The sequence below is a fragment of the Sphaerisporangium sp. NPDC049003 genome (genome assembly GCF_043197795.1).
Taxonomy (GTDB): Bacteria; Actinomycetota; Actinomycetes; order Streptosporangiales; family Streptosporangiaceae; genus Sphaerisporangium.
The window spans coordinates 277634-335304 of record NZ_JBICTU010000001.1; the positions used below are offsets into that span (position 1 = coordinate 277634).

A 57671-nucleotide genomic window follows, 5' to 3' on the forward strand; every position below is an offset into this window, starting at 1 on the left:
CCCCGACGCCCGGCGACGTGCCGCTGGTCGCGCTCATGGGGATGCTCGGCGCGGCGCTCGCGACCGCCGCCAGCCTGTCGACCCGCTCGGAGCTCTCCACGCGGTACTCGCTGGCCGTCGCGCAGAACCTGCTGAAGGCGCCCGCGGGGGTGGCGACCGCCATCGTCGGCCTGCTCATCCTGAACTCGGGGTTCGTGCCGGGCTTCGCCGGCCTGAGCTCGCAGACCTCGATCCTCGTGTGGGCGATGGTGTTCGGATACGCGCAGCAGGTGGTCACGCGATTCGTGGACCAGCGCGCGAACACGTTGCTGCACGCGGCCTCGCCGAACGCGCCGACGAACCCTCCCTCGCGCTGAGTGATCAGGGCTTTTCTGGGCAGCGCAGTGGAGTCAAAGTGGCCGGGCCAGCATCCCGAAAGAGCTACTGTGGGCGGATAACTTTGCCGCCGTCCGCTTGACCAGGCGCGTCATTTCCCAGATTTCGAGGAGCCTCATCATATGGTTCGTTACCGCGTGCGCGGTGGCAACGCCCTGCGTGGAACCGCCTTCATCCAGGGAGCCAAGAACGCCGTTCTCCCGATGATCGGTGCGGCTCTGCTCGCCGCCGAGGGCCGTACGGTCCTCCGCAACGTCCCGATCATCGAAGACGTCCGGCGGGCGCTCGAACTGGCCGAGGCCGTGGGCGCCAAGGTGGAGTTGCACGAGGCCGAGCGCACTCTGGTCATCGACGCGTCGCGACTCACCAGCGCCGTGCTGCCGGCCGAGATCGCCCGTCGCTTCCGCGGATCGGTGCTCTTCGTGCCCGCCCTGCTGCACCGCCTGGGCGAGGCGATCATCGAGGGCGTCGGCGGGTGCAACCTCGGCAGCCGCAACCTCGACTTCCACTACCTGGGCTACAAGCGGCTCGGCGCGGTCGTCGACGAGGGCGAGAGCGTCATCCACGTCAAGGCCGCCGGGCTCACCGGCGCGCCGCTGTACCTCGACACGCCCTCCCACACGGGCACCGAGAACCTCATCATGGCGGCGGCCCTCGCCAAGGGCACCACCATCATCGAGAACGCCGCGCTCGAACCCGAAGTGCTCGACGTCATCGACATGCTGACCAAGATGGGCGCCCGCATCAGCGGCGGCGGCACCGGCTTCATCACCGTCGAGGGCGTCGACGAGCTCACCGCCGTGGAGCACCGCGTCATGCCCGACCGCCTCGACGCGGGCGTGTTCGCGATGGCCGCCGCCATCACGGGCGGCGAGGTGAACCTCGTCGGGGCGTCGCTGGAACACCTCGGCGTGGTCCGGTGGAAGCTGGAGCAGATGGGCGTCGAGTTCGCCACCGACGGCGCGGTGCTCCACGTGCGGCGCGACCGGCCGCTGCGGCCGATCAACGTCATCACCGACACCTACCCCGGCTTCGCCACCGACCTCCAGTCTCCGATCATGACGGTGGCGTGCCTGGCCGACGGCGCCAGCTACATCCACGAGCGCATCTTCGACGGGCGGTTCGCGCTGGCGGGCGAGCTCAACAAGATGGGCGCGCACATCGAGATCGAGGGCAGCCGCGCCGTCGTCCACGGCCACACCTCGCTGGCCGGCACCGACGTGACGGCCCACGATCTGCGCTCCGGCATCGCGCTCGTGCTCGCGGGCCTGGCCGCCGAGGGCGAGACCGTCGTCTCGCCCGGATACCTCATCGACCGTGGCCACCACGACCTCGCGGCGCGTATGAAGGCCCTGGGTGGAGATGTGGTAAGAGAGATTTCCTCTACGTCGTGACTGAGCCCGTAAACCGCCTCTGACCTGTTCATATAACCATCTCCGCCATGCCTGATCGGCATAGGCCGGCGGCATTCCGGCAAATCCGGGCGTGACATTAGTGCCTCGGCGAGCGATCGTTCCAAAGAGGACTAGACCGGATGGGAGAGAAACCCGAGCCGGGAACGCCGTCAGCCGCCTTCCGGCGCCCTGATCGGCGGTCCCCGCGAGGTGGACTCGACCAGTGGATTTCGAAGAGGAAACCACGCCGGGCGCGCCGCCGGGCCGTACATCACGGCTCGGGGACCGCACGGTGTGGCGGCCTCGATCAGAGGTATGGCGGGATGGGACGAACATTGGTCGAGAGGGCCGAAGAAACTCCGCGAGGGTCACGCGTTGGCGCGTCGGCCCCGGACCTCACCATCGGGGTGGTGGGACCCCACGACCTTGTCGAACGAGTGATGCTCATGGGCCACGCGGCCGCGCCGGTTCCGTGCCGGCTGGTCGCCGCGGCCTACCGCGACGAACAGGAGGCGGCCGACAAGGTGGTGAGGCTCGGCCCGGGGGTGGACGCCTGCCTGTTCGCCAGCCCCGTGCCGTACGAGCTGGCCAGGCGCTCGGGTGTGCTCACGATCCCCGCGACGTACGTGCAGCTTGGGGGACCCGCCCTCACGGCGGCGCTGGCAAGGGCCGCGCTCGACGAGCGCATCGACCCGCGGCGGGTGAGCATCGACGTGCTCAGCCGTTCGGACGTCGAGGAGGCCTACGCCGACCTCGGCCTGCCGACCGCGGGGGTGCAGACGCGCGAGGAACCGGGCGCGACGGGCACCATCGCGGCGTATCACGAGCGCCTCGTCAGGCAGGGTGGCACGACAGGGGCCCTGACGTGCCTGCCCGGGGTGGCCGACCGGCTGACGGCAGCGGGCGTGCCCACGGTGCGCATACGGCCGACCTCCGCGGCGGTGCGCACGGCGCTGCACACGGCGGCGTTGCTCGGCGCGCACCACCGGCTGGAGGAGTCGCAACTCACGGTGGTGCTCATCGAGGTGCCGACGTTACGCGAGCCCGTACGGCGGGCTGCACCGAGATACTGGCGTGACGAGCTGAGACTGTCCCTGCACCGGCTGCTGGTCCAGGAAGCCAATCGGATGAACGCCGCCGTATGGGCGATCGACGACCACAGTTACCTGGTGACGGCGACGCGCGGTTCGATGGCCGCCGCCACCGACGGGTTCCGGGTGCTCCCCTTCGCCGCGCGCATCCGCGACGACCTTGGGCTGGCGGTGGAGGTGGGCGTCGGCATGGGCCGCACCACCCATGACGCGGAGACGCACGCGAGGGCGGCTCTGGCCCGCACGCAGGCCGGCAAGCAGCCCCAGGGCTTCGCGGTGGACCGCGAGGGCCGCACGCTGGTGCCCGCGCCCCGGATGCCTCCCCAGGCGCCTGGGCAGGGCAGGCCGAAGGGCGTCGAGGTGCTCGCACGGCTGGCCGCCAAGCTGGAGGGCGGCGACACGATTGTGGACGCGGAGAGCGCCGGGCGCATGCTCGGAGTGACTCCCCGCACGGCTCGGCGTCTGTTGCGCACGTTGGTCGACGAGGGACTCGCGTGGCCGCTTCCGCCGAACCGCACACCACAGCCTGGCCGTCCGCGCCAGCTGTACCGCCTCATCGTGGAGAAGCTGGGCCCCCGATAGCAGTGTCACCGCGGGTCATTCGCGTGGGGCGGATGACCCGCGGCGGGCATCCCGGAAGGGACGCGGCTGTGATCTCACAGGGCTGTGGACGGCTTCACGGGCATGGGCGGCTTCATGTGAACATATTGGTTCGAACATGTGGACGGCAGGCCACGTCAGCGGGTCCTCCAGCGATACGACGCCATTTATCCACAGCCTGTGGATAACGCCAAGCTGGCAGACCATTCCCCGATTTGCCTTATTTAGATGCTGAAACGTGATGTCCGGCTACCGCGAGCGACCTAGTTATCCACACGGTGTGGACAAACCTGTGGTAGAGCGGGCAACCCTCGCATCTAAGCGTCCGAAACCCGCGAGAAATATGTCCCCCTGGGCCGATATTGTCATGAGTCATGGGGACAAACACTCGTGACGTGCGGGTCTGGGCGGCGCTGGCGGCCGTGTATGTCGTGTGGGGGTCGACCTACCTCGGCATCATGATCGCCATCGAGACCATCCCCCCGATGCTCAGCGGGGGCCTGCGCTTCGCTTCGGCGGCCCTCATCCTCGGCACCGTGATCGCGGTACGCGGAGGGCTCGGGAGCTTCCGCATGACCCGGCGGGAGTTCCTCGGGGCCGGCCTGGTCGGGCTACTGCTGCTCACGGGGGGCAACGGCATGGTGGCGATCGCCGAGCGGCACATCTCCTCCGGCCTCGCCTCGCTGCTGGTCGCCTCGGTGCCGCTGTGGCTGGTGATCTTCCGCATGATGGCCCGCGACCGTCCCCGTCCGCTCACGCTGGCCGGAGTGCTCATCGGGTTCTGCGGCGTCGCCGGGCTCTCGCTGACCGGCGCCGCCTCGTCCAGCGCCGTTGGCATCGTGATCATCCTGGCGGGGTCGCTCTCGTGGTCGATCGGATCGTTCCTGCCCGGCATGATCTCCATGCCCAGGGATCCCTTCGTGGCCAGCACGGTCGAGATGGCCGTCGGCGGCGCCGGGCTCCTGCTGGCCGGCACCGTCTTCGGCGAGCGCCTGCACCCCGCCGCGATCAGCGGGAGCTCGTGGCTGGCTCTGGCCTATCTGGTCCTGGTCGGCTCGCTGGTGGGCTTCACCTCGTACGTGTGGCTGCTCGGCAACGCGCCGATCTCCCTGGTGTCCACCTACGCGTACGTCAACCCCGTGGTGGCCGTGATCCTCGGCGTCGTCGTGCTCAGCGAGCGGGTGACCACCCAGATGTTCACCGCCGGCATCGTCATCGTCCTCGGCGTCGCGATGGTCGTCTCGACCGAGCGCAGGGGGCACCGTCCCGGGACGGACGAGCCGGCCCGGGACACGGACCCCGGCCCCACGCGAGGGCTTCCCCCGGCCGGCGCCCCACAGCCCGAGGTCACCCCTTCCTGAAGGCCTCCGCCGCGGTCAGGAAGGCGTCGTTGGCGTCGGGGGAGCCGATGGAGACGCGCGCGCCCTCGGCCGCGAAGGGCCGTACGGCCACGCCCTCTACGGCGCAGCGCTCGGCGAACTCGACCGTGCGCTCGCCGAGCCGCAGCCAGACGAAGTTGGCCTCGGTGGGAGGGACCTCCCATCCCTGGCCGAGCAGGGCCTCGCGGACGCGCGTGCGCTCCTTGACGACCGTCTCGACGCGCTCCAGCAGCTCGTCCTCGGCCGCGAGGGAGGCGACCGCGGCGGCCTGCGCGATGCTGTTGACCGCGAAGGGCACCATGGTCTTGCGGACGGCCGCGGCCACGGGCGCCTGGGCGACGAGGTAGCCGACCCGCAGCCCCGCCAGGCCGTACGCCTTGGAGAAGGTGCGCAGGACGGCGACGTTCGGCCGGTCGGCGTACAGGCTGAGCCCGTCGGGCACGTCGATGTCGCGCACGTACTCGCGGTAGGCCTCGTCGAGCACGACCAGCACGTCGCCGGGCACCCCGTCGAGGAACGCCGTGAGCTCGGCGGTGCGGTTGACGGTGCCGGTCGGGTTGTTCGGGTTGCACACGAAGATCATGCGCGTGTCGGGGGTGATCGCCGCCGCCATCGCGGACAGGTCGTGGGTCTCCTCGGCGAGCGGCACCCGCACGGAGGTCACCCCCGCCAGGTCGGCGAGCAGGGGATATGCCTCGAAGGACCGCCAGGCGTAGATCACCTCGGCGCCCGGGTCGCTCACGGACTCGAAGAGCTGCTGGGCGACGGTCACCGAGCCGGCCCCGAGCGCGATGTGCTCCTGGGGCACCGAGAGGCGCGCGGCGAGGGCCTCGGTGAGCGCCACGCACGCCGGGTCGGGATAGCGGTGGACATCCCTCGCGGCGGTGGCGATCGCCTCAACCACGGAGGGCAGCGGGTCATAGGGGGACTCGTTGGACGACAGCTTGAACGAACGGCCGTCGGCGGAGACCACGGCCTTCCCCGGCCGGTAGGCGGGCATCTCATCGAGAATCGGGCGGAAACGCGGCATGGCCTTACCTTATGACGCCGCCGCAGCGGGCAGACCCCTGCCCATGCCCCCTGAAGACCGGACGCCTAACCGGCCAGGCGCAGCATCGGCGGGTGGAGCAGCTCGGCGGGCCCCCGGCGGTAGAGCATGGCCGGCCGGCCGCCGTCACGCGTGGTCGTGCGCCCCGTGGGGACGAGGAAGCCGTCGGCCTTGGTCACCTTGCGGTGGAAGTTGCGCGGATCCAGGGAGCGGCCCCACACGATCTCGTACACCCGGCGCAGGTCGGCCACGGTGAACTCCGAAGGGCAGAACGCGGCGCCGAGCGAGGTGTACTCCAGCTTGGCCCCGGCGCGCTCGATGCCGTCGAGCACGATGCGGCGGTGGTCGAAGGCCATCACGTCGAGCGAGGACACCGGCTGCCAGCTCATGTGGGCCTCGGTCGGGGCGGGCAGGTCGGGCGCGAGCCCCAGGTAGGCCACGCTCACGACGCGCTGCCGGGGGTCGCGGTCGGGGTAGCCGTAGGTCTGGAGCTGCTCAAGGTGGACCGGCGCCCCGGGCAGCCCGGCGCGCTCGGCGAGCACGCGGGACGCGGCGGCCGGGAGGTCCTCCTCCAGTTGGATGAACCCGCCGGAGAGCGCCCAGCGCCCTTCGTACGGCGGACGGTCGCGCTTCCAGACCAGCGCGCTGAGTTGCTGACAGCGCACGGTGAGCACGACGAGGTCCACGCTGACAGGAATGCGCGGCACCATGGGACGCACGTTACACCGGTACATGGGGGCCAAAGGCCCTCATGCCCCGCGGTTGAGGTAGACCGGGGCGTTGCTCTTCCGCCCGTCGGCCGACGTCACCTCCACGCGGACCCACGCGTCCGAGGGCACCGTGCTCCAGTCGACCGGCACCCAGACCTTCTGGACGGCGGGGGGCAGCCCGGGGATGGGGGTCCTGTCGATCCATCCGATCTCCGCCGAGTCGGCCTCGCGCGGCTCGTCTCCGCCGTACCAGCTCACCGTGACCTTGCCGAGGGCGAGGTTGTAGCCGCGGACCTCGATACCGTCCTGGATGCCCCGCTTGCCGAGGATGGCCTGGATCGGGATGGGCCGGTCCCAGTCCTTCGCGACCTGCTCGGCGAGCGTCGGCGTCCCGCAGGTGAAGAAGCTGCTCCACTTGTAGGAGATGATCTTGGAGATGTACGGCCCGGCGAACGCGACGGCCGCGTCCAGGCGCTTCTTGTCCGTGACGCCGCGCTTCCCGCCGGCCTCGCAGGCGCCGTCGCCCTTCGGCTCGAACGCCTCCACATTGGCCCAGAGCTGGACCTGACGCCCCTCGGCCCGCAACTCGCCCAGCGCGTTGGACATCGCGCGGTAGTAGTCGCGCGTGGCGCCGTAGTACGCCTCGCCGTAGGTGGTGTCGCCGACCACGGGCTTGAGCCGGTCGTCCACGGTCTGGCCCTTCAGGTTCGGCCAGTACAGGCCGACCTTGCCTGTGCCCCGGCTGTCCTGCGGGGCGATGATGCCGACGCCCGTCTGCGCGAGGACCTTGAAGCCCCGCGCGACCTGCTCGGGCGTCGAGGTGAACTCCTTGCCCCTGCGGGCGTCGAGGTACGGGCTGACCATGATGGGCTTGCCCGGAAGCTCCTGCTGCACGATGTCGTGCTGCTCGGCGTACACCTGGAGGGTCGTGACCACGGTCGGGTCGGGCCAGTCCCTGATCTGTAACTCGAAGGGCTGGTAGACCCCGCCGAGCGAGGTCCTGTCGTTGAAGCGGTCGCCGTAGTCCTGCAGGACGCGCCGGGTCAGCGTGGTGAGCGTCCCGATGTGCCGGGGGTCGGCCTTGGTGGGCTCCAGCCGGTCGCGCGGGGCCAGCGGCAGCGCGGGGAAGACCTTCATCGCGAAGCGGTCGGCCAGGTCGAGGATCTCGGTCAGGCTGTCCTTGAGGGCGCCGTTGACGAGGATGAGGTGGTATCCCCTGCCCTTGGAGCTGAAGTCGCACGTCGAGTCGTCAGAGCCGTCGTCGGGGGCGATCACGCGGTAGTAGACGTCGTCGCCGATCGTGATCGAGTGCTCCATCTGGGGGCAGCGGAACAGGCCCTCCCCGAACGCCTCGTCGGTCCGGTACACGTAGGTCCAGGTGATGCGGTTGCCGGGGTTGGCGGCCTTGAGCGCGGACTCGGCGGCCTGCACGCAGGTCATGCCGTTCTCCTCGCACCTCTGGTAGCGAGGGTCGGGATCCTTGCCGGCCGCGTCTCGCACCTGCCCGTCCTCGTCCACGGAGCGCGGCTGGAGCCCGAACCCGAGACGGACGACGGTGTCCCCGCCGACCTGGTGGATCGCCTGGAGTTGGCTGCGCCACGTGCAGTGGTCGGAGGTCGGTACCAGCCAGTATCCGGTGACGGCGTACGGCGTGGGCGTCGTCGTGTCGAACGTTCCGCAGGGGTCGCTGAACACGCTGGCCTCAGGCGTCGGGGTGCCCGGCTTCGGCTGCTGGGCCGGCGTGGTCGTCGCGGTCCTGGAACCTCCTTGGGAGTCCGGTAGAACGATGACTATCGCCGCGACAGCGGCCAGAAGAGCCGCTCCCAGGAGCAGAGTGAGCCCGCGCACCTTCAGGAGATTACCGTCCTTGAGTTGTGGCCCCGATAAAGAACGATCAGGGTTGGGGGGTGGCTCAGAGCCGCTGTGGCAGGGCTTCCCGGCGCCCGGGGGTGCCGCGCGCTACTTCTTCACGCCCGCCCAGGCTTCGAGCTGGGTCACGAACCTCCGGGCGGAGTTCGGCCAGTGGTGGTTGGCCCGGGCTGCCGCGTACCCGCGCGCCCCGGCGGCCAGGCGCTCGGCCGTGTCGTTGCGCAGCCGCAGCACCGCCCGCGCCACCGCCTGGGGGTCGCGCCAGGGCACGACCACGCCGCTCTGGTAGCGCTCCACCAGCTCGACGGCCCTCGGCGACGGCGTGGTGATCACCGGGATACCGTGCGCCATGTACTCGACGATCTTGGTGGGCATGGAATGCCGGTAGTTCGGCTCGTCGTGTAACAGCGAAAGGCCCGCCAGCGCCCCGTCGAGCCGCTTGAGCGCCTCGTCGTTCGGCATGAAGTCACGCCATTCCAGCACTCCATCGGCCACGGCCTGATTGAGCATGGGCCTGCTCTGGGGGTCGGCGTAACCGATCAGCTCGACCGCCACGCGGTGCGGCTGGAGCAGCCGGCCCACCTCGACGGCCTCGCGCACGCCCCGTGCCTCCGACAGCCAGCCCAGGTAGACCACGCGGTCGTCGGAAGGCTCGCTGACGTCGTCGGGCACCCAGGTCTCGTTCGGCACGACCAGGTGCGCCTGCCGGAACCGGCCCGCGTAGGCGGTCTCCGCCAGCAGCAGGTGCAGGTGGCGCTCGGCCGTACCCTCAAGCAGCCGCGCGAGGAAGCGCGTCGGCGGCCGGAGGAACGAGGGCAGCCACGGCTTCAGCGAAAGCGTGGCCGGGGTGTCCTCGTGGACGTCCCACACCACAGGGGGCCGCCGCCGCACGCCCGCGACCGCGAGCAGCAGCTCGGGATCGTGGATGAGCGCCAGGTCGACCTGGCCGCGGAGGCTCTTGAACAGCCGCCGCGCCGCCCGCACCGCGGACAGCCGCTTACGCTCCGCCGCCCTCGGCAGATCGACCCCCGTGACCCACGACCGTGGTACGACGCCGCGAGCCGTGTACGGCGCGGCGTACGTGACCTCATGACCGGCGTCCACGAGCGCGCGGATCTGCCGGTGCAGGATCCGGGCGTCCTCGGGGTGGTGGACCACCGTCATGACAAGCACGTGCACGCGCCGACCCTCCGCCCGTCAGAGCCGCTCGACGCGTTCGCCCTCGGAGAGGACGCCCCGGGTGTCGAGAAGTAGATGCGCTCGTTTCTCCACCATGTCCAGGTCGAACTCGGAGTGCTGCTGGAGCAGGACGGTCACGTCCGCCCGCTCCACCGCCTCCGCCAGATCGTCCTCTCGTGGCACTTCGACCCCGTCGACCCTCCACTGCTTCACGTGCGGGTCGGCGAAGACGATCTCGGCGCCGAGATCGCGGAACGCCCTCGCGATCGGCACCGCCGGGGTCTCGCGCTCGTCGGCGATGTCCGGCTTGTAGGTTACGCCCATCAGCAGGACGCGGGAGCCGTTGACCGGCTTCTTGGCGCGGTTCAGCAGGCGCTGCACGCGGGCCACGACGTACGCCGGCATCCGCTCGTTGATCTCCTGTGCCAGCTCCACGAAGCGGAACGGGTAGCCGAGCTTGCGCACGGCGTGGGAGAGGTACGAGGGGTCGACCGGGATGCAGTGACCGCCGACGCCCGGGCCGGGCAGGAACTTCTGGAAGCCGAACGGCTTGGTGGAGGCGGCCTCGATGGCCTCCCACAGGTTCACGCCGAGCTCGTCGCAGAAGATGGCCATCTCGTTGACGAGCGCGATGTTGACGTGCCGATAGGTGTTCTCCAGCAGCTTGGCCATCTCGGCCTCGCGCGTGCCGCTGACGGTCACCACCTGCTCGATGAACCGGGCGTAGAACGCCTCCGCGCGGTCGCGGCACGCCTCGGTATACCCGCCGACCACCTTGGGCGTGTTGCGCAGCCCGTACTTCGCGTTGCCGGGGTCGATGCGCTCCGGCGAGAAGGCGAGGTGGAAGTCGACGCCGGCGGTCAGCCCAGACGCCTCTTCGAGGATCGGGCGGACGACCTCGTCGGTCGTGCCGGGGTAGGTGGTCGACTCAAGGACGACGAGCGCTCCACGCTGGAGGTAGCGCCCCACCGACTCGACGGCGCCGCGCACGGCCGAAAGGTCCGGACGGTGGTCCTCGTCGAGCGGAGTGGGCACGCAGATGACGATGGTGTCGCTGGCGGCGAGCACCGACTGGTCGAGCGTGGCCGTGAACCCGTTGGCCAGCATGGAGTCCAGATCGGCGTCACTCAGGTCATCGATGTAGGAGCGGCCGGACGTCAGGGCGTCGACCTTGCGCTCGTCGACGTCCAGTCCGACCACGCGAAGACCTGCCCCTGTGGCTTCTTTCGCGAGGGGCATGCCCACGTAGCCCAGGCCGATGACCGCGAGGTCGTACCCGCTCACGTGGCGACCCGAGGAAGCCCGAAACAACACTGCATGGTGGGAAAGGCTATCTCAAGTCCGCACAGATCACGTCTAATGCGATTGAACGCATAGCCAACCCGAGGTTTCCGATCGCTCATGATACGCAAATCATCGGGCAACGGACTGGTAGATCGTCCGGTAGGTCTCCGCGATCCGGCTCCACGTTCGCTTCGTGGCGACCTCGTTCCGGCCGGCCTCACCCATCTCGGCGCGCCGCTCCGGATCGTCCCGCAGACCTGCGAGAGCCTTGGCCAGAGCCGCAGGATCGCCGGGCGGCACGAGCAGGCCGGCGCCCTCGGAACCGACCAGCTCCGACAGCGCGGGAAGGTCGCTCAGCACGACCGGCTTCCCAAGCGCCATCGCCTCCACCGGCTTGAGCGGGGTCACCAGGCGGCACACGCGAAGGTCCTCACGCGGGCAGACGAAGATGTCGATGGCCGACTGGGCCTGGAGCGCCTCCTCGGGGCCGACCCGGCCCGGAAGGATCGCGATGTCGCCGAGGCCGAGCTTCTCCACCTGGGCGAGCAGCACGGGACGCTCGGCGCCGTCGCCGACGATCAGGACGCGCACGGGGGTCCTGGTGTCGCGCAGCAGCGCGGCGGCCGAGAGCAGCGTCGCGAAGCCCTCGTAGCCCACGATGCTCGACACCGAACCGACGACGATCTCGTCCGGCGCGATGCCGTACGCGGCGCGGAACGCCGCGCCGTCGTAGTCGGCGGTCAGCAGCGTGTCGTCCACGGCGTTCGGCGCGAGGAAGATCTTCTCGCGGGGCACTCCGCGCTCGGCGATCTCCGCCGCCATCGTCTCGGCGAGCGTCACCACCGCGTCGGCGGAACGCATGATGTGCGCCTCGCGGTCGCGCTGGAGCAGGTGCCGCTCGCTGCCGATCCTGGCCGCGTCGCGCGAGGCCCAGGTCTCCTCCAGGAAGCCCCGCACCTCGTAGACCAGCGGCGTGCCGGTGCGCTCGCGCGCGGCCAGCGCGACCGAGCCGTTGCGGTGGTCGGTGGCCGCGTGCAGCACCTGGGGCCGCAACGTCCTGACCAGCTCGGTCACCTCGCCGGCTCCGCGGATCATGCGGCCGCGGCTCTCGAACGGCACCTCGCCGCTCGGCAGCAGGCGGTGGTACGGGACGCCGTCGATCTCCTCGTACGGCTCGGCGTCGGCGTGCCCCTGGAGCATGGGCCAGCCCCAGCTCGTCACGACGTGCGGATCGAGCCCGGCGGCGCGCTGCGCGGTCACGATGCGGTGCGTGCGGACGGTGTACCCGGCCTGGGTGTACGGCAGCGCGTTGGTCACGCAGTGCAGCACGCGGCCCTCGACCCGCTCGCCGACGATCACCTTGGACTTCGGCGGGATCGGAGCGGTGCCGATCGCGGCCTTCTCACCCTCGTAGTAGGCGATCCGCCTGCGGATGAACGGCCAGCGCGCGTGCGGCCGCAGCACCTCGATGGCCTTGGTCATCCGGCCCTGCTCGAACTCGGCCTTGGCCGCCTCAAGGGGACCGTCGGCCATGCGCCGCGCTATCTTGCGCGCGGTGACGCGCACGACGCGGGCGACCGGCCACGCGACCTTGCCCACCGCTGGACGCAGGCGTGGCGGCATCGCCTCCGCCGCGGCCTGCGCCACACGCATCGGGTCGGATTTGACCCTGGTGACGAAGACTCTGGAGACAATGACCGGATGCTGGACGAAGCCCTTGAGGAAACCGCGCACGCCGGCGCGAGCCGACTTGGGGGAGACCTTCTCGGGCCGGCTGGCCTCGGAAACCACGCGGTGACCGTACCATAGGCACCGCTTGGCCCTACTGGGCACTAGTTGACCCACTCCCGGCTGAAAGGCGAGGTCAATGAGGGAAAATCCCCTCGTTCTGCACGTGCTGGGCGCTCGTCCCAACTTCGTGAAAGCGGCGCCCGTCGTGCGCGGCCTGGCGGAGCTGGGGGTCCGGCAGGGCATCGTCCACACCGGGCAGCACTACGACGCGCTCATGTCCGACGTCTTCTTCGCCGACCTCGGCCTCCCCGAGCCGATCGCCAACCTCGGCGTGGGCTCCGGCAGCCACGCGCGCCAGACGGCCGCGCTGCTGACCGGCCTGGAGGAGGTCGTGCTGGAGCACAGGCCCGACCTCGTCGTGGTCTACGGAGACGTCAACTCCACGCTCGCCGCGATCCTGGTCTGCGCCAAGCTCCAGATCCCGACCGCGCACGTCGAGGCGGGCCTGCGGTCCTTCGACCGGGAGATGCCCGAGGAGGTCAACCGCGTCGTCACCGACGCGCTCGCCGACATCCTGCTGGTGACGAGCCCCGACGGGCTCTCCCACCTGGCCAACGAGGGGATCTCCCCGGCCAAGGTCCACCTGGTGGGCAACCCGATGATCGACAGCCTCTTCTCGGCGCTGCCGAAGCTCGACCCCGAGCCGCTGAAGGAGCGTCTCGCGCTGCCCGCGCGCTACGCCGTCGCCACCCTGCACCGTCCCGGGAACGTCGACGACCCCGAGTCCGCCCGCGAACTGGTCGAGGCCGTGCTCGCGGTGGGCGAGCAGGTGCCGATCGTGGTGCCGCTGCACCCGCGCGGGCGGGCGCGCCTGGCCGAGGCGGGCCTGGTGACCGGCGACAACCTCACGATCATCGACCCGCTGGGGTACGTCGAGTTCCTCTCGCTGGTACGGGGCGCGGCGCTGGTCGTGACCGACTCCGGCGGCGTGCAGGAGGAGACGACGATGCTCGGCGTCCCCTGCCTGACCGTGCGGCCGAACACCGAGCGGCCCATCACGATCACCCACGGCACCAACCGTCTCGTGACCCCGGCGACGCTGCCCGCGGCGGCGTCCAAGGCGCTCGCCGACGGCGCGGCCACCCCCAGCGGGGAGCTGCCGCCGCTGTGGGACGGCGCCGCGGGTCCGAGGATCGCCCGCGTCATCGAGGCCTGGCTGCGCGGCGACAACCTCTCCCCCGCCGCCCAGGCCACCCCACCCACGACGGCCTGACCTGGGCGTTCACTGCACGGACCACGCTCGATCGCCAGGCCGGCGATCTGGGCATCTGGGCGAAAACACCCATCCTTTCGCGGCAGAAGCCGTACGATCGGACATTCCCGGGCGATGAGCTCACAGGCTCGCGCGGGAGCTCGCGGATACGAGGGAGCAAGTCGGACCATGGCCGAGAGTGACCAGACAAATCCGGATGAGCCGCGCTTTCAGCGGCTCGGGGCGGCGAACTGGCTACCCGAGGAGCGCAAGGTCGTCGAGCGCTACGAGGACCGCATCCGCGACCTGGAGCGACGCCTCGCCACCGCCGAGGCGCGGGCCGAGTACGCCCAGTGGCAGCTGTCGGCCACCAAGGCGCAGCGCCCGTACCGCGTGAGCACCGCGCTCGCCGGGGCCAAGCGCCCGTCCAGGCTCGTACGGCTCCCGCGCGACCTGTCGCAGGCGCTCAAGCCGAAGAAGGCTCCCAAGGCGCCGGCGACGGTCACCGCGAGCAGCGTCGCCATCGACGCGGTGATGGCGCACGCGCCCGAGGTCAAGATCCCGAACCTGGCGTGGCCGGAGGGCCCGGTCAGCCGCCCGGACCTGAAGGTCGCCGTCATCCTGGACGACTTCTCCCGGATGGCCTTCAAGTACGAGTGGGACCAGATCGAGTTCGGGCTCAAGGACTGGCCCGAGATCTTCGCCGAGAAGCGTCCCGACGTGCTGTTCTGCGAGTCCGCGTGGCACGGCAACCAGACGCGCTGGCGCTACCAGATGACCGGCACCAACGCCCCCAAGCAGGAGCTGCGCGACCTGGTGAGCTGGTGCCGCGAGCAGGGCATCCCCACGGTCTTCTGGAACAAGGAGGACCCGCCGAACTTCGAGTTCTTCATCGACACGGCCAAGCTGTTCGACTACGTGTACACGTGCGACGGCGACATGGTCCCCAAGTATCGCGAAATATTGGGACACGATCGGGTGGATGTGCTGCAGTTCGCGGCGCAGCCGCGCGTGCACAACCCGATCCAGACCAAGCAGGGCCGGCCGTACGACGTGGTCTTCGCGGGCATGTACTTCCGCGACAAGCATCCCGAGCGGCGCGAGCAGATGGAGGCCGTGATCGCTCCCACGCGGGAGCTCGGCCTGCACATCTTCGCCCGCAACGACAAGGCCGGCGACAAGTACGCATGGCCCGAGGAGTACCGCCCGCACATCGTCGGCGAGCTGCCGTACGAGCAGATGCTCGCCGCGTACAAGATGTACAAGGTCTTCCTCAACGTGAACTCGGTGATCGACTCGCCGACCATGTGCGCCCGGCGCGTCTTCGAGCTGTCGGCGTGCTCCACCACCGTGCTGTCGGGGTGGTCGCGGGCCATCGAGGAGACGTTCGGCTCACTGATCCCGATCGCGCACACGCAGGAGGAGGCCTACAACCAGGCCCTCTACCTGATCAACAGCCCGGAGCTCCGTGCCCGCCAGGCCCACCTGGCCATGCGCGAGGTGTTCGACAAGCACCTGTTCTCCCACCGCGTCGACCAGATCCTCACCGCGCTCGGCCGTCCCGTGGTCGCGCGGACGAAGACCGTGTCGGTCGTCCTGCCCACCAACCGGGCGGGCCAGCTCGAACACGCCATCTCCCAGGTCGCCCGCCAGCGCCACCGCGACCTGGAGCTGATCCTGGTGCTGCACGGGCTCGACATCGACCCGGGCGTCGTCCGCGACAAGGCCCTCGCCGCCGGCATCCCCGCCGTCAAGGTGCTCACCGCCGACCCGTCGCTCACCCTCGGCGAGGTGCTGAACCTCGGCATCGCCCAGGCCGACGGCGAGTACGTCGCCAAGATGGACGACGACAACCTCTACGGCACGCACTACCTGTCGGACCTGCTGCGCGCCTTCGACTACGCCGACGCGGAGATGGTCGGCAAGGGCGCCCACTACACCTACTTCCCCGCCACCAACACGACCGTGATGCGCCTGCCCGGCCTGGAGCACCGGTACGCCCACCTCGTGCAGGGCGCCACGATCCTCGCCAAGGCCGACCTGCTGCGCACGTTCGCCTTCGAGGCCGTCAACGCGGGCGAGGACACGCGGCTCGTACGGCGGTGCAAGGAGGAGGGCGTGCGCATCTACTCCGCCGACCGCTTCAACTTCGTCTACATGCGCGGCGCCGACGCCTCGGCCCACACGTGGAAGGCCCAGGACTACAAGCTCACCCGCAACGCCCAGTTCTCCTTCGTCGGCCACCCCGAAGCCCACGTGATGATCTGACCCCACCGGCCGAACACCCTCCGGATACTGTCGCCAGCGATAGTATCGCTGGCGATACTATCGTCAGGAGGCGCATGTGAGCGGTTTCATCGGCCGGGAGGCGGAGCTCGCGGCGCTGCAAGGGTTGCTCGACCGGGTGACCTCGGCCGCCGGTGATCCCCGGCCAGGACGGTGCGTGCTCATGCGCGGGCGAAGGCGGATCGGCAAGTCCGCCCTGGCGGAGGAGTTCGTAACCCGCAGTGGCATGGCGTCTCTGTACTTCACCGCCGCACGCGCGAGCGCCGAGCAGGAGTTGCGGCAACTGCTCGATGACGTCGCTTCCTCCGACCTTCCTCACCGTGAACTCTTCGTCCACACCCCGCCGGCCAACTGGAACAGTGCACTCCAACTGCTGGCGGACGCGATCCCCGACGATTCACCATCGGTGGTGGTGATCGACGAGGTCCCCTACCTCATGGAGCGCGTCGACGCCTTCGAAGGGTTGCTCCAGCGGGCCTGGGACCGCTACCTGAGCCGCAAACCCGTTCTGCTGATCCTCATCGGCTCGGACATGTCGATGATGGAGGCGCTCAACAGCTACGAGAGGCCGTTCCATCAGCGGGGAACTGAGATGGTGATCAGGCCGCTCAATCCCTCCGAGATCCAGCGGATGCTCGATCTCGACGCCAAGGCGGCGTTCGAAGCGGCTCTCGTCACCGGTGGCCTCCCTCTGGTGTGCGCCGAGTGGGCACCGGGAGCTTCGGTGTGGGAATTCCTCCATGACGCGCTGACCAACCCGGTATCGGCCCTCCTCGTCTCAGGCGAAAGGACGCTGGCCGCGGAGTTCCCCGGCCAGGCCATGGCACGCGAAGCGCTGGAGGCCATCGGCAGCGGGGAGCGCACCTTCGTCAACATCGCGCGGGCCGCGGGAGGCATCTCCCACTCCACCCTCACCCGCGCGACGGACCTCCTCACGGCCAAAGGCATCGTGTCCTCAGACCTCCCGCTGAGCACCCGCCCCTCGAAGGAACGCCGGTACCGGATCACCGATCCCTACCTTCGCTTCTGGCTCTACTTCCTGCGGCCGCACATGCCGGAGATCGAGCGGCGCCGGGGTGACCTCACGCTGCGGCGGATCGCGGCGGGCTGGAGCAGTTGGCGCGGACGGGCGGTCGAGCCGTTGGTACGCGAGGCGCTGGCCCGGTTGGTACCCGATGGACGGCTTCCCTCCGCCGAGGCGATCGGCTCCTACTGGACACGGAGCAACGACGTCGAGATCGACATCGTCGGGGCGGACCGTACCCCCATCGCCAAAGAGCTTCGCTTCGTCGGATCGATCAAGTGGCTGGAGAGCGCCTTCGACGCTCACGACCTCCAGGAACTGGTCCGGCACCGGGCCGCGCTGACCGATCACCCCCTTCCATTGGTCGCCGTGTCCCGAGGCGGCGCGACCTGCGACGGACTCACCGCTCTATACGGCCCAGAGGAACTCATCACCGCGTGGAGGCCTCAGAGCCGGCCAGAGATCGGGCAGACGTCCTGACGGAACGTCGAAACCAGATGTTCCCGAGCCGGAACTCCTTCTACACCTACAACGGCCTGGTCGCGGCGCTGAGCGCGTACCCGGCCTTCGCGACCACGGGCAGCGACACCGTGAGGAAGCAGGAGGCGGCGGCCTTCCTGGCCAACGTCAACCACGAGACCGGCGGTCTGGTCTACATCGTCGAGCAGAACACCGCGAACTACCCCCACTACTGCGACACGAGCCAGCCTTACGGCTGCCCGGCGGGGCAGGCCGCGTACTACGGTCGCGGTCCGATCCAGCGCGATTATAGGTGTTGTACGTAGATTGTCGCGATTGAGGGGGAATGAGAAGCGACAGGGAGCGGTTGCGTACTCCCGGGGGACGGCCGCGCGGCCAGCGGGGTGAGTCCGGCCTCGATGTCCACGACGCGCAAGGAGAACGTCCCGGTGACGACGGTAGCGAGCCCGAAAGGCATCGGTCTGCGGTCGGAGCGCGGCCCGGTGCTCGCGGCCATCATGCTCTGCACGGGCCTTGTGGCACTCGACAGCACCATCATCGCGACGGCCGTGCCATCCGTGGTCAGCGACCTGGGCGGCTTCTCGCAGTTCCCGTGGCTGTTCTCCATCTACCTGCTCACCCAGGCGGTGACGGTCCCGCTGTACGGGAAGCTGGCGGACATCTTCGGGCGCAAGCCGGTCATGTTCTTCGGCATCGCGGTGTTCCTGCTCGGCTCGGTGCTCTGCGGAGTCGCGTGGAGCATGCCCGCGCTCATCGTCTTCCGCGCCCTGCAGGGCATCGGCGCCGGGGCCGTCCAGCCCATGAGCATCACGATGGTCGGCGACCTGTACTCCGTCGAGGAGCGCGCCCGCGTGCAGGGCTACGTGGCCAGCGTCTGGGGCATCTCGTCCGTCGTCGGCCCCGCCCTCGGCGGCGTGTTCTCCGAGTACATCTCGTGGCGCTGGATCTTCTTCATCAACCTGCCGCTCGGCGCCGTCGCGGCCTGGATGCTCGCCCGCCGGTTCAAGGAGCGGGTGACGCGCAGCTCCCACCAGATCGACTACCTTGGGGCCACGCTGCTCACCGGCGGCTCGTCGCTGCTCATCCTCGGCCTGCTCGAAGGCGGGGTGGCGTGGGGCTGGGCCTCGGTTTCCAGCCTGGTCATCTTCGCCGCGGGCGCCGTCCTGGTGGCCGCATTCGTCGTCGTGGAGCGCAGGGCCGCCGAGCCCATCCTGCCGCTGTGGGTGTTCCGCCACCGCACGCTCACCGGAGGCAACCTCGTCGGACTGGGCGTCGGCGCGCTCCTGATCGGCCTCACCTCGTACGTCCCGACCTACGTCGAGGGCGTCCTCGGCACGGGCGCCCTGGTGGCGGGCTTCGCCCTGGCGGCGCTCACCCTCGGGTGGCCGCTGGCCGCGACCTACTCAGGACGCCTCTACATGCGCATCGGCTTCCGTGACACCGCGTTCATCGGAAGCGGGTTGGTCGTGGCAGGCATCATCCTGGCCGCCCTGCTCAGCCAGCGGGCGCAGGTGTGGATGGTCGCGGGCGCGTGCTTCGTCGTCGGCGCCGGCCTCGGGCTCGCGTCCAGCCCGACTATGGTCGCCATCCAGTCGGTGGTCGGCTGGGAGCGCCGGGGCGTCGTCACGGCGACCAACATGTTCTCGCGTTCGATCGGGAGCGCGGTGGGGGCTGCGGTCTTCGGGGCGATCGCCAACGCCACGCTGGCCGACCGCTTCTCCCACCCCCCGGCGTCCCTGGCCGGCAAGCTGCCCAACAGCGTCGACGCCACGAGCCTCGTACTCGGCGCCCAGGGACCCGCCGCGCAGTCGGCCACGGCCGTCTTCATCCGCAGGGCGCTGTACGACGCCACCCACAACATCTTCCTCGCGCTCGTCGTGGTGGCGGTGCTCAGCGTGGGCGCGATCCTGCTCATGCCCCGCCGCACCGAACAGCTCACCTTCGACTGACCGCCCCTGCTTCCCCGCTGGGGGCGGCATAATCGGCACCCGGGTGGGAACGGGTGTGGTGAAGGGAAGACCATCGATCGCCCCGGTGAAGGGGATGAGAAACCATGGCGATCTCTCTCAACCACACGATCGTCCCCGCGCGTGACAAGCGCGCCTCGGCCGGATTCCTCGCGGGGATCCTCGGCCTACCTGTCGGCGAGCCGATGGGCCCGTTCATCCCGGTGCGCATCGGGGAGTCGCTCACGCTGGACTTCGCGGACGTCGACTTCGCGACCAGGGGCGTCACCGACATCGCGCCGCACCACTACGCGTTCGAGGTCGGCGAGCCCGAGTTCGACCAGATCTTCGACCGCATCGTACGGGCCGGCCTCGACTACTACGCCGAGCCCCATGAGCCCAAGCGTTTCGGGGAGATCAACACCTCGCGTGGTGGACGTGCGGTCTACTTCGACGACCCCGACGGGCACATCATGGAGATCATGACCACCTCCGGCGTCGACCCCCTCTGACGGGTCCACGGCTTCGACGCCCGTGACGAGCGTCGCCCCCGGTCGCCGTGCGGGCCATCGCCACGCCGCCCACACTGTCTTGCCCGTCCCGTCGGACGTGTGGACGACACCCCACCGCTCCGCGAGTGACTCGACGATCGCGAGACCCCGTCCGTGGACGGCGTCCAGACTGAGGCGCAGCCGCCGAGGATCTTCGGGGCCGTGGTCCGTCACCCGGACGTAGATCCCCTCCGCCGTCGCCCAGAGCGAGAGCCTGACCGGCGGCTCGCCGTACACGACAGCGTTCCCGAGCAACTCGCTCACCACCAGGACCAGGTCGTCGGTGAGTTCCCGGGGCACCCCCCAACCGCGACACGTGTCCCGCACCATGCTCCGGGCCTTTCCCACGACCGCCGGTTCACAGGGCAGGTCCCAGCACACGGTACGTGGACCATCCGGAGTGTCGATCATTGAGACTCCCTGCTGGAGAAGGGGGGATGAGTTCTGTCGGGCAGCGGTGATCGCTCCCTTGCGGTGCCGCCCGGTCACGCCGCCCTCCGGCCGCCGGCCTCGTACGGGTGCGGCGCGCGCCTGCCCGGCATGGACCGGACGTCCGGGGGATGGCTCGCGCGGTACGAGGGCGCCGATCCGGTGGCCGGTGGCGCGATGAACTGAGCGCGCTGCCCGGCATGCGGGTCCGGCACCTGCGACATCGCGCTCAGCGGACGTACGGGAGCGGGGACGCGGCGCGAGAGCCCGAGGCGCCACCACTCGGCCAACCTCGCCCGGAACTGGCGATCGGTCGGCGCCTCGTAGGCGTGCCGCCCCCGGTGGGGAAGGCAACGGTCATCGTGGGCGTACGGCGAATCACCACACCACCGGCACCCCATAGGCGCAGGCGGCCTCTCGGCCCTGTAACGCATCCGGATGACACGAATAACCCTTGTAAAGTTGACCACGGGATCGGACCTCCAGTGTCCGTTTCAAGGAGTCCGTCCGGTGTTCGTCGCACCTGACGGACTCCGCCTATTTGCGGTGCTCTGCCCACTTCATGCCCGCACTATTCACCCGTTAATTCATGGCAGATAACGCCAAATCGGGCATTATTTGAGCAGGCCTTGATCCTGGTCACGCCGTTCAGCCGCGATTCGGCCATCTTCCTGGTCGCGACCTATTAACATGCTGGCAGAACGATACGGGAATCACAATGCGCAGATAAATATACGCGCGTATGCCTGATTTTCAATTCCCCAGCAAGTTGGACATTAGCGGCAGGAGGACGTTCACATGGTGACCAATAGCCCCACGGTCAAGCGGCGACGACTGTCCCAAACGCTTCGCCGACTCCGGAAGGACGCCGGGCTTTCGGTGACGGAGGCGGGCAAGCGACTGGAGTGGGATCCGTCAAAGGTGTCAAGGATGGAGCGCAACGAGTGGAAGCTCCCGAGCATCCATGACGTCCGTCTGCTGCTCGACCTGTATGGCGTCACAGACAGGGACAAACGAGAAGCCCTCGTCACGCTCGCCCGAGAAGCTCGTCAACGTGGCTGGTGGGAGAAGTACCAGGATGTCTTCCGCAGCAGCCTGCCGGACTTCGAGTCGGGCTCCAGTGCGATCCGAACCTGGCAGGTCGTACTCGTCCCCGGACTGCTCCAAACAGAGGCGTACGCGAAGGCGGTCTGGCGTGCGGGCCAGGTTCTCGACGAAGATCTCATCGAGCGCCATGTGCAGGCGCGGCTCGCACGTCAGACCATCCTCAACCGCGAGGACGCACCGTCCTTGCTGGCGCTGATCGATGAAGCGGCATTGCGCAAGTTGATCGGTGGGGCGGAAGTGATGCGCGAGCAAATCGAGCATCTGATCAAGATGGCGGGCAAGCCGAACATTACAGTCCAGGTGGTTCCTGACTCTGCCGGGGCCCACCCGGCGCTGGAAGGTTCGTTCGTCATCCTGGACTTTCCCGATGACCCGAGCCTGATTTATACGGTGACGGTCACCGAAAGCCTCTGGCTTGAGCAGCCATCGGAGTACCAGCGATATAGCCTTATCTTCAGCCATGTAATGACATCGGCCCTATCTCCAGATGAGTCGATTCGGTACATGGAGACACTCGCGCATCGGCTCAAGGAGTAGGCATGGATCAAGACTTAAGCAGGCTGACCTGGTACAAGAGCTCCCGCAGCGGGGCCAACAACGACGACTGCGTGGAGGTTGCGAACTTGTCCAGTGGGGGGCGGGCGGTACGGGACAGTAAGGATCCGGGGGGGCCGGTTCTCGCGTTCGGGGCCGGTGAGTGGCGGGCGTTCGTGCGAGGTATGAAGGCCGGCTGGCTGGGCTGACCGTCGCGTTCCACCCGTCGCGAGCGCCAAGCCGAGGAGCGTGCGCTCGTACAACACCTGGTGGCCACGGCCCCGTACGAGCGCGCCCGGCGCTTCGGGAACAGGTCGCTGCCACGATGCGCCCATGCCGCACACCGGCTAGATCACCTTGGGCTGCCAGCACAGGCAAGCCGCCCACCAGGTCTCGGTTACTGTCAGTCCGTGAACCAACACGAGGCAGACACGGCGCTGGCCATAGTGGGTCATGGCGTCTCGGCCGATTCCCTGGACACGGAGACGCTTGACATCAAGATGGTCGTCCGCTCTCCCAACTCCTGCCCTTTCCCCCCCGACCAACAGCGAGAGGTCATGATCGCACGCGGCCAGGTGGACTGGTCGGCTGATGCCTCAAGCATCGGGATCGACAAGCTCAGCGCCATAGAATTCGAGCGACTGCGTCGCATTCTCGCGGCGAGCGGCCGCGATCACCTGGCCGACCTGGGAGATCAAGCTCTGCTGGAATCCCTCCGCCTGATCGCGCCCAACGGCGGCATCACCAATGCGGGCGTTCTCTTGCTGGCTGACGAGCCGTTGCTGAACCAGATCATCCCCGGTTATGGTTACTCGTATCAATTCCGCCCCACCACGGGCAGCGAGGCGACGCAACGAATAAGAGGCACTCGACCTCTGATCGCCGCGATCCAAGCTCTTACGGATGCGATAGAGACTCGTCGCGAGGTCCACCCGCTCAATGTGGCCGGCGGCGTGCAACTGCAGCTCACAGACTATCCGAACGAGGCCGTCCGCGAGCTCATCATCAACGCGTTCATCCACCGATCATACGAGACCAGCGGCACGGTCGACATCGAGCATTCTCCTGAACGCCTCGTCATCACGAGTCCGGGCGGACTGGTATCGGGCGTGACCCCCTCCAATATCCTCACCTATCCGTCCACTCCGAGAAATCGCCTCCTCACGGAAACGGTTTCCATCCTCCAGTTCGCCGAACGCACCGGACAGGGAGTCGACAGGGCCTATCGGGAGATGCTGCGGATCGGCAAAGAGCCTCCCCTGTTCGAGGATCACGGAACGCTTGTTCGCGCCACTCTCGCGGGCGGAATCGGCAACGGCGCTTTCGTGCGCTTCATCAGTGACCTTCCAATAAAAGTGGCAAGAGACCTGAATGTACTGCTTGCCTTGTCATATCTTCGGCATAGCACCAATATCGACGCGATGAAACTCGCGGAAACCATCCAGCGCACTCCGGTCGAGGCGCAGGAGGTTCTTTCCATGATGGCAGATGAATATGATCTTCTAGAGCCGACAAGACGTACGATCAACAAGCCGTTTCCTACATACCGCCTCCGATCCCACGTTCTCACGGCGATGTCCCGTTCGGTGACGTATCGCCGCCACGGCGCCACGGAGACCGATCAAAAGGTGATCGACCACGTACGGGAGTACGGCTTCGTCACTAACCAGACGATCCGTCGGCTGTTCGACCTGCATGTTTACGCGGCCCGCGATCTGATCAACGCTCTCAGAGATCGAGAGATCCTGGAAAAGATCGGTGCCGCACGAGGAGGTGTCGGGGTGCATTACGGCCCAGGGAAGAAATTTCCGAAATGAAGATCTGAGTCTTCCGCGCCACCCTCGGACGTCCCTCGCCTGCCGAGCGCGCAGGTGGTGAAGGAGAACATTGAGGCGATACATCATCACTGGCACCCCCGGTGCCGGGAAGACGACGGTTCTCCGGCATCTGGAGGCGCTCGGGCACGGTGTCGTCGACGAGGCGGCGACGGCGGTCATCGCGTCGGAGCAGGCGCGGGGCGAAACCGAGCCGTGGGCGCATGCGTCGTTCATCGACAAGGTGCTCACCGTGCAGCGGCACCGGCAGACGGACGGCCCGGCGACGGACATCCAGTTCTACGACCGTTCTCCGATCTGCACCCATGCGCTCGCCATCTATCTGGGATATCCGGTCTCCCCGGCGCTCTCCGCCGAGATCGAGAGGATCACAGGCGAGGACGTCTACGAGCGTCACGTCTTCTTCATCCGCAATCTCGGATTCTGCGAGCCCACCCCCGCCCGGCGGATCAGCTTCGAGGACTCCCTCGAATTCGAGCGCGTACACGAGGAGAGCTACCGCCTGTTCGGCTACGAGCTCGTCGACGTTCCGGCCGGAGAACCGGCTGCTCGCGCGGCCTTGATGACGAACACCATCTCTCGACTCGACGGTGAGAACCGTCTGGCGGCACCTTCGCGGCGCTTCTGGAAGACGTCGTAGGCTGCCCCCCATGTCTTCGCCACCCCCACGCGCTCGGCGGCAGCCCCTGAAGGAACCGGCGGCGCCCAGATTGAAGACCGTTCTCAGCGGCGCGCGACTGCCCGAGCACGATCTCGTGGACGACGGCACGTACCGGTCGATGGAGTTCGGCGGGGCGTGACCGTCAAACCTCGGACGCGCGGGGATTGGCCCACAGCCTCGCGAACGCCATGGGGATCATCGTCGAGGACGCCTGACGGCCATAGGGCCGTCGTTTCGCCCTGACGGGATCTTGCCTCTGTCATGCACCTGACGCGGAGATCAAAGGCCGCGATATCAGGCGATTGATCGTTACTCTCGGTAGTCGAGTGGTTGTACTCAGCCACACCAGTCGACCATTGAGAGGCAGGCCCCAATGCGAATGCGCCCCGCAAGGAAAGTCCGTTCAAACAGGAAAAGCCTCGCGCTCGGACTGCCCGGACTTCTGCTGTTCAGCGCCGCCATCGCGATGTCCCCGACCGCCCAGGCAGGGACGACGGCTCCGCTGCGACGCCCTGTGGAGGTCACGGCTACCCACGCGTCCAATCCCATCCAGGGCCAGTACATCGTCAGGCTGAAACCCGGCGCGAGCGCCTCCGGCACGGCGCTCCCGCTCGGCGTGCACCCCCTCCAGACCTACAAGCATGTGTTCGACGGCTTCGCCGCCAGGCTGACGCCCGCGCAGCTCAACCGGTTGCGGTTCCAACCCTCCGTCGCGGCGATCGAACAGGATGCCCTGGCCTACGCCTTCGACTCGCCGCCGCGCCCGGCCGGACCGGTGACGCGCGTTCCGCCGGCGGGGCCCACCACCTCGTGGGGGCTCGATCGCATCGACCAGCGACGCCTCCCGCTCAATGGCCAGTTCAATCCCCGGCACACCGGTGCGGGGGTGACCGCCTACATGATCGACAGCGGCATCGACCCGACCAACACCGAGTTCAGCGGCCGCCTCCTGCGCGGCTACACCACCATCGACGACGGGTACGGCACCAGCGACTGCCTGGGCCACGGCACGATGACGGCCGGCATCGTCGGTGGCACCACTTGGGGTGTGGTCCACGCCGTCAAACTGGTTCCGGTCCGTGTCCTCGGCTGCGACGGCAGCGGCGCGTTCTCCGGGATCATCGCCGGGTTCGACTGGGTGGCCGCGAACGCCGTCAAACCGGCCGTCGCCAACGCCTCTCTCGGCGGGTCGAAGTCCGACGCGGCCAACGCCGCGGCCACCGCACTGGCCGACTCCGGGGTGTTCGTCAGCGTGGCGGCCGGAAACAGCTCCGCCGACGCGTGCGACGTCTCCCCGGCCAGCGCCCCACGGGTGCTGACCCTCGGAGCCTCCGACATCACCGACGCCTTCGCCTCGTTCAGCAACACCGGTCCCTGCGTCGACATGATCGCTCCCGGTGTGAACATCACCTCGGCCAGGCTGGGAGGCGGCAGCACTTCGGGCAGCGGAACCTCCTTCGCCGCTCCCTACGCCACCGGGGTGGGCGCGCTGTTCAAGTCGGCCTACGGCGACTACGCCACCGCCACCGTCCTCACCTGGCTCGTCAGCGCGACCACTCCGAACGTCCTGAAGGGCGTGCCGAGCGGCACGAACAACAGGCTGCTGTACTCCGCGGGGCTGTAGCCCATCCGCTTCCTCGCGGCACATCCTCCTCGACGGGCAGGCCAGGATTTGGTTCTGACCAGGTGAGACGCTGGCTCGCGCCCCAAGGTCGGGTCTTTGACCCACACGTCTCCAAGATCAAGAATTCGACCACCGGCTCAAGATGATCAAGGGAACAGTCATGACACTTCTGTGCAGCGGTATGGCTCGCATCTCCGTGATCCTCGTCGCGGTCGCGGGATTCAGTCAGCAAGCCACCAATGCCGCCTGGGCCGACCAGCCACGTGACTCCGCCGCGGCATCCGGCACGTCGGAGGTGATCGCTTCGGCCAAGGCGCTGGTGCTGGTGGTCGGCCAGGGGCCGGTCCTCGTACCCCCCTCCCGGGCCGTGGTGTTGCAGTGTGCGCCCAGGGGAGGCGGAACGCACCCGAAACCACGCGAGGCCTGTGCCTTGCTGGCCGGTGTGGATGGCGATGTGCAGAAACTGAGGAATACGAACCAAACGGCCTGCCCGACGATCTACGAGCCGGTGACGGTGTCGTCGGTCGGCGTCTGGGACGACCACTTCCTTTTGTCGATACGCACGTTCGGCAACCCCTGCGAGCTCGCGAGCACTCTCGGGCCTGTGGGAAGTTTCTGACGACCCGCGACGAGCGAGCCGGCGAAGGACCCAGGGAACGCCGGGCCCCTTCGCCGGCTCAGGCTCGTACCCGCCCTCCCGAGCGTGATCTACGGGGACACGATGGCGGCATGGAGTTCTTCCCGGCGATGCCGCTGGCCGGGTGGCGCGAGACGTGCGCGTCCGCATCGACCTGCCACACTTGTCCGACTTTCCTGACGCGAGCCGGCCGTTCGACGACGACGCCAGGACGACATGGCTCGATCTGTCCACCAAACGCACCCGCCGCGCCTCGGACGGGCCCTCGGGTCGACCTCGACACGAAGTGGAACCCGCCGCCGAGACAATGCCAGCGCTCCGGCCCTATCGCTGCGCTCTCGCGCGGGTGAGCAGCGACAGCTCGTAGGGCCGGAGAGCGTCGGATCTGTCCCATAGCGCGGTGTCGACCGTGTCGCGCTGGTGGACGTGCTCGATGACGGCGAAGCCGTGCTTCTCCAGGAGGGCGGACATGCCCTCGGGGCCGAGGAAGGTCAGCCAGGGCTCGCCTCCGTCGGCCGAGACCGGCGTCACGGCCTCGACGTACGCCTGGCCCGCCTCGTCCCGCAGGTTCTCGGGAAGCATGCTGTCGGCGACCAGCTCGGTGCCGGGCGCGAAACCGCCGATCACCGCGAGGGTCTGCCCGATGGCCGCGTGGCTGAGGTACATCGTGACGCCGAGCCAGCTCACGAACGCGGGGCGGGACGGATCGAACCTGTGGAGGACGAGGCTGTCGAGCAGCGAATCGGTCTCGAAATCGAGGGGGACGAAGGTGACGGCGCCCGGCGCCGCGACCCCCGCGTCCTCCAGCAGGCGGCGCTTCCAGCGCTGCGTGGCCGGATGGTCGACCTCGAAGACCCGGACCTGGGCGGCGGGCTCCGCCCGGTAGGCGTACGAGTCGAGGCCCGCGCCAAGGATCACGTACTGGTCGACGCCACCGTGTATCGCCTCGGCGAGGCGGTCCTCGGTGTAACGGCTCCGGGTGACCGCCGCCGCGCGGGCGCCCGCGAGGACGAGATGCGTGCCGTGGGCGCGGTGGTAGCCGACAAGCTCCTCGGCCCGATCTCCCAGCAGCTCGTAGGCCAGGGTGTCGGCGAAGATCCTCGGTTCGTCGTCGACGATCAGATGCGCGGCACGCGCGGCGGCCGCCATGAGCGCGGTCTGGCTCGGCTCTCCATTGGAATTCACGAGGAGACACTACATATAGATTTTGGCATTATATCACAAAATAAAATCTTTCAGAAGTACCTATGAATCACAATCGCGAAACACCTGACGAGTATCGCATTACAGCCTTCACCGGCCATCGGCCGCCGCGCCCCCAGGCCGTTTGCGTCATCGGGGCTCGGGCGAGTTGCGAGCCTTTGCCCGAAACAGACAGGCGTCTCCTTCAGCCCCTCCCCAACTGCGGTGTAGGCGGCGGCAAACATCCAACGGCTCGCGCTCACCGTTCGTGGGCAATCAGATGCTCCCCGTGTCTAATGGCTGACGCATGAGGAACGGCCAGGCCGGCCTGGAGGGTCATCCCTTTGAGGGCCGGCTCGGCCGACCGGACGTCATCGATATCAGGGGAGAAATCGTGACAAATCGTGTCGTGTTCTGTCTGGGGACGGCCGCCGTCGCGGCCTTGACCGCGTTCTCGCTCCCGGCCGTGGCGGCCATGGCGGCCACGGTCGACGACATTCCCGCCGCCGACTCGGGGCTGCCTTCGGGCGTCGTCAAACTGGGTGACAGCGAGCAGTGCCCCACGAAGACGCTGTGCCTCTACCGCGACTACGGCCGGGGCGGTCCGGCCTACGGCGTCGGGGCCGGCCACCCGGTCGACCTCAACAAGCTGCCCATCGCCGGCGGTACGGCCGGACGACCCAGCGCGGCCAACAACATCTCCTCCTGGGTCAACAACACCGACCACAAGGCGAAGCTGATCAACGTCGACGCACCCGGGCTCACCCGCACCCTGAAGGCCGGACACTCGCTCGAAGAGCCCACGGCCACCAACGACACCGTTGACAAGATCGAGTGGGCCGCCGGCGCCAAGTAGCCTCCACCCCGCCCCGGGCCGCCCGACACGGACGGCCCGGGGCTTTCACGTCCGGGGCCTTGAACGGGCGCTCACGTCCAGCACCTGCAGGGGCGCTCACGTACGTCCGGCCGTCTCCGCGGCTACGCGGGCGCGTTGGGGGATGACGGTGTAGCGGGGGTCCGCGGCCGAGGCGACGCCCGCCGAGAACACGCCGAGCCGGACACAGGCCGACGCCGCCATGAGAGCCGCTCCGGAAAGCACGGCGAGGGAGCGCTTCCGCCCCGCCAGCATCGCGCCGGCGGCGCCCGCCACGGCCAGCGCCTCTCCCGCACGCAGCAGCGTGCCCGCGCGTCCCCGCTCGTACGACTCGGCGATCATGCCCATGCGGCGCCGCATCAGCCGCCCGGCGACCAGCTCCAGCGCGGCGCCGAAGACCGCCGCACGGCGCGCGGGGGCGTTCTCCGACGCCGGCGCCGCGATCATGGCGGCGCCCGCCGCCGTGGCCGTGGCCGAGCCCGCGAACAGGAACGGCATCTCCCGGAAACCCTCGTGCCAGGCGGGCACGGCGGTGTCGCTCACCAGCACGGCCGTGTACGTCGTGACCGCCGGGCCGATCACCGCGGCCCCGTAGCACGCCGCCCGGCCGGCGAGGGGGCACCGTCCGGTGACGTCGGTGACCAGGCTGACTCCGGCCAGTGGCGCGTACGCGGCCAGCAGCCAGGATCCGACGTTCATCGGCGAGGTGGGCTTGAAGGTCCTGAGCATGTTGAGGAAGCGCTCCGGCCGGCCGAGATCCTCGACCAGCAGGACCAGCGACATCGTGATGCCGGCGAGCGCGGCGACCTTCCCGGCCCGCGCGAGCCCGGGGCGCCCGGTGAGCTGCCCCCCGGCCGCGAACACCGACGAGGCCCCGGCCAGGCCGCCCAGATAGAGGTAGCCGCCGATGTTCACCTCGCGCCAGGTCGGCGCCTTCAGGATGGGGCGGTTGTAGTACGAGATGTACTCGTCCGCCATCTGTGTCGCCTGACCGTCAAGGAGGCCTCGCGTCGTCATCTCACTCTCCTTGTCGCGTCGAGGCGCGGTTCATCGGGGTCCCGCGACGAAGGCGGTGGCGATGCCACAGGCCAGGGTCAGCGCGGCGACGGCCGCGTGCCGCCACATCGAGCCGAGGTCGCGCGTCGTGTCCTTCGGGGCCGGGGGCAGGCCGTACACCTCGGGCTCGTCGAGCAGCAGGAAGAAGGCGCCGTTGCCGCGCACCCCGTCCTGCGGGTCGTGGCCGTAGAGCCGGGCGTCGGCGACACCGTCCTGCCGCAGTTCCTGGACCCGGGCGGCGGCGCGCGGCAGCAGCTCGTCCAGCGGCCCGTACTGGATGGACTCGGTCGGGCAGGCCTTGGCGCACGCGGGGGTGAGGTCGTCGACCAGCCGGTCGTAGCACATGGTGCACTTGAACACCCGGCCGTCGTCCTCGCGCTTGTCGATCACACCGTACGGGCAGGCGGACACGCAGTAGCCGCAGCCGTTGCAGATGTCCTGCTGCACGACCACGGTGCCGAACTCGGTGCGGAAGAGCGAGCCCGTCGGGCAGACGTCCAGGCAGGCGGCGTCGGTGCAGTGCTTGCACACGTCGGACGCCATCAGCCAGCGCAGGCCGGCGGTGCCCTGGTCACCGGAGTCCGCCGGCTTGCGCTGCTCGATGAAGGCGACGTGCCTCCAGGTGGACGCCGACAGTCGCTCGGTGTTGTCGAAGGACAGCCCGGTGAACTCGAACGGCGGGTCCGCCGGAAGCTGGTTCCACTCCTTGCAGGCCACCTCGCACGCCTTGCATCCGATGCACACGGAGGTGTCGGTGAAGAACCCCATCCGGGGCGGATGCTCGGCGTAGCCGGTCTCCTCCTGGACCTCCGGCAGCCTCGTGGCCACCGGGATCGGGCGCACGGTCATCTCCGGCCCCCACGCGCGTGGGCACGCTGTCGCACAGCCATCTCAGACCTCCTGGTGGGCGGGCTCGGTGATGCCGGCCCGCCGGCGGAACGTCTCCACCAGCCGCGGCAGCCCGGCCCCGCGCGGGCGCCGTCCGGGCTGGATGTCCGCGGTGAACGCCTTGTCCTCCTGGATGTCGGCGTTCGGGTCGAGCACGATGGGCGCCAGCTCGTTCGCCGGGTCGCCGGTGGCGCAGCCGTTCGGCCCGTAGTGGTAGGGCAGGCCGATCTGGTGGACGACCCGGCCGTTCATGCGCAGCGAGGGGATCCGGTCGGTCACCAGGACCTTGGCCTCGATCGCGCCCCGGGCGGTGATGATCGTGGCCCAGCCGCCGTGCTCCAGCATGCGTTCCTCGGCGAGCGACGGCGAGACCTCGCAGAACATCTCAGGCTGGAGCTCGGCGAGGTAGGGCAGCCAGCGGCTCATCCCGCCCGCCGTGAAGTGCTCGGTGAGCCGGTAGGTGGTGACGACGTACGGATAGACCTCGCTGCCCGGCGGGTGGTAGCGGTTGCCCGGACGGTCGTACGTCACCCGCGCCGGGTTGCTCCGGTGCGTGCGGTACAACGGGTTGTCACAGGGGGTGTCCTGCGGCTCGTAGTGCACCGGCAGCGGGCCGTCCATGAGCCCGGCCGGGGCGTACAGCCAGCCCTTGCCGTCGCCCTGCATGATGAACGGGTCGATCCCCGACAGCGCGTCGGTGCCCACGGCGTCGTCCGAGGGCCGGTAGCCGGGCGGGCGGTCCTCGATGAAGTCCGGGATGTCGTGCCCGGTCCACCGGCCCTGGTCCGCGTCCCACCAGACGTACGCCTTGCGCGGGCTCCACGGGTTGCCTTCCGGGTCGGCCGAGGCGCGGTTGTACAGCGTGCGCCGGTTGAGCGGCCAGGCCCAGCCCCACTCGTGCGACACCCAGCTCTGCTCGGTGTGGGGCTTGCGGCGGGCCGCCTGGTTCACCCCGCCTGCGAACACCCCGCAGTAGATCCAGCAGCCGCACGAGGTGGAGCCGTCGGCGCGCAGCTCGGTGTAGGACGACAGCGGGCTCCCGTCCGGGCCGTACCCGTTGATCTCCTGGAGCACGGCCTCGGCGCTCGGCTCCGCGATCTCGCCGTCCACCGGGTAGTCCCAGGTCAGGTCAAGGATCGCGTGGTCGCTCGGATCGGTGGAGCCCGCCAGCCGCTCCCTGATCATGCGCCCGAGGTGGTAGACGAACCACAGGTCGCTGCGGCGGTCGCCGCTCGGCGTGACGGCCTCCTGGTGCCACTGGAGCAGCCGGTTGGTGTTGGTGAACGTCCCGCTCTTCTCGGTGTGCGAGGCCGCCGGGAAGAAGAAGACCTCGGTGGCGATCTGGTCGGTGCGCAGCTCGCCGCTCTGGATCTCCAGGCCGTCCTTCCACCAGGTCGCCGACTCGATGAGGGCGAAGTCGCGCACCACCAGCCATTCGAGGTTGGCCATACCGAGCCGCTGCAGCCCGGTGTTCGCCGATCCGACGGCCGGGTTCTCACCGAACAGGAAGTAGCCCTTGCACACCCCTTCGAGCTGTGCCATGACCGTGTCGTACGTGCTGTGCGAGCCGGTCAGCCGGGGCAGGTGCCCGAAGCAGAAGTCGTTCTCCGCCGTGGCCGCGTCCCCGTAGTACGACTTGAGCAGGCTGACCACGTAGGTACGGGCGTCGGCCCAGAAGCCCTTCTTCGTGCTGATGACGTCGACGAACGTGTCGAGGTTCTCGTCGGTGTGCGCGTACGGCATCGGGATGTAGCCGGGCAGCAGGTTGTACAGGGTCGGGATGTCGCTGGAGCCCTGGATGCTGGCGTGGCCGCGCAGCGCCATGATGCCGCCGCCGGGCCGCCCGATGTTGCCGAGCAGCAACTGCAGGATGCTCGCCGTCCGTATGTACTGCGTGCCGACGGTGTGCTGCGTCCACCCCACGGCGTACGCGAAGGCGCTGGTGCGGTCACGCCCGGAGTTCGAGGTCAGCGCGTCGCAGACCTTCAGGAAGGTCTCGCGCGGGATCCCGCAGGTCTCCTCGACCACCTCCGGGGTGTAGCGCGCGAAGTGCCGCTTGAGTATCTGGTAGACGCAGCGAGGGTGGGTCAGCGTCTCGTCCCGGTCGGGACGCGGGGTCACCGGGGCGCCGCCCGATCCGTGCGCCTCGCTCCTGCCGGGCATGTGGTACTCGTCCAGCCGCAGCCGCCGCCCCGAGACCGCCTGCACCGGGGGCCCCTTGTACCGCCAGGTGCTGACGTCGTACGTGCGCGTCTCGGGGTTCCATCCCGAGAAGACGCCGTCCAGGTCCTCGCTGTCGAGGAATTCGTCGGAGACGATGCACGCGGCGTTGGTGTAGTTGAGGACGTACTCCCGGAAGTCCTTGCCCTCCGTCAGCACGTGGTTGACGATCGCCCCGAGGAACGCGATGTCGGTGCCCGCGCGGATCGGCACGTACAGGTCGGCCATGGCGCTCGTACGGCTGAAGCGGGGGTCCACGTGGATGATCGTGGCGCCGCGCCGCTTGGCCTCCATCACCCACTGGAAGCCGACCGGGTGCGCCTCCGCGAAGTTGGAGCCCTCGATGATGACGCAGTCGGCGTGCTGCAGGTCCTGCATGAACGTGGTCGAGCCGCCCCGGCCGAAGGAGGTGCCGAGACCGGTGACCGTCGAGCTGTGGCAGACCCTGGCCTGGTTCTCCACCTGCACGACGCCGAGCCCGGTCATCAGCTTCTTGATGAGGTAGTTCTCCTCGTTGTCCAGGGTGGCGCCGCCGAGGCTCGCGATGCCCATGGTCCTAGCCACGCGCCTGCCGTCGCACTCCTCCTGCCAGGTCTCGCGCCGGGTGCGCACCACCCGGTCGGCGACCATCCGCATGGCGGTGTCGAGGTCGAGCTGCTCCCACTCGGTGGCGTACGGCCTGCGGTACAGCACGCCGTGCTCGCGGCCGGGGCCGGTGGTGAGCTGGAGCGTCGCCGAGCCCTTGGGGCAGAGCCTGCCCCGACTGATCGGCGAGTCGGGGTCGCCCTCGATCTGGACGACCTTCTCGTCGCGGACGTAGACGTCCTGCCCGCAGCCCACGGCGCAGTAGGGGCAGACCGACTTCACCACCCGGTCGGCGGTGGCGACGCGGGACCTCAGCGCGTCGGTCTTCCGTGACCTGACCGCCGCGCCCAGCCCGCACGGGTCGGGGCCGGTGAGCTGCCGAAGCACCGGCCACCGACCCAGGAAACCGCTGATCCCCATTTCGCCCCCCGCCCGCACCAACTCGGCGAATCAACACCGTTGCCGTCGGGGGGCACACCGCGCTTTCTGCCCGTTCCTTCCCCCGCCCTGAAGGACTCCAACCTCCCGGCGGGGGGCGCGGGCTCCGGTGCTCAGCTCGCGTCGACGGACTTGCCGGTCAGCGGCTCGGTGCCGTTCAGGCTGGGCGGCGTCGCGCCGGACAGCAACGAGCGGGCGAGACCGAGCCCGGTGCCTCCGAGCGTGAGCGCCTTGGCGAGCAGCTCCTCGACGCCCTGGGCGCCGTTCAGGACCACCATGTGGTCGATGTTGCCGAACGCCTTGGAGCCGGCCTCGACGATCGCCGGCCAGTTCTCGGCGAGCTGCTGGGCGATGACCGCCTCCTGGTTCTCGGCCAGCGCCTGAGCGCGGGCCCTGATCGCCTCGGCCTCCGCCAGGCCCTTGGCCTTCGCCGCCTCCGCCTCGGCCAGACCCTTGGCCTTCGCCGCCTCGGCCTCCGCGAGGCCGCGTGCCTGTGCCGCCGCCGCCTCGCCCTCACCCGTGGCGCGGGAGGCCGCGCCGGCCGCCTCGGCGCGCAGCCGCACGGACTCGGCCTCCGCCGCCGCGGCCTGCTTGACCTGGGACGCCTGGGCGACGGCGCGAAGCTCGGTCTCCTTGGCCTCGGCCTCCGCCTGCGCGATGCGGGCGTCGCGCTCGGCCTGCGACAGCGTCACCGTCTCGTACGCCCGTGCGTCTGCCGGCTTGCGCACCTGGGACTGCAGCCGCTGCTCCGCGAGCTGGGCCTCCAGCTCGGCGGCGCGGGTCTCCTGGACGACGACCTCCTGGCGGGCGGTCGCCTCGGACAGCGGGCCGGCCTGGCGCGACTTGGCCGCGGCCTGGTCGATCTCCGCCTGGTATCCGGCCTGCTGGATCTGCGACTCGCGGACGGCCCCGGCCTTCTTGGCGGCGGCGACCTGCTCGGCCTCGGTGGCCTCCTGGTCGCGCTGCGCCTCGGCGATGCGGGCGGAGGCGGCGACCCTGGCGGCGTGCGGCTTGCCGAGGTTGAGGATGTACCCCGTCTCGTCGTCGATCTCCTGGATCTGGAGGGAGTCGACCACCAGGCCGAGCTTGCTCATCTCGTCGGCGGCGCTGCTGCGGGTCTCGCCGGTCAGCCGCTCGCGGTTGAGGATGAGGTCCTCGACGGTCAGGTTGCCGATGATCGAGCGCAGGTGGCCGGTGAACAGCTCGTGGATCGCGCCGTTCATGCTGTCCTGCTGGTCGAGGAAGCGGCGGGCGGCGTTGGCGATCGAGACGAAGTCGTCGCCGACCTTGTAGATGATCACGCCGCGCACCTGGACGGGGATCCCCTGCTGGGTCACGCAGTTGACCTGGAGGTTGGTGGCCCGGCTGTCGAGCCGCAACCGCCGCGCCGTCTGGAACCCGGGCAGCACGGCCGCGCCCTTGCCCGTGATGATCTTGAATCCCAGGCTGTCCGCCAGCTCGTTCTTGGTGTGCGCCCCGAGTCCGGAGATGATCAGCGCCTCGTTGGGCTCGGCGATCCGCCAGACGGCTTTGAACACGAGGATGACGACGACGAGCAGGAAGACGACACCGCCGGCCCAGAGGGCCAGCTCCGTGGTGGTCATGGAGACCTCCGAAAATGAGAGGGAGAGGAGATTCAGACGATCGCGCGTGCCACGTAGACCGTGCGCGGCGGCGAATAATCGACGACGACGATGATGGTCCCCACCGGGATCTCTTCGTCGGGAAGCGTCGGATGCGCGTAGAAGGCCTCAACGCCCCCGCGTATCGGCACCATCACCTCACCCACAAGGCCCGGCCCTATCTTGCCGGTGACCCTGCCCTGCCTGCCGACCACCCGTAAACACCCCGTCGTCGTACATCGACCGTGAACGCGAACGTTACTCCGTTTGCCCCGTTACATCATCAGCAGGCGGAGGGCTGAACAGCACTTCGCCGCGATGTCGGAACGCGCGCGTTTCGTCTTCATCTCGCCAACGACCGGCGTGATCATCGCGTTCCCACCAATAACGAATCGGTGCTGACAATCAGGATGTCCCGCGTGCGGCCGGCGCAATAAATGCCAAAAGAGTTGGCCCGCGCTCCGCGACACGCTCCTTTTTCCGCTCCTCCCGGCTGATGATCGCGGAATGATGGCTCATTTCCCGCTTGGCGGAGACTTTCCGGGAAGACGAGCACACGAGCCCGGGGGAAACGACTCCGGGCCTCCTCCCCCACCCGACGACGTACGGCGGGGACCCGATGACGTACGGCGGGGACCCGATGACGTACGGCGGGGACGCGGGCTCGGGATGGACCGTGAGATCAGCCGCAGGGACTTCTTCGACGGGGTGGCGGCGGTGGCCGCGTGCGCGGCGTTCGGCTCCCGCACGCGACACGGCGCAGCCGCCGTCGCCGGGCACGCCGCCGGCTCCCTGGCCCGGAGCGCCCACGGCCGGAGCCACGTGGGAAGGCTCCCCGCCCGTTCCATGGGACTCCAGGGCGACACGCCGGACGCCCTCGGCGTGGCCCACGCCCTGCGCGACGGCAGGTTCTGGGAGCGGGCGGGCACGCCGGAGCCCACCAGGGAGAGCTACGACCTGGTCGTGGTCGGCGCGGGAATCAGCGGCGTCACCGCCGCCTACACCTGGACACAGCGCGACCCTCGCGCGCGAGTGCTCGTCCTGGACAACCACGACGACGTCGGCGGCCACGCGCGCCGCAACGAGTTCCAGCCCGCGGGGCGCGTCGGACCGCTGGTCGGGCACGGCGGCTCGCGCTCGTTGTACGCGCCCTCGGCGTGGTCGCCCGACGGCAAGGACCTGCTCGCCGGCCTCGGGGTGGAGTCGCGCGGGCGCCTCGACCCGGACCTCTACCCGGGCCTGCTGATGCACGACGGCGTCTTCTGCGACAGGGAGAGCTTCGGGGCCGACAAGCTCGTGGTGCTCAACCCGGGCAAGACGACCGCGCAGTGGGTCGCGGAGCTGCCGATCGCGGTCCAGGCCAGGAAGGACCTGGTCATGCTGTTCGACGATCCGCCCGACTGGTTTCCCGGCCTGCCGGACGAGAAGAAGAAGGAACGGCTGGCCGGGCTGACGTACGCGGGCTTCCTCCGCGACGTCTGCCGCGTACACCCCGACGCCGTGAGGTTCTGCCAGACGATGCCGAACACCACCTGGGCCTACGGTTCGGACGCGCTGGGCGCCATCGACGCGTGGGCGGGGGCGGACCGCTTCACCTATCCCGGCTTCGCGGGGCTGAAGCTGGACGGCACCAGGCCGTCGGCGTACAACTCCCCGAGGGTGACCAGGAACTGGGCGGCCGAGGACGCCGACGTCTACTGCTTCCCGGAGGGCAACCAGGCCCTGGTCCGCATGATGATCGCACGCATGGTTCCCGGGTTCGCGAAGGCGGCCTCGATGGAGGAGATCACCACCACGTCCTTCGACTACGGCAGCCTCGACCGTCCCGCGAACCGTGTACGGCTGCGCCTGTCGAGCACGGTGGTGCTCGTGCGCAACGACGGCCCGGCCGACACGGCGGCGACGGCGACCGTGGGCTACTTCGACGGCCACAGGGTCAGGACCGTACGGGCGGGCGCGGTGGTCATGGCCTGCTGGAACATGGTGATCCCCCATCTCGTCCGCGACCTGCCGCCCGAGCAGAAGGAGGCCCTGCGTCAGGCGGTGAAGCTACCGCTGGTGTCCGCGACGGCGCAGCTTCGCGACTGGCACGCCTTCAGGGAGGCGGGGATCCGCCGCGCCCGCTTCACCGGGGCGTACTGGGTCACCGCCGAGCTGGCCCCCCCGGTCAGCGTCGGCTCCTACCGCTGCCCGAGGAGCCCGGACGAGCCGATCAACGTCCACCTGGTCCACACCGCCGCCACGCCGGGGATGGCGCCGAGGGACGCGGCGGTGGCGGGGCGCCGCGCGCTGTTCGGCACGCCGTACGGCACGCTGGAGTACAGCGTCAGGGAACAGCTCACCCGGCTGCTCGGCCCCTGGGGCTTCGACCCCGCACGCGACATCGAGGGGCTCACCGTCAACCGCTGGGGCCACGGGTACGCCCCCGAGTACGCGCGGCCGTGGGACGCGTTCTACCCGGACGGGCCCTTCCCCGCCGACACCGCCCGGCGGCGCTTCGGGCGCATCGCGATCGCCAACTCCGACTCGGTGCCGGGAGCGGACGCCGACGCCGCCGTCAGCGCCGCGTACAGGGCCGTACGGGAGCTGGTCAGTGTGAGGACCGAGGACGGCGGATCATCGTGAAGGCCCACGAGGTGTCGGGCTCCACGGCCCAGCGGGTGAGGCGGCGCACGGGCGGCGTGCACAGCACGGTGGCGAGCGCGACGCCGAAGGCCGCGACCAGGGCGACGCCCCACGGTGTGGCCAGCCCGTCGTCGTACCTCTCCATGACCTTCACCACCAGGCCGTGCAGCAGGTAGGCGTACATCGTGGCCGTGCCGAGCCCGGAGAACCACGTGGGGCGCGAGGGCGTGACGGCGAGGAACGCGGCCACCAGCAGCGCGCCGGCCGACAGCATCCCGAGCCTGATCAGGGTCCCGGCGAGGTCGCCCACGCCGATCCTGTCGTTGCTGTGCCGCCACCGGATCCACTCGGTCGCGATGTCGGTGTGGAAGGCCAGCGCGGCGGCGAGGCCGGTGAGCAGGACGAAGGCGCCGAGCATCCGTACCGGGGGGCGCTTGAGGAAGTCCAGGTGCTCGGGGCGGAGCATCAGGCCGAGCACGTAGAAGGGCAGCAGGCCGAGCGTTCGGTTCATCGACAGCTCGTCGGGGAGCTCGCTCATGCCGGAGAGCAGCGACAATATCACCGCGACGGCCAGCGGCCAGCGGAGTTGCTGCCACACCGGGGTCGACAGCCGCCACATGAACAGTGACATGAGGAACCAGGTGAGGTAGTACGGGTCGAGCAGGCTGATGTCCAGCTTCCCGTACAGGATGAGGCGCGGCAGGGAGTACACCAGCTCGAAGATCACGTACGGCACGGCGAGGCCGCTGATCAACTTCCTCGCCTTACCCGCTGAGAAAGTGAAATTTCGTGATAAATAGCCGCTCAGGGTGATGAAAAGCGGCATGTGAAACAGGTAGCCGTAGAAGTAGAGCGCGTGCGCGACCGGCACGTCCCGGAGGTCCTCGATGAGGTGCCCCGTCACCACCAGGATGATCGCCAGGAACTTGGCGTTGTCCAGGTACGGATCGCGAGCGGCGGGGGTTGCGGCGATGCCGGAGGGGGCGGCGGTGGCGGCGGTCACAGCCCACGAACCCTAGCGAGACTGCCTGGGAACCAGGCGAACGACGGATGGCCCCTCGGCGAACAGCCGCCAACGGACGGCGCGGGGTCAGGTGATCTCGCCGGCGGAGAGCCCGGTGACGGCGAGGCTCGCGCCCCAGAGCGCGGCGGCGAGGCCGGGGTCGGTCATGCGCCTGCCGGCCGACGCCGGGGCGCTCCTCACGAAGTAGCGCCCGCTGTGCTTGGTGCCGTCGTGAGAGGTCGCCAGGTGGACCAGCGTGCTCGCGCCACGCTCGGGCGACTGGGCGACTCCGGGGATGATCATGAGGAGCTTCATGTAGAGGCTGTCGGGGGCGAAGCCCGTCCTGATGATTCCGGGGTGGAAGCACGTGGCGGCCACACCACGCCTGGCCAGCGCGACCGTCAACAGCGCGTTCGCCTGCTTGGTGTCGCCGTACTGCAGCCAGCCGCTCCAGCGCCTGCCCGAACGGTCGAGGTCGGCGGGGTCGAGACGGCCGGTCCTCGCGGCGGCCGAGCACGTGGTGACCACCCTGCCTCCGGAGGCGGTGACGCGGTCGAGCAGGAGGTTGGTCAGCAGGAAAGGCGACAGATGGTTGACCTGGATCATGATCTCGTGGCCGTCGCGCGTCAGCTGCCTGTTCGTCGACATGACCCCGGCGTTGTTGGCGAGCACGTCGATGCGCTCGTACCGGTCGAGCAGGTCGGCGGCGAGCCTTGTGACGTCCTCGAACGAGGTGAAATCGGCTATGGCGACGTCGGGCCGGCGGCCCGAGACGCTCGCGACGCGACCGGCGACGGCGTCCAGTTTGGCGCGGGAGCGACCGACCAGGACCACGTCGTGCCCGGCTCGGGCCAGTCCCTCGGCGGCAGCGGCACCAATGCCCGCACTGGCCCCAGTAATCACAGTAATCATCTGTCCTCCAGTACGCCGGAAGCCTATCGGTGCTAGCCTTCTGTGGATCTTCCGGAGGCGCATTTCCCCCTAAATGCGGCTAGAGCCTCCGAGCGATGCAGGAGTGACCATGGGTTCTGGAAAGCGGTCCATCCGCTTCAAGATCTTTTCCTTACTACTCCTCCCTCTGCTGTCGCTCAGTGCTTTGTGGGGCTTTGTCCTTAACCTCACGATCGGTGATGGCATCTCGCTCCTGACGGCGAACACGGTCTACCAGGGCATCGGGGTCACCTCAACCGATCTGGGCCTCCAGATTCAGGCCGAGCGCGCGTTGTCCGCCGGCACCCTCAGCTCGCGGTCCAGCGACCAGAACCGGCTCGCCACCCAGCGCCACGCCACCGACAAGTCGCTCTCGGAATTCCGCGCCGCCGGCGCCGAAGTGCAGTCCTCGCTCAGCGACGCGATGAAGGTCTCGCTCACGTCCCTGCTCAACGAACTGCAGCACCTGCCCAGCATCCGGGCCAACGTGGACACCGCGCAGTCCAGCCGGCTGGAGACCACCCAGTCCTACAACCGGATCATGGACGCCCTCTTCCGCGTGTTCGACCGCATGGTCTCGGTGCCCGACCTGGCGATCTTCGAACAGGCCGGGGCGATGCAGGGCATGGGCAACGGCTACGAGATCATCGCCCGCGAGAACGCGCTGATCAGCGGGGCGATCATCACGGGCGGTCTCTCCGACGCCGAGTACATCGCCTTCTCAGAATGGGCCGCCAACCGGCGCTTCCAGTACGCCAAGGGCATGGCCTCGCTGGACCAGGAGCTGCGCAAGCCGTACGAGGAGGTCTTCGCCTCCCCGACCTTCAAGCGCTTCACCAGCATGGAGCAGGATCTGATCGGCAAGGCCCGCGCCGGCGGCCCCCTGCCCAGCTCGCTCGCCAGGTGGCGGCCGATCATCGACAACCTCTCGGCCATGCTCGACCAGGTCAACGCGAAGGCATCCCTCACGCTCGCCGAGCGCGCCAAGAGCGTCGCCACCGGCATCCTGGTCCGCATCGGGCTCGCTGGCGGGCTCGGCCTCGTCGCGGTCGTCGCGTCGATCATCATCTCGGTGCGATTCGGCCGTCGTCTCGTACGGGAGCTGGCCGACCTGCGCAACTCCGCCCGCGAGCTCGCCGACGTGCGGCTCCCGGGGGTCGTCAAGCGGCTGCGCGTGGGCGAGGAGGTCGACGTCGACACCGAGGCCCCGCCGATCACCGGGGGCGACTCGGCCGAGGTCGCGGACGTGGCGCAGGCGTTCAGCTCCGTGCAGCGCACCGCCGTGGAGGCGGCCGTGGGGCAGTCGAACCTGCGCAGGGGCGTCAGCCAGGTCTTCCTCAACCTCGCCCGCCGTAAGCAGGGCCTGCTGCACCGCCAGCTCACCCTGCTCGACGCCATGCAGCGTCGCGCCAGAGAGCCCGAGGCGCTGGATGACCTCTTCCAGCTCGACCATCTCACCACCCGGATGCGCCGGCACGCGGAGAGCCTGATCATCCTGTCCGGGGCCGCCCCGGGCCGGGCCTGGCGCAAGCCGGTGCCCGTCCTCGACATCGTGCGCGCCGCAGTGGCGGAGGTGGAGGACTACACCCGGGTCAATGTGCTTCCGCTGCCGAACGCCTACCTCAGCGGGACGGCGGTCGCGGACCTCATCCACCTCATCGCCGAGCTGATAGAGAACGCGACGATGTTCTCTCCGCCGCAGACGCGCGTGCAGGTCCGCGGCGACTCTGTGGCCAACGGCTTCGTGGTCGAGATCGAGGACCGGGGTCTCGGCCTGACCCCGCAGGAGTACGCCGCGATCAACGACCGGCTTACCAACCCCCCGGAGTTCGACCTGGCGGACAGCGACAGGCTCGGCCTGTTCGTCGTCGGGCGGCTCGCCGCGCGCAACGGCGTCAGCGTGGTCCTGCGCGCGTCGCCGTACGGGGGCACGACCGCCATCGCGCTCATCCCGAAGGAACTGGTGACCGACGACGGCTCGCCGAGCCCCATCCCGGGCTCTCTGGCCGAGACCGGCCCGCAGCCCGCCCGGGACTCGCTCACCGGCAGGATGACGCGTCAGCCTCCGGCGCTCGCCGCCGGCCCCGCCGTCGAGTCGTCGCTGTTCTTCACCCCCCCGAACGAGCGGTCCCCCGAGTCGACCCCCTCGCTCAGCGTCGTGCCGAGCATCGCCGACACCGGCCCGATCGACGCTTCCGGCATGGGCGACAGGGGAAGGCCGCTGGCCGACCCCGAGAATCCCCCTTCATTGCCGACGCGCACCTCCACGTCCAAGGGCACCCACAGGGGACTGCCGCGCCGGGTGCGCCAGGCGAACATGGCCCCGCAGCTCCGGGAGAGCACCGGCCCCCTCGCCGCCCCCACGCCCCCTGCCGGGTCCGAGATCGGACGACCCAGTCTTTCCGGGCATAACGAGCGATCTCCGGACGAGGCTCGTGCTATGTTCTCCGCCTTCCAGCAAGGAGGACGCCGAGGACGCGCCGAAGCCGACCAGGATCCGCCGGATGTCGGGCCGGGGACGGATGCCCGGCCGAACGAGCGCGTGAGCAGGCGCGACGACGAGAATGCCCTCCAGGGGCGGGCATCCGAGAGCTCTGAAGGAGCCATTGCGCGCCCGAGCGAGCGTGACCAAAAGCATGAGCTGCGCAACCATAGTGAGGGTTACGTACATCAGACGACTGGCGAGAAGGGTGACGAATGACCGGCAAAGTGTCGTCTAACGGCGAACTCAACTGGCTCCTCGACGATCTCATCAGCAGGGTCGCCGCCGTACGCCAGGCGGTCATCCTCTCCACCGATGGCCTCGTCGTCGGGGCCTCCAAGGGCTTCAGCAGAGAGGACGCGGAACACCTGTCCGCGGTGGCCTCCGGCTTCCAGAGCCTCGCCCGCGGCGCGGGACGCCACTTCGGCGGCGGCGAGGTGCGTCAGACGATCGTCGAGATGGAGTCCGCGTTCCTGTTCGTGACGGCGGCCGGCACCGGCACCTGCCTCGCCGTGCTGAGCAGCTCGGACGCCGACGTGGGCCACATCGCCTACGAGATGGCGATGCTGGTCAAGCGCGTCGGCCAGCACATCTCCACCAACCCCCGGCGGACGTTGTCATGACGACGCGTGGCGAGCAGTGGCTCGACGAGGAGGCCGGGCCGATCGTACGGCCCTATGCGCTTATCCGTGGCCGTACGCGGTCATCGGGTGACAACCTGGACCTGATCGCTATGGTCACGGCGACCGGGTCTCCGTACACTGGCGAGGCCGGTCTCGGCCCCGAGGAGCAACGCATCCTTGAGCTGGCCGACCGGCCGATGTCGGTCGCGGACATCGCCTCCGAGATCGACCTGCCGCTCGGCGTGGTCCGCGTTCTCCTCGGTGATCTCCAAGACCAGGGCATGATCAGCGTACGGGCTCCCGCCCAGGCGGGACCGCGCCCAAACGAGCGCATTCTCAAGGAAGTGATCAATGGCCTACGAGCCCTCTGAGGAGCCCGTCGCCCTCAAGATCCTGGTGGCGGGCGGCTTCGGCGTGGGGAAGACCACGCTGGTCGGAGCGATCAGCGAGATCCGGCCCCTGCGCACCGAAGAGGTCCTCTCCGACCGAGGCATCGGCGTCGACGACATCGACGGCGTGGAGGGTAAGACGACCACCACGGTGGCCATGGACTTCGGGCGGATCACCATCCGTGAGGGTCTCGTGGTCTACCTGTTCGGCACGCCGGGCCAGGAGCGCTTCTGGTTCATGTGGGACGAACTGTCCTACGGCGCGCTGGGCGCGGTCGTCCTCGCCGACACGCGTCGCCTCACCGACTGCTTCCCCTCCATCGACTACTTCGAGCAGCGCGGAACGCCTTTCATCGTCGCGGTCAACTGCTTCGACGGGGCCGACAAGCACGAGGCCGAGGACGTGCGCATCGCGCTGGACCTCGACCCGGACATCCCGGTCATCCTCTGCGACGTCCGCCGCCGCGCCTCCGCCAAGGTAGTCCTGGTGACCCTGGTCGAACACGCCCTCCGCACCCTCACCCCAGCCGCCGGATAGGAGCCCACCCCGCGCGCCCCGGCATGGACGCCTGCCCGGCGTCCACGGCTGGACCCCTCATAGACCCCCGCCCGAGGAGCTCACCGAGCGTCCGAGGTGACCTCCTCACAGAATGGCGGCATCCGGCGGCCGAAGCCATTCGGCCCTCCCGTGACCCAGTGCCATGGTGAGCCGTGTGCTGCCCACCCAGGCCGTGCGCCGGAACGGCGTCCAGGGAAGGGTACGGCCCAGTCTCGACCAGGGAGCTCACGGGGAGTGCGCGGGGCCGACAAGCGCAGGAAGTGGATCGAAGCCCAGCGGAACCGGCTCAGGATGCAGACGGATACCGGTCTCGGTATGCACCGCAGCCGCCAGGGTACGCAGGGCAGCGGAAGGCCGAAGCAGTGGCACCCTCGTGAGCGGTGAGGGTCAGGGTCCGTTGCGTGGAACAGTGCACCCCGGGGGCGAGTTGGCATCCCGGGCTATATCCCGCCTGCCCAAGGAGCCATCCCGCGCTGGCACGCTGGATACGGTGCTGGTCGCGCGTCATGGGGCCGCCCGCGGTAAGGATCGCCTTTGCCTGAGAGGCGCTGACGGGCGGGTTGAGGAAGACCGAGCCCGCTTGCCGTGCATCGGGGCCGGATTCCGGGAGGATGAGGCCGCGGGCGTACCGGTCGGTGAGAACGGCTTCAGCCGCCTCGGCCAGTGGGGGCCGGACGCCAAGAGAGAGGCCGAGCTCTTCGGCCAGGTGCCGATAGCCCAAAGGGGCAGCGAACGTGCTGCGCCGCAACCGCAGGGTAACAGCGAGGATCGTCCATCGCCCGGGGTGCGTCTTGAAGACGCTCGTGCGATAGCCGAATCCGCAGGCAGGGGACGGGAGCCGGACAATGGTGCCCGACTGCCAGTCATAGGCAGTGATCTGCGTGAGGACATCGGATATCTGCTGCCCGTAAGCGCCAGTGTTCTGTACGGGCGCAGCGCCTGCGGTGCCAGGAATTCCGCCAAGGTATTCAATGCCCGACAGGCCCTCGGCTACCGAGTAGCCCACCAGTTCGGATAGCGGCTCGCCCGCTTGGGCGGTGATCTCCACATCGCAGGCGGCGACTGAGTTGGCGGTGACACCGCGGGTCGCCATGAGGATCACCGGGTAAGCGGGTCCGGCATCGCTGGCGAGGGTGTTACTGCCGCCGCCGAGCACATGCGGCCGCATGGACTCACGGTGAACGGTGTGGGCGAGATCGGGCCAGGCTGCGGGGTCTGTGTGGATGAGCAGCGCCTGGGCGGGGCCACCGAGGTGCAGCGTGGTGTGCTGGGCCAGCAAACTCATCTAGGGATCCTGTCGAGGTCAATCGGTAGAGATCGTCTTGAGGGCGAGCGCTCGCAGCGGAGCGATCCGGGTTCGAGCGCTCCCGTGATAGACGGCGTTGGTACAGATGACCAGGTAACGGCCGGTCTCAGGGGCCAGGTAGAGACTCGTGCCAGTGAAGCCGTGATGGTAGGCGATGCGGCCACCGAAGGCGAGAATCCACGACAGCCCTCGCTCAAGCCCCGGCTCGATAAGGGCCTGCGGGACAAAGCTGTACCGCAGCCATTCGCCAAGGTCGGACGCGTCGATGGTCTGCGCCGTCAGAAGCCGCTCAGCGTAGGTGGCCAGGTCCGCGCCGCTGGAGAAGACGCCGGCGTGCCCAGCGACACCACCCATCAGCGCGGCATTGTCGTCGTGTGCGGTGCCCCAGATACGCGGGATACCGGGGATGCGTTGCTCGGTCGGGGCGACCTGTGGCGTTCGGGTGACAGGCCCGTACGTTGTGGATGACATCCCGAGGGAGCGCCACAGATCGTCGGCGGACTCTTCCAGTCGACGCCCATGGACGTGCGCCAGGGCCAGGCCGAGCAGGATGTACCCCCGGTTGATATATCGGTGAGTGCCGGGAAGGTCTTCCAACGGTTCGCGGCACATAAGCTCGTGCAGTGGGGCGTCTGCGCCGCGATAAAGGTCCAGGCGGGTGGATGCGCGCAGGCCTGAAGTGTGCGCGAGCAGTTGACGAATGGTCGCCTCGGCGCTCGGCGCCTCCCCGTACATCGGGGGCAGCGCGTCGCGGACGGGCGCGTCAAGGTCGAGCAGCCCCGATGCCAGAGTGGCCCCGACAAGGGGCCAGGTTGCGACGACCTTCGTCAATGAGGCGATGTCGTACGTGGTGTGCTCGGTTGGCGTCAGGTCGCCGAGCTCGGGTGCGACGGTGCCGGCCGCCAGAACGTGCCGGTCCCCGCCGACCGTGCCGCAGACGACAAGGCCGCCGGGAGTCGCGCCAGCGCCGACCACCTCATGCAACGTCTCAGCCAACAGAGCCGTGTCGTCGGTGGTGAAGGGTAGGGGCATCTCTAAACCTCCGCTTCGGTGGTGAGGTCGGCGCCCAGCTCGGCGAGGTTGTCGAACAGCCGGCCGTAACCGCGCCGCAAGTGGTACACCCCCCGGATCGTAGAGGTGCCCTCCGCTGCCAGGGCGGCAATCAGCACTGCACTCGGCCCTGTGCTCGAAGGTGTACGAACGGAGAGACCGCTCGACGTGGACTAAAGCGCGAGCGCCAGGCGCCCGTCGCCCGGCAGGAACCCCAGCCTCGCTTCGCGGTTCGCACCACCCATACAGCCGTACAGTCGCTGACGCCAACCGAATACCAGAGAAGCGTCGCTGCCAGGGCGGGCTCACCTCGACGCGATCATTGTTAGCCGCTCGTCGGCACTTGCGCCAAGCAGCGACGAGTTTCGTTCCACCGGCTACGCCTACGCGCTGTCCGTGCGTCCGGTGGTCATGCAATGTCCAGCCGGTCGTTTGCCCTCCCGTGACCCAGTGCCGTGGTGAGCCGTATGCTGCCCACCCAGGCCATGAACAACCCGGAGCGCCGGAACGGCGGGCGTCGACTGGGATCACGAGCGCTGGAGATCGCTCATGCGCATGTCCGACAGGCCTAAAAGGGCAGCACTGTCATCCTCCGTCAAGCCAGCCTGCCGGAGCCGTGCCGCCATGTCGGAAGCGGTGCGACGAAGATGCGCGCGCTCCTCCTGATAGGAAGCGAGAAGCTCCTGCGGAACGCCAGATATCTCGTACACATACTCAACCGAAATCGGGACATCCTCGGGCAGATCAAGAACGAAGTGCTTCACCGACTCGACCTCCTCGAAGAGCTCCGCAAGCGTGCGGCCGGTTACCCCGGACCGGATGGGAGCATCGAGAGGGTCGGCGGCCCAGACCACGATCTTCGTATCTAGCGTCTCCTCAAGAGTGACGCGAAACTTCAGGTGACGAGTGATCGGCACAGTCATCGCAGCCAGCCCTATCCGAACACGTGCTCCAGGTCGCGTTCGAGGTTGATGAGCACTGTTGGCCGTAGATCGCGAACGGGCACAGTGGCCCGGCCCACCACGATCTGAGCCCGGTCGTAGAGCAGGCGAACGGACCGGTCTCCGCCCACTCGACCTTGTCCGTTGATCCACCATTGCGGTTGGGTGTTTAGTCAATAAATGGCACTCTTCAGGGGCAACTGGTCAGTCAAGCTCGCCCCTCTTCAGGCTACCGATGAATGCCTGCCATTCCCTACCCGTCATGCGCAGGATCGGTCCGTGCGGATTCTTGGAATCGCGAAGAAGCCACCCTCCGCCAGGCAGGACCGCAACCTCAACACAGTTGTCGTTCGAGGTGCTATAAACGCTCTTGCGCCAGGCGAGCGGAGGGCTTTGATCCACGATTCTTCCTCTATTGTTGATGAAGTCTCCTGTGACTTTCCGACAGGTGTCTCACTGATTCATCCGGCGACAACGCCGATGCTTGTGCCTGGCTGTAGATGAGGGTATATCGCCGGATCTCCTCGGGAGTCTCCAGCCAGAGACTGTCGGTCAGCGTCGCCAGATGGACCAGACTCGGGTCGTCAGGGGATGGGAAGTCCAGGATAACGAAAGGTCCGTCCAAGGCTGGATGTGCCCCTACGGAGTTTGGCAGCACCTGAACGGTGATGTTGGGTCGGCCGGCCATCTCCACAAGGTGCTGTATCTGGTCCCGCATGACATCAGGACCCCCGATCATCTTAAGAAGCGCCGCCTCGTCGATGACCGCGACCAGCGTGGGCGGGTCTTGCCGCTTGAGGATCTCCTGACGCGCAAGTCTGGCTTGGACATGCCGTTCGAAGACCGCTTCGTTCAGCACCTGTCCGCCACGAAAGATCGCCATCATGTAGGCCGCAGTCTGGAGAAGGCCGGGAATGACCACGGCCTCGTAGGTCCGGATCATTGAGGCACCGGCTTCGAAGTCGGGCAACGAACTCCTGAAGACGTCCTGATAGTCAGCCCACCAGCCCCGCTGGCGTGACTCACGAGCTAGGGTCAGCAACGCTTCTCGGCGACGCTCGTCTGTTACTCCATAAAGGTCGAGTAGACCTCTGATGTCGTGCGGAGCGGGCCGCTTCCACTCATCACGCTCCATTCGCGTGATCTTGGACGGATCCCAGTCCAGTTGTTTGGCTGCCTCTGCGGCCGTGAGTCCAGATTCGATACGGAGTTGGCGCAGGGCGGCAGACAGCCGCCGCCGTTTGACCGTAGGACTGTTCGACATCACTCTCCCAGCGAAATGAAAACGATGCGATTCACTGCATAGCAGTACGAATCAGACAATTGCACGTAACTTAACTTACGCCTTGCAAGTTAAGGACTGCGCTATCACTATGGTCGCACGGCCCGTCGCAAAGAGTGAACTTCATCGTGACGGTAATACCAGACAGCGTTTAGCTCGGACAGTACGGCGAAACGGTTCCTTGGTCTGTGCTCGGTCGCCTTATGAAGTGCTCCTGAGCCGAACCGAGTACTTAATCCTCACAAGTTGCACCTTTGGCCCATACGTGAATGGGGCTCGTCTTGGCGGTGAAGGCCAGGCAAGTCCCTTGAACGGGACTCAGGAGGTCCGATCCCAATGCGTACCTGTAAGGCCATACGGGTCATCCTGGTGCGTTGGCGGGCGGAGCAGCCGCCGATGCCGCTTGGGTGTCGGTGGTGTGGGCATCCGCCGTACGCGCATGAGGCCGCGAGCCTGCCGCACCGGCCGGGCCACGATTGGGAGCAGCCCACTCCGGCGCAGGTCAATGCCCGGATGAGCGCGCGGCGGCGTCTCGGGTTGGACGGCCGGTGGCCGACGGTGATCCCGGTGCGCCCGCTGCCCATGCGCGAGCCGTACAGCATCCCGTACGAGCGCTACCGCTTCTCGCCGGGATCCCACGTCGGGTTGGCCAGGCGTACGGCGGAGCCCGCGACGGCGGTCGCCGTTCCGTACCGGCGTGGCCGGCCTCCCGGTACTCGAGTCCCACCCGGCGAGCGCGATCCGTACAAGCGAGAGGTCGAACGCCAGCCGTACAGGCGAGAGGTGGCGGCGTGAATGGACGCGATCACAAGACACGGCCAGGTGGACGGCACCGGAAAGGGGCGTCCGCCGAGAAGGCCACCCGGCAGCGATGGGACCTCGCCGAACGGGCCTCCGCTCACCAGTTGGACCTGATGGAACCCGAATGGTCCATCTGGTACGGCGTCGGCACACGGCACTTCTACGCCGCCGCCACCTGGCCCGCACCCCGACCCCTGATCGTGCGGGCCCGTACCGCCGACGAACTACGCGACCTCATCCGCGAGGCAGAACGGACAACCAGCTCAAGCCTCACTGCCGACCGGTTCCGCTCGGCACCCCACCCACCCGCTGACCCATCCCGAGGAGTTTCGATGCCCGGAACGCCGGACGGTCTTCGTACCGTCTGCTGGGACCTCCCCCACGACCTCTCAGTGATCGGCAAGACCCGCGAACTGGTCAACGGCATCCTCACTGCCTGGACGTTCGGCGATCTCGCGGACGATGTGATCCTGGTCGTCAGTGAACTTTTGGCGAACGCGGTCAACTACGGCGACCCACCGATCAGGCTCTCCCTCTGGGCCTCCACCGGGGAGTTGTGCGTCCGAGTCACCGACCATGGGAACGGTCGACCCCGCCACCTCGACCTCGGCATCGACGCGACCCACGGCCGCGGCCTCACCATCGTCGCCGCCCTCGCCCACGACCATGGCATCACCCCGCTCGCCGACGGCCCCGGCAAGACGGTCTGGGCCCGCTGGCGAACCGCCGGTCAGAGCGCCGGCCGCGTGTCCGTCGAGCGGATCTAGTGGGTCACGCCCGCATGCCCAGCAGCGGATCTTGGTGTGGCGCATGTGGACTCGTCCTCGTCCACGTGCGCGAGCAATTCATGGCGGGGAGCATCTGCCGCTGAGGCATGTGTGGGTTTCAGGCTCATGTGGGTCACCTCTAAATGGTTTGCCCGCGGATGGCGCGCATTGGGATGCTCGGCCCTAGCAGGAACCCGGAGAGGAACCGCGAAGTGGCCGTCACCGCGTCCAGCAAGCTGTCCGAGTCCGAGCCGGAAGTCCGCACGGCGGCCGGTGTCCTCCGCGGCGGCCGGGAGGCCGGCCTGGCGGTCTTCCGCGGCATCCCGTTCGCCGAGCCGCCGGTCGGCGACCTGCGTTTCGCCGCGCCGCAGCCGGTGCGCGGCTGGGACGGTGTGCGCCCGGCGGTCTCGTACGGCCCGCCGCCCCCGCAGTCCGGCGTGCTCGGGGCGTCCCAGGACACCGCCGGCGACGACTGGTTGACGGTCAACGTCTGGACACCGGAACCGGATCCGGCGGCAGGGCTCCCGGTGATGGTGTGGATCCCCGGCGGCGCTTACGCCATGGGCGACTCCAGCCTCCCGGAATACGACGCCGGGCACCTGGCCGGGAGCGGAGCCGTGGTCGTGACCCTCAACTACCGTCTCGGTATCGAGGGTTTCGCGCAGATCGACGGGGCCCCGGCCAACCGGGGACTGCTCGACCAGGTCGCGGCCTTGCAGTGGGTGCGGGACAACATCCGGGTGTTCGGCGGCGACCCGGACCGGGTCACGGTCTTCGGGCAGTCGGCGGGCGGCGGGTCGGTCGCCGCGCTGCTCGCCATGCCGCGCGCCGCCGGGTTATTCCGCCGGGCGGTCGCACAGAGCGTCCCGGGGACGTTCTTCTCTCCCGAACTGGCCGCCGACATCGCCGCCGCCTGCGCCGCCGAGCTTGGGGTACGGCCCACGGTGTCCGGCCTGTCGGCGGTGGACCCGGCCCGGCTGCCCGCCGCGGGCGACGCGATCTTCGCTGCTGTGGCAGGACCACACCTTCCCGGCGCTCCCTCTGCTCGCAGTCATACCGCGGTCGCGTACGGGCCCTGTGGGGTGAGCCTGACGGCGTTCAGCAAAGGCAGGCGGAGGACGAACCGTGCGCCCCGTGGCGAGTCCTCGATCTTCAGTGTTCCGTTGTGGGCGGCGACGATCGAACGGGAGATGGCCAGCCCGAGGCCGCTGCCCTGAGGGTCTCTGCGTCGTCCCTCACCGAGACGGACGAAGGGCTGGAAAACGCGTTCGCGGTCTTCGGGCGCGATGCCCTTTCCGTCGTCGATCACCGTCACGACGGCCGCGCCGGCGGCGCACCGCGCGGTGACCTCGACGGCCGCCTTCGCGTGCCGCTGCGCGTTGACGACGAGGTTGTTCAGGACGGCCGCCAGCTGCAACCGGTTTCCCAGCACCTTCACCTCGCCGTACACGTGGGTGGACACCGGCACGGGCCTGGCCGTCGTGATCATCTCTTCTTTCACCACCGCGCCGAGGTCGAGCGGTTCCAAGGGCGCGGGAGCCGTCTTGATCCGGGCGTACGCCAGCAGATCGTCGATCAGTTCCTGGAGCCGCTCGGCGGAGCAAAGCCCTGTTCTGATCGTTTCGCACGGATCTACGTCGTCTGGATACAGCAGCGCTTCCTCCAACTGCGTCCGCAGTCCCGCCAGGGGGGTCTTCAGCTCGTGCGAGACGACGTGCGCGAACCGGCGCTGCTGCTCCATCGCCTCTTCCAGCCGGGTGAGCGTCTGGTTGGCGGTACGGGCGAGCCGTCCGATCTCGTCGTCGCTCCGGGGCTCGGGGACGCGCAGGCTCAGGTTCGTCACGCTGATCTCCGACATCCTCGCCCGGATCAGTTCCACGGGACGCAGCGTACGGCCGATGAGGATCCAGGTCAGCCAGGTCGTGGCCAGGACGACCGGTATGCCCAGCGCCAACGTCGAGAACTCCAGCAGGTGGGACGCCAGGACGGGGGGTGGTTCCATGCCCGCGTACACGAAGTCAGGCTCGTCCGCCACGATCCGCGGGTAGACCTGGGGCGGGATGCGGACCGCGGTGATCAGGTGACAACCGGCCCGCGAGCACTCGGTCAGATTGACGATCGGCTTGTCGGCCGTCGGCCGGACGATGCTCAGCGGGGGCCATCCCACGGCTCCGGCGTTCCCCGCGATCACCTTCCCGCGGGAGTTGACGATCTGGAGCACGTCCACGGGCGTGTTGGGGGGCGGGGGCAGCCTCCCGCCGGTTCTCATCAAGGCGATCCATTCGGTCGCCGCCCCCTGGGTCTGATTGAAGACCTGATTCTGAACCTGGTTGCGAACGGCGAGGTCGAACCCGATGCCCATCAGGGTCATGAGGAGCAGAGACGCGGCCGCCGCGAGCATGGCGAAGCGCGCCTGGATCGAATGACCGTGTAATAGATCTCCCATCCACTGCCCTCACAGATTCCTGGGCCTGGACCGCTTCGCGCGCGACTTCGGGCAGAAAGGCGTTGATCGCTTCGGCGCGTACGCCACAGGACAGCCCTACCGCGAGCCGGAGGCGTTCAATCCCGGCGTCGGCAAAACCTTGTCCAGGACGGTCTCGGCACCGGCCCGCACCCAACCCTCCTCCTCTGACGGATGGGAGCGAAGCACGGCTCGTCTGTCAGAGCGTGCCTCTGGGGTGGGTGGTCAGGTGGCGGCCCACTCGGCCGACGAGGCGGGCCATCTCGTAGGCGATCAGGCCGGCGTCGGCGTCCATCATGCTCATCACCGCGAGGCAGCTTCCGTTACCCGCCGCCGTGACGAACAGCAGGGCCGCCTCCATCTCCACGATGGTCTGGCGTACGGCGCCGCCGCCGAAGCGCATGCTCGTACCTTTGGCGAGGCTCTGGAAGCCGGCGGCCACGGCTGACAGGTGTTCCGCGTCCTCGCGGGAGAGGCTGCCGGAGGCCGCGACGCGCAACCCGTCGTTGGACAGGATGATCGCGTGCCGCACGTCCGTCACCCGTGTCACGAAGTCGTCAAGCAGCCAGTTCAGCTCGGTCGACATCCCCACACCTCCTCGCCGTCTCGTTCGCGGTCGGCAACGCGGAGATCGTGAACCGGATGGACCCGCTCGATGCCATGTCACCTCGTCGGTTCGCCGGGGTGCCGCCAGGGACCGGCAGCCGAGGGCGAAGATCGGCGACGAGACTAGCACTGTGACGGACGATTTTCTTGATACATCCGTGATATTTGGTGAATTGAGGTCTTACGTGATTAGTGTCGGCTTAGCAGCGCGGTAGACCTCCCCCAGCCGCTTGTGGTGCTTTCGATGAGCCGCGGGAGTCCAGGCGATGCGGATCAGTTGTACGGCCACGACGGCGAGGGCCGCCGCTTCGATGCCGAGGAGGGACCACTCGACCAGGCCGATCAGCACCTGGTGCCCAGGGAGGGCGAGGTAGGTCAGCACGGCCAGGGCGCCGCCCGCGCCCAGGGACAGCCACTCCAGCGGGCGGGCCGCCGGCCGCCAGCGCTCGTCGTCGCCGAACCGCCGCACCATCAGCGCGGCGGCTCCGGCGAGGCCGGCCAGCGCGACCACGATCATGATGTCGGCCGCGACCGTCCCCGGAAGCAGGGCCGCACCGGTCAGCGACGCCGCCCACACCGCCACCAGCCGCTCGGGCCAGCCCGCGACAGGCGCCCGTACGGCCCGCAGGCACGCGAGCAGCCCGAGCGAGGACGCCGCGAGCATCACCATCGCGAGCGAGGTGCCCGGGTCCAGAGCCGTGGACCGGCCGATGGTCAGGTGAAGCGTGTCAAGGGGGACACCGATCCGGCCGACCGCCATCGTGATCGACGCGACCAGCACTCCGGTTCCGGCGACCAGGGGGTAAAGCCTTCTCAGGGGCAGCATGGACCAAGACTGACCCGAAACGATCGTTTCGAACATCCGGTGCCGCCCCTGAGCGACCCCTGAGGCGGTCCCGGGATGCCTCAGGGTCGGGGCCGTCCAGCGATCCCCGCGCGGCGCGAGCGGACACCGGAGCCGGACTCCAGCCACGACCTCCGCGCGGCGCGAGCGGACACCCGAGCCGGACTCCAGCCACCGAGTAGCGCGCGCGGACACCGGAGTCAGATTCCAGCCACGACCTCCGCGTAACGCGAGCGGACATCGGGGGCCGGGTCGGCCTCGAAGAGCGCGGGGGTTCCGGCCTCCCACCTCGGAGGTTCCGGGGTGCCGGCGAGGAGCCAGGCGGCCTGGCGTGCCGCCCCGTCGGCGACGTACTCCCCGGGCTCGGGCACGAGCACGGGACGTCCGAACACCGCGGGCGCGATCCTGCGTACCGCCTCGGACCTGGCGCCTCCGCCGATGAGCAGCACCCGTCCTGGAGCGATCCCCAGCGCGTCCAGCGCGTCGGCCAGCCCGCAGAGCATGCCCTCCACGGCGGCCCGCGCGAGGTGCGCGGGGGTCGAGTTGGACAGCCGCAGCCCGTGTACCGACCCGGTGGCCTCGGGGAGGTTCGGGGTCCGCTCCCCTTCCAGGTACGGCACGAGCACGAGCCCGTCCGCACCCGATGGGGCCCGCAGGGCGAGATCGGAGAGCTCCGCCGTGGTCACGCCGGCCATGCGCGCCGCCGCGTCCAGCACCCGGGCGGCGTTGAGCGTGCACACCAGCGGAAGGAACCGGCCGGTCGCGTCGGCGAAGCCCGCCACGGCGCCCGAGGGGTCCTGGCTCGGGACTTCGGAGCAGGCGAAGACCGTCCCCGAGGTCCCGATCGAGACCACCACGTCGCCGGGGAGCAGCCCGGCTCCGAGGGCCGCGGCCATGTTGTCGCCGGTGCCCGGCGCGAGTCGTACGGCCTCACCCCGCCCTGTGTCGCGTGACTCTCCCGCCTGGCCGGTGGGGTCGAGCACGCGGGGCACCTGCGGGGCGTGGCCCATGGCCAGCTTGAGCAGGTCGGGGCGGTAGGAGCCCGTCGCGGGCGACCAGTAGCCGGTGCCGGAGGCGTCGCCCCGGTCGGTCGTGATCGCGCCGACGCCCGGCGATCCTGCCAGGCGCCAGGTGAGCCAGTCGTGCGGCAGGCACACCGCGGCCGTACGGGCGGCGTTGTCCGGCTCGTGCTCGGCCAGCCAGCGGAGCTTGGTCACGGTGAACGACGCGACCGGAACGCTGCCGGCCGCCTCCGCCCATGCCCTCGGCCCGCCCAGCTCCGTGATCAGGTCCTCGGCCGCGCGCGCGGAGCGGGTGTCGTTCCACAGCAGCGCGTCCCGGACGACCTCGCCGTGCTCGTCGAGGCACACCATGCCGTGCTGCTGCGCGGCGACCGACAGCGCCGCCACGTCGGCGAGGCCGCCCGCGGCGGCGACCGCCTCCTGGAGCGCGTTCCACCAGTGGTCCGGGTGGATCGCGGTGCCGGGCGGGTGGGGCGCCCGGCCCTCGCGGACCAGGCTCCCCGTCTCGGCGTCGCGGATGACGACCTTGCAACTCTGCGTCGAGGAGTCGACTCCCGCGACCAGGGTCATCCCCGCACTCCGAGGAGGTGCTCAAGCGCGAGCTGGTTGAGGCGGGTGAAGTGGAAGCCGCGCTCGGCCACCTTGTCGATGTCGAAGTCGTCGTTGGCGAGGTTCTCGTAGGTCTCGCCGGGGGCCAGGGTGGGCTGCGCCAGCTCGGTGACGCGGGAGTTCACGAGGGCCTCCTGGACCTCGGGGTCGGCGCGGAACGCCGCCGACTTCTCCTTGAGGATCAGGTACGTCCGCATGTTCGCGGCGGCCGAGACCCACACGTCCTCGGCGTCCTCGGTGCGCAGCGGCTTGTAGTCGAAGTGACGCGGGCCCTCGTAGCCACCGTTCTCCAGCAGGTCGACCAGGAAGAACGCGCTCTTCAGGTCGCCGTGGCCGAAGACGAGGTCCTGGTCGTACTTCGGACCGTGCTGGCCGTTGAGGTCGAGGTGGAAGAGTTTGCCGTGCCAGAGCGCCTGGGCGATGCCGTGGACGAAGTTCAGCCCGGCCATCTGCTCGTGGCCCACCTCGGGGTTGAGGCCGACCATCTCGGGGTGCTCCAGCTCGTTGATCAGCGCGAGCGCGTGGCCGATCGTGGGGAGCAGGATGTCGCCGCGGGGCTCGTTCGGCTTGGGTTCGAGGGCGAACCGCAGGTCGTACCCCTTGTCGATCACGTACGAGCAGAGGATGTCGAGGCTCTCCTTGTAGCGGTCGAGCGCCGCCCTGACGTCCTTGGCGGCGTCGGACTCCGCGCCCTCGCGCCCGCCCCAGCAGACGTACGTCGTCGCGCCCAGTTCGGCGGCGAGGTCGATGTTGCGGATGACCTTGCGGAGCGCGTACCGGCGGACGTCCCGGTCGTTGCTGGTGAAGCCGCCGTCCTTGAAGACGGGGTGGGTGAACAGGTTGGTCGTGGCCATGGGAACCTTGAGGCCGGTTTCGCTCAGAGCCCGCTTGAAGTTCTCGATGGCCTTGTCGCGGTCGGGCTCGGTGGCGAGGAGGTCGTCGTCATGAAAGGTCACGCCGTAGGCGCCGAGTTCGGCGAGGCGGTGCACCGCCACCGCCGGGTCGAGCGGGGCGCGGCTGGCCTCGCCGAACGGGTCACGCGCCTGCCAGCCGACCGTCCACAGGCCGAACGTGAACTTGTCTTCCTTCGTGGGTGCGTACTCGTTCACTGTTGGTCTCTCCCGATTTAGTCTATGTTGTGGACTAAATATCGGCCGGTACTCGCGGCAGGTCAAGAGGGACGCCCCGGCGAGTTCACGGGAAGGTATTGGGCGCTGTGATCGAAGCAGGAGACAACCCCTGATGGCACAGGCCGTACGGCACGATTCGATGCGCGCGGGGAACCTCGCCGTGGTCCTCGGAGAGCTCGACCGGAACGGGCCCCTGACGCGTGCCGCGCTCGCCGAGACCACCGGCCTGACCAAGACCACGGTGTCGAAGCTGGTCGGAGACCTCATCGACGCGGGCATGGCGGTGGAGTCCGGCGCGGTGCGCGACGGCGAGCGCGGACGGCCCGGCGTGGCCGTGCGCCTCAGCG

At 68.8% G+C, this 57671-nt stretch carries 51 protein-coding genes and 2 pseudogenes (2 of these 53 running past the window's edge); 27 read left to right on the forward strand and 26 right to left on the reverse strand.

The window, feature by feature from the left end; genetic code table 11:
- From ACGFIV_RS01460 to ACGFIV_RS01475, 4 genes are all read left to right on the forward strand, one after another.
- Positions 1 to 356, forward strand: partial view of a hypothetical protein gene (locus ACGFIV_RS01460; protein ID WP_392830952.1) — the 3' end only. Its footprint begins 718 nt before the window's first position; the window shows 356 of its 1074 coding nt (coding positions 719-1074); its start codon lies beyond the left edge, outside the window; its stop codon occupies positions 354 to 356.
- A 141-nt stretch (positions 357 to 497) separates the two neighbouring features.
- Positions 498 to 1769 carry a UDP-N-acetylglucosamine 1-carboxyvinyltransferase gene (murA, locus tag ACGFIV_RS01465; protein WP_392830954.1) on the forward strand — a complete coding sequence of 424 codons (1272 nt, stop codon included), beginning with the start codon at positions 498 to 500 and terminating at the stop codon, positions 1767 to 1769.
- A gap of 440 nt (positions 1770 to 2209) precedes the next feature.
- On the forward strand, positions 2210 to 3442 hold the full coding sequence (locus tag ACGFIV_RS01470; protein ID WP_358550652.1) for a transcriptional regulator: 1233 nt from the start codon (positions 2210 to 2212) through the stop codon (positions 3440 to 3442).
- Between the two features lie 392 nt (positions 3443 to 3834).
- Positions 3835 to 4821, forward strand: coding sequence for an EamA family transporter (locus ACGFIV_RS01475; protein WP_392830957.1), 987 nt, complete (start codon positions 3835 to 3837; stop codon positions 4819 to 4821).
- Here the strand turns inward: ACGFIV_RS01475 and hisC are convergent.
- From hisC to ACGFIV_RS01505, 6 genes are all read right to left on the reverse strand, one after another.
- Positions 4808 to 5869 carry a histidinol-phosphate transaminase gene (gene hisC, locus ACGFIV_RS01480; protein WP_358550613.1) on the reverse strand — a complete coding sequence of 354 codons (1062 nt, stop codon included), beginning with the start codon at positions 5867 to 5869 and terminating at the stop codon, positions 4808 to 4810. The genes ACGFIV_RS01475 and hisC overlap by 14 nt on opposite strands.
- Positions 5870 to 5934: 65 nt before the next feature.
- Positions 5935 to 6597 carry an NUDIX domain-containing protein gene (locus ACGFIV_RS01485; protein WP_358550611.1) on the reverse strand — a complete coding sequence of 221 codons (663 nt, stop codon included), beginning with the start codon at positions 6595 to 6597 and terminating at the stop codon, positions 5935 to 5937.
- 39 nt (positions 6598 to 6636) lie between these two features.
- Positions 6637 to 8445: a DUF4434 domain-containing protein gene (locus ACGFIV_RS01490; RefSeq protein ID WP_358550609.1), complete on the reverse strand. Its 1809-nt coding sequence runs from the start codon at positions 8443 to 8445 to the stop codon at positions 6637 to 6639.
- A 111-nt stretch (positions 8446 to 8556) separates the two neighbouring features.
- Positions 8557 to 9645: a glycosyltransferase gene (locus ACGFIV_RS01495; protein ID WP_358550607.1), complete on the reverse strand. Its 1089-nt coding sequence runs from the start codon at positions 9643 to 9645 to the stop codon at positions 8557 to 8559.
- An 18-nt stretch (positions 9646 to 9663) separates the two neighbouring features.
- Positions 9664 to 10929: a nucleotide sugar dehydrogenase gene (locus tag ACGFIV_RS01500; RefSeq protein ID WP_392830963.1), complete on the reverse strand. Its 1266-nt coding sequence runs from the start codon at positions 10927 to 10929 to the stop codon at positions 9664 to 9666.
- 129 nt (positions 10930 to 11058) lie between these two features.
- Complete coding sequence (locus ACGFIV_RS01505) at positions 11059 to 12720, reverse strand: glycosyltransferase family 4 protein (RefSeq protein WP_392830966.1); 1662 nt, start codon at positions 12718 to 12720, stop codon at positions 11059 to 11061.
- Between the two features lie 76 nt (positions 12721 to 12796).
- Here ACGFIV_RS01505 and wecB point away from each other — a divergent pair, with 76 nt between their 5' ends.
- The 6 genes from wecB (at position 12797) to ACGFIV_RS01535 (ending at position 20160) form a co-directional block, all read left to right on the forward strand.
- Positions 12797 to 13933: a non-hydrolyzing UDP-N-acetylglucosamine 2-epimerase gene (gene wecB / locus ACGFIV_RS01510; protein WP_358550601.1), complete on the forward strand. Its 1137-nt coding sequence runs from the start codon at positions 12797 to 12799 to the stop codon at positions 13931 to 13933.
- A 168-nt stretch (positions 13934 to 14101) separates the two neighbouring features.
- The gene (locus ACGFIV_RS01515) at positions 14102 to 16180 is read left to right on the forward strand and encodes a glycosyltransferase (RefSeq protein ID WP_392830970.1); all 2079 of its coding nucleotides are present in this window, start codon (positions 14102 to 14104) and stop codon (positions 16178 to 16180) included.
- A gap of 76 nt (positions 16181 to 16256) precedes the next feature.
- The gene (locus tag ACGFIV_RS01520; protein WP_392830973.1) at positions 16257 to 17702 is read left to right on the forward strand and encodes an ATP-binding protein; all 1446 of its coding nucleotides are present in this window, start codon (positions 16257 to 16259) and stop codon (positions 17700 to 17702) included.
- Positions 17703 to 17719: 17 nt separating this feature from the next.
- Positions 17720 to 18007 (forward strand): chitinase, encoded by a 288-nt coding sequence (locus ACGFIV_RS01525; RefSeq protein WP_392830976.1) that lies wholly within the window; start codon positions 17720 to 17722, stop codon positions 18005 to 18007.
- A gap of 123 nt (positions 18008 to 18130) precedes the next feature.
- Positions 18131 to 19651 (forward strand): MDR family MFS transporter, encoded by a 1521-nt coding sequence (locus tag ACGFIV_RS01530; RefSeq protein ID WP_392830980.1) that lies wholly within the window; start codon positions 18131 to 18133, stop codon positions 19649 to 19651.
- A 104-nt stretch (positions 19652 to 19755) separates the two neighbouring features.
- On the forward strand, positions 19756 to 20160 hold the full coding sequence (locus ACGFIV_RS01535) for a VOC family protein (RefSeq protein WP_392830983.1): 405 nt from the start codon (positions 19756 to 19758) through the stop codon (positions 20158 to 20160).
- A gap of 72 nt (positions 20161 to 20232) precedes the next feature.
- On the opposite strand, the pseudogene ACGFIV_RS01540 reads toward ACGFIV_RS01535, so the two are convergent.
- A pseudogene (locus ACGFIV_RS01540) lies at positions 20233 to 20610 on the reverse strand (ATP-binding protein); the annotation flags it as partial.
- Between the two features lie 816 nt (positions 20611 to 21426).
- On the opposite strand from ACGFIV_RS01540, the gene ACGFIV_RS01545 reads away from it, so the two are divergent.
- The 7 genes from ACGFIV_RS01545 (at position 21427) to ACGFIV_RS01575 (ending at position 27008) form a co-directional block, all read left to right on the forward strand.
- Entirely contained in the window at positions 21427 to 22272 is an 846-nt protein-coding gene (locus ACGFIV_RS01545) for a helix-turn-helix transcriptional regulator (RefSeq protein WP_358550587.1), read from the forward strand.
- 2 nt (positions 22273 to 22274) lie between these two features.
- Positions 22275 to 22478, forward strand: a complete 204-nt coding sequence (locus ACGFIV_RS01550) for a DUF397 domain-containing protein (RefSeq protein WP_358550585.1) — start codon at positions 22275 to 22277, stop codon at positions 22476 to 22478.
- Between the two features lie 201 nt (positions 22479 to 22679).
- The gene (locus tag ACGFIV_RS01555) at positions 22680 to 24086 is read left to right on the forward strand and encodes an ATP-binding protein (RefSeq protein ID WP_392830987.1); all 1407 of its coding nucleotides are present in this window, start codon (positions 22680 to 22682) and stop codon (positions 24084 to 24086) included.
- Positions 24087 to 24156: 70 nt separating this feature from the next.
- Complete coding sequence (locus ACGFIV_RS01560) at positions 24157 to 24744, forward strand: AAA family ATPase (protein WP_392830990.1); 588 nt, start codon at positions 24157 to 24159, stop codon at positions 24742 to 24744.
- A 10-nt stretch (positions 24745 to 24754) separates the two neighbouring features.
- Positions 24755 to 24904, forward strand: a complete 150-nt coding sequence (locus ACGFIV_RS01565) for a hypothetical protein (protein WP_392830993.1) — start codon at positions 24755 to 24757, stop codon at positions 24902 to 24904.
- 375 nt (positions 24905 to 25279) lie between these two features.
- Positions 25280 to 26389, forward strand: a complete 1110-nt coding sequence (locus ACGFIV_RS01570) for a S8 family peptidase (protein WP_392830996.1) — start codon at positions 25280 to 25282, stop codon at positions 26387 to 26389.
- 142 nt (positions 26390 to 26531) lie between these two features.
- A complete protein-coding gene (locus ACGFIV_RS01575) occupies positions 26532 to 27008 on the forward strand; it encodes an SSI family serine proteinase inhibitor (RefSeq protein WP_392830999.1) in 477 nt (158 codons plus the stop codon).
- A gap of 342 nt (positions 27009 to 27350) precedes the next feature.
- On the opposite strand, the gene ACGFIV_RS01580 is transcribed toward ACGFIV_RS01575, so the two are convergent.
- Positions 27351 to 28211, reverse strand: a complete 861-nt coding sequence (locus ACGFIV_RS01580; protein ID WP_392831003.1) for a class I SAM-dependent methyltransferase — start codon at positions 28209 to 28211, stop codon at positions 27351 to 27353.
- A gap of 391 nt (positions 28212 to 28602) precedes the next feature.
- Between ACGFIV_RS01580 and ACGFIV_RS01585 the strand changes: the two genes are divergently transcribed.
- Entirely contained in the window at positions 28603 to 29064 is a 462-nt protein-coding gene (locus ACGFIV_RS01585) for a peptidase inhibitor family I36 protein (protein WP_392831006.1), read from the forward strand.
- A gap of 96 nt (positions 29065 to 29160) precedes the next feature.
- Here the strand turns inward: ACGFIV_RS01585 and nrfD are convergent, their stop codons facing one another.
- The 5 genes from nrfD to ACGFIV_RS01610 all read right to left on the reverse strand — a co-directional run bounded on the left by nrfD (position 29161) and on the right by ACGFIV_RS01610 (position 36106).
- Complete coding sequence (nrfD, locus tag ACGFIV_RS01590) at positions 29161 to 30099, reverse strand: NrfD/PsrC family molybdoenzyme membrane anchor subunit (RefSeq protein ID WP_392831009.1); 939 nt, start codon at positions 30097 to 30099, stop codon at positions 29161 to 29163.
- Positions 30100 to 30129: 30 nt separating this feature from the next.
- The gene (locus ACGFIV_RS01595; RefSeq protein ID WP_392831115.1) at positions 30130 to 30906 is read right to left on the reverse strand and encodes a 4Fe-4S dicluster domain-containing protein; all 777 of its coding nucleotides are present in this window, start codon (positions 30904 to 30906) and stop codon (positions 30130 to 30132) included.
- A gap of 123 nt (positions 30907 to 31029) precedes the next feature.
- Positions 31030 to 34251, reverse strand: a complete 3222-nt coding sequence (gene fdh, locus ACGFIV_RS01600) for a formate dehydrogenase (protein WP_392831012.1) — start codon at positions 34249 to 34251, stop codon at positions 31030 to 31032.
- Between the two features lie 131 nt (positions 34252 to 34382).
- Positions 34383 to 35873 carry an SPFH domain-containing protein gene (locus ACGFIV_RS01605; protein WP_392831014.1) on the reverse strand — a complete coding sequence of 497 codons (1491 nt, stop codon included), beginning with the start codon at positions 35871 to 35873 and terminating at the stop codon, positions 34383 to 34385.
- A 32-nt stretch (positions 35874 to 35905) separates the two neighbouring features.
- Positions 35906 to 36106, reverse strand: coding sequence for a hypothetical protein (locus tag ACGFIV_RS01610; protein WP_358552933.1), 201 nt, complete (start codon positions 36104 to 36106; stop codon positions 35906 to 35908).
- A 454-nt stretch (positions 36107 to 36560) separates the two neighbouring features.
- On the opposite strand from ACGFIV_RS01610, the gene ACGFIV_RS01615 reads away from it, so the two are divergent.
- Complete coding sequence (locus tag ACGFIV_RS01615; protein WP_358552931.1) at positions 36561 to 38516, forward strand: FAD/NAD(P)-binding protein; 1956 nt, start codon at positions 36561 to 36563, stop codon at positions 38514 to 38516.
- On the opposite strand, the gene ACGFIV_RS01620 is transcribed toward ACGFIV_RS01615, so the two are convergent.
- Positions 38482 to 39519 carry an acyltransferase family protein gene (locus tag ACGFIV_RS01620; RefSeq protein ID WP_358552929.1) on the reverse strand — a complete coding sequence of 346 codons (1038 nt, stop codon included), beginning with the start codon at positions 39517 to 39519 and terminating at the stop codon, positions 38482 to 38484. The two genes, ACGFIV_RS01615 and ACGFIV_RS01620, sit on opposite strands and share 35 nt — an antisense overlap.
- Positions 39520 to 39606: 87 nt before the next feature.
- Positions 39607 to 40431 (reverse strand): SDR family NAD(P)-dependent oxidoreductase, encoded by an 825-nt coding sequence (locus ACGFIV_RS01625; RefSeq protein WP_392831019.1) that lies wholly within the window; start codon positions 40429 to 40431, stop codon positions 39607 to 39609.
- 109 nt (positions 40432 to 40540) lie between these two features.
- On the opposite strand from ACGFIV_RS01625, the gene ACGFIV_RS01630 reads away from it, so the two are divergent.
- The 4 genes from ACGFIV_RS01630 to ACGFIV_RS01645 are packed head-to-tail and all read left to right on the forward strand — an operon-like array spanning position 40541 to position 44481.
- Entirely contained in the window at positions 40541 to 43150 is a 2610-nt protein-coding gene (locus ACGFIV_RS01630) for a nitrate- and nitrite sensing domain-containing protein (protein WP_358552925.1), read from the forward strand.
- A complete protein-coding gene (locus ACGFIV_RS01635; protein WP_358552923.1) occupies positions 43147 to 43554 on the forward strand; it encodes a roadblock/LC7 domain-containing protein in 408 nt (135 codons plus the stop codon). Before ACGFIV_RS01630 ends, ACGFIV_RS01635 begins: the two co-directional genes overlap by 4 nt.
- Positions 43551 to 43925 carry a DUF742 domain-containing protein gene (locus ACGFIV_RS01640; RefSeq protein WP_358552921.1) on the forward strand — a complete coding sequence of 125 codons (375 nt, stop codon included), beginning with the start codon at positions 43551 to 43553 and terminating at the stop codon, positions 43923 to 43925. Before ACGFIV_RS01635 ends, ACGFIV_RS01640 begins: the two co-directional genes overlap by 4 nt.
- On the forward strand, positions 43906 to 44481 hold the full coding sequence (locus tag ACGFIV_RS01645; protein WP_358552919.1) for an ATP/GTP-binding protein: 576 nt from the start codon (positions 43906 to 43908) through the stop codon (positions 44479 to 44481). The genes ACGFIV_RS01640 and ACGFIV_RS01645 overlap by 20 nt, the downstream gene beginning before the upstream one ends.
- Before the next feature lie 307 nt (positions 44482 to 44788).
- Here ACGFIV_RS01645 and ACGFIV_RS01650 read toward each other — a convergent pair whose 3' ends face one another.
- The 6 genes from ACGFIV_RS01650 to ACGFIV_RS01675 form a co-directional block, all read right to left on the reverse strand.
- A complete protein-coding gene (locus ACGFIV_RS01650; protein WP_392831025.1) occupies positions 44789 to 45787 on the reverse strand; it encodes a UDP-N-acetylmuramate dehydrogenase in 999 nt (332 codons plus the stop codon).
- An 18-nt stretch (positions 45788 to 45805) separates the two neighbouring features.
- On the reverse strand, positions 45806 to 46840 hold the full coding sequence (locus ACGFIV_RS01655) for a serine hydrolase domain-containing protein (RefSeq protein WP_392831028.1): 1035 nt from the start codon (positions 46838 to 46840) through the stop codon (positions 45806 to 45808).
- Between the two features lie 2 nt (positions 46841 to 46842).
- Positions 46843 to 46977, reverse strand: coding sequence for a hypothetical protein (locus ACGFIV_RS01660; RefSeq protein ID WP_392831031.1), 135 nt, complete (start codon positions 46975 to 46977; stop codon positions 46843 to 46845).
- 408 nt (positions 46978 to 47385) lie between these two features.
- Positions 47386 to 47781 carry a hypothetical protein gene (locus tag ACGFIV_RS01665; RefSeq protein ID WP_358552914.1) on the reverse strand — a complete coding sequence of 132 codons (396 nt, stop codon included), beginning with the start codon at positions 47779 to 47781 and terminating at the stop codon, positions 47386 to 47388.
- A gap of 222 nt (positions 47782 to 48003) precedes the next feature.
- Positions 48004 to 48201 carry a DUF397 domain-containing protein gene (locus ACGFIV_RS01670; protein ID WP_358552912.1) on the reverse strand — a complete coding sequence of 66 codons (198 nt, stop codon included), beginning with the start codon at positions 48199 to 48201 and terminating at the stop codon, positions 48004 to 48006.
- 10 nt (positions 48202 to 48211) lie between these two features.
- Positions 48212 to 49063, reverse strand: coding sequence for a helix-turn-helix transcriptional regulator (locus tag ACGFIV_RS01675; protein ID WP_358552910.1), 852 nt, complete (start codon positions 49061 to 49063; stop codon positions 48212 to 48214).
- 531 nt (positions 49064 to 49594) lie between these two features.
- Here ACGFIV_RS01675 and ACGFIV_RS01680 point away from each other — a divergent pair.
- The 3 genes and pseudogenes from ACGFIV_RS01680 to ACGFIV_RS01690 all read left to right on the forward strand — a co-directional run.
- A complete protein-coding gene (locus ACGFIV_RS01680; RefSeq protein WP_358552908.1) occupies positions 49595 to 49876 on the forward strand; it encodes a hypothetical protein in 282 nt (93 codons plus the stop codon).
- A gap of 338 nt (positions 49877 to 50214) precedes the next feature.
- A complete protein-coding gene (locus ACGFIV_RS01685; protein WP_358552906.1) occupies positions 50215 to 50649 on the forward strand; it encodes an ATP-binding protein in 435 nt (144 codons plus the stop codon).
- Positions 50650 to 50822: 173 nt separating this feature from the next.
- Positions 50823 to 51572 (forward strand): annotated as a pseudogene (locus tag ACGFIV_RS01690) (carboxylesterase family protein); the annotation flags it as partial.
- Between the two features lie 128 nt (positions 51573 to 51700).
- Here ACGFIV_RS01690 and ACGFIV_RS01695 read toward each other — a convergent pair.
- The 5 genes from ACGFIV_RS01695 to xylA all read right to left on the reverse strand — a co-directional run bounded on the left by ACGFIV_RS01695 (position 51701) and on the right by xylA (position 57303).
- On the reverse strand, positions 51701 to 53095 hold the full coding sequence (locus ACGFIV_RS01695; RefSeq protein WP_392831037.1) for a sensor histidine kinase: 1395 nt from the start codon (positions 53093 to 53095) through the stop codon (positions 51701 to 51703).
- A gap of 217 nt (positions 53096 to 53312) precedes the next feature.
- On the reverse strand, positions 53313 to 53699 hold the full coding sequence (locus tag ACGFIV_RS01700) for a roadblock/LC7 domain-containing protein (protein WP_358552902.1): 387 nt from the start codon (positions 53697 to 53699) through the stop codon (positions 53313 to 53315).
- A gap of 201 nt (positions 53700 to 53900) precedes the next feature.
- Positions 53901 to 54545 (reverse strand): DUF998 domain-containing protein, encoded by a 645-nt coding sequence (locus ACGFIV_RS01705; protein ID WP_358552900.1) that lies wholly within the window; start codon positions 54543 to 54545, stop codon positions 53901 to 53903.
- A 218-nt stretch (positions 54546 to 54763) separates the two neighbouring features.
- Complete coding sequence (gene xylB / locus ACGFIV_RS01710; RefSeq protein WP_358552898.1) at positions 54764 to 56155, reverse strand: xylulokinase; 1392 nt, start codon at positions 56153 to 56155, stop codon at positions 54764 to 54766.
- Complete coding sequence (gene xylA / locus ACGFIV_RS01715; RefSeq protein WP_392831042.1) at positions 56152 to 57303, reverse strand: xylose isomerase; 1152 nt, start codon at positions 57301 to 57303, stop codon at positions 56152 to 56154. Before xylA ends, xylB begins: the two co-directional genes overlap by 4 nt.
- A 133-nt stretch (positions 57304 to 57436) precedes the next feature.
- On the opposite strand from xylA, the gene ACGFIV_RS01720 reads away from it, so the two are divergent.
- Positions 57437 to 57671 carry the 5' portion of an ROK family transcriptional regulator gene (locus tag ACGFIV_RS01720; RefSeq protein WP_358557538.1) on the forward strand. The gene runs 932 nt beyond the window's last position, so the window shows 235 of its 1167 coding nt (coding positions 1-235); it begins with the start codon at positions 57437 to 57439; its stop codon lies off the right edge, out of view.

Coding starts and splice junctions, on each gene's coding strand:
- murA (WP_392830954.1), top strand. CDS start 498: ATGGTTCGTTACCGCGTGCGCGGTGGCAACGCCCTGCGTGGAACCGCC.
- ACGFIV_RS01470 (WP_358550652.1), top strand. CDS start 2,210: ATGCTCATGGGCCACGCGGCCGCGCCGGTTCCGTGCCGGCTGGTCGCC.
- ACGFIV_RS01475 (WP_392830957.1), top strand. CDS start 3,835: ATGGGGACAAACACTCGTGACGTGCGGGTCTGGGCGGCGCTGGCGGCC.
- hisC (WP_358550613.1), bottom strand. CDS start 5,869: ATGCCGCGTTTCCGCCCGATTCTCGATGAGATGCCCGCCTACCGGCCG.
- ACGFIV_RS01485 (WP_358550611.1), bottom strand. CDS start 6,597: ATGGTGCCGCGCATTCCTGTCAGCGTGGACCTCGTCGTGCTCACCGTG.
- wecB (WP_358550601.1), top strand. CDS start 12,797: ATGAGGGAAAATCCCCTCGTTCTGCACGTGCTGGGCGCTCGTCCCAAC.
- ACGFIV_RS01515 (WP_392830970.1), top strand. CDS start 14,102: ATGGCCGAGAGTGACCAGACAAATCCGGATGAGCCGCGCTTTCAGCGG.
- ACGFIV_RS01525 (WP_392830976.1), top strand. CDS start 17,720: ATGTTCCCGAGCCGGAACTCCTTCTACACCTACAACGGCCTGGTCGCG.
- ACGFIV_RS01535 (WP_392830983.1), top strand. CDS start 19,756: ATGGCGATCTCTCTCAACCACACGATCGTCCCCGCGCGTGACAAGCGC.
- ACGFIV_RS01545 (WP_358550587.1), top strand. CDS start 21,427: ATGGTGACCAATAGCCCCACGGTCAAGCGGCGACGACTGTCCCAAACG.
- ACGFIV_RS01550 (WP_358550585.1), top strand. CDS start 22,275: ATGGATCAAGACTTAAGCAGGCTGACCTGGTACAAGAGCTCCCGCAGC.
- ACGFIV_RS01565 (WP_392830993.1), top strand. CDS start 24,755: ATGTCTTCGCCACCCCCACGCGCTCGGCGGCAGCCCCTGAAGGAACCG.
- ACGFIV_RS01575 (WP_392830999.1), top strand. CDS start 26,532: ATGATCAAGGGAACAGTCATGACACTTCTGTGCAGCGGTATGGCTCGC.
- nrfD (WP_392831009.1), bottom strand. CDS start 30,099: ATGACGACGCGAGGCCTCCTTGACGGTCAGGCGACACAGATGGCGGAC.
- ACGFIV_RS01595 (WP_392831115.1), bottom strand. CDS start 30,906: ATGGGGTTCTTCACCGACACCTCCGTGTGCATCGGATGCAAGGCGTGC.
- fdh (WP_392831012.1), bottom strand. CDS start 34,251: ATGGGGATCAGCGGTTTCCTGGGTCGGTGGCCGGTGCTTCGGCAGCTC.
- ACGFIV_RS01605 (WP_392831014.1), bottom strand. CDS start 35,873: ATGACCACCACGGAGCTGGCCCTCTGGGCCGGCGGTGTCGTCTTCCTG.
- ACGFIV_RS01615 (WP_358552931.1), top strand. CDS start 36,561: ATGGACCGTGAGATCAGCCGCAGGGACTTCTTCGACGGGGTGGCGGCG.
- ACGFIV_RS01625 (WP_392831019.1), bottom strand. CDS start 40,431: ATGATTACTGTGATTACTGGGGCCAGTGCGGGCATTGGTGCCGCTGCC.
- ACGFIV_RS01630 (WP_358552925.1), top strand. CDS start 40,541: ATGGGTTCTGGAAAGCGGTCCATCCGCTTCAAGATCTTTTCCTTACTA.
- ACGFIV_RS01635 (WP_358552923.1), top strand. CDS start 43,147: ATGACCGGCAAAGTGTCGTCTAACGGCGAACTCAACTGGCTCCTCGAC.
- ACGFIV_RS01640 (WP_358552921.1), top strand. CDS start 43,551: ATGACGACGCGTGGCGAGCAGTGGCTCGACGAGGAGGCCGGGCCGATC.
- ACGFIV_RS01645 (WP_358552919.1), top strand. CDS start 43,906: ATGGCCTACGAGCCCTCTGAGGAGCCCGTCGCCCTCAAGATCCTGGTG.
- ACGFIV_RS01650 (WP_392831025.1), bottom strand. CDS start 45,787: ATGAGTTTGCTGGCCCAGCACACCACGCTGCACCTCGGTGGCCCCGCC.
- ACGFIV_RS01655 (WP_392831028.1), bottom strand. CDS start 46,840: ATGCCCCTACCCTTCACCACCGACGACACGGCTCTGTTGGCTGAGACG.
- ACGFIV_RS01665 (WP_358552914.1), bottom strand. CDS start 47,781: ATGACTGTGCCGATCACTCGTCACCTGAAGTTTCGCGTCACTCTTGAG.
- ACGFIV_RS01675 (WP_358552910.1), bottom strand. CDS start 49,063: ATGTCGAACAGTCCTACGGTCAAACGGCGGCGGCTGTCTGCCGCCCTG.
- ACGFIV_RS01680 (WP_358552908.1), top strand. CDS start 49,595: ATGAGCGCGCGGCGGCGTCTCGGGTTGGACGGCCGGTGGCCGACGGTG.
- ACGFIV_RS01685 (WP_358552906.1), top strand. CDS start 50,215: ATGCCCGGAACGCCGGACGGTCTTCGTACCGTCTGCTGGGACCTCCCC.
- ACGFIV_RS01695 (WP_392831037.1), bottom strand. CDS start 53,095: ATGGGAGATCTATTACACGGTCATTCGATCCAGGCGCGCTTCGCCATG.
- ACGFIV_RS01700 (WP_358552902.1), bottom strand. CDS start 53,699: ATGTCGACCGAGCTGAACTGGCTGCTTGACGACTTCGTGACACGGGTG.
- ACGFIV_RS01705 (WP_358552900.1), bottom strand. CDS start 54,545: ATGCTGCCCCTGAGAAGGCTTTACCCCCTGGTCGCCGGAACCGGAGTG.
- xylB (WP_358552898.1), bottom strand. CDS start 56,155: ATGACCCTGGTCGCGGGAGTCGACTCCTCGACGCAGAGTTGCAAGGTC.